The organism is Kutzneria viridogrisea DSM 43870 (assembly GCF_000525635.1).
GTDB classification, from domain to species: Bacteria; Actinomycetota; Actinomycetes; order Mycobacteriales; family Pseudonocardiaceae; genus Kutzneria; species Kutzneria viridogrisea.
Genome location: NZ_CP007155.1, coordinates 3610026 through 3667696, shown reverse-complemented (window position 1 = coordinate 3667696; position 57671 = coordinate 3610026). Strand labels below are relative to the sequence as shown.

The 57671-nt window shown below is 71.8% G+C and carries 39 protein-coding genes, 1 pseudogene and 2 riboswitches (2 of these 42 cut by a window edge); of the genes and pseudogenes, 16 read left to right on the top strand and 24 right to left on the bottom strand.

The features are described from left to right. The 3 genes from KALB_RS16435 to KALB_RS16425 form a co-directional block, all read right to left on the bottom strand. Window positions 1-1593: the 5' portion of a glutaminase domain-containing protein gene (locus KALB_RS16435; protein WP_236650271.1), read on the bottom strand. The gene continues 921 nt to the left of window position 1, outside the view; only the first 1593 of its 2514 coding nucleotides appear in the window; its start codon is at window positions 1591-1593; its stop codon lies off the left edge, out of view. Between the two features lie 74 nt (window positions 1594-1667). Further along, a complete protein-coding gene (gene lipB / locus KALB_RS16430) occupies window positions 1668-2297 on the bottom strand; it encodes a lipoyl(octanoyl) transferase LipB (protein ID WP_025356803.1) in 630 nt (209 codons plus the stop codon). A gap of 35 nt (window positions 2298-2332) precedes the next feature. Continuing rightward, window positions 2333-3034, bottom strand: a complete 702-nt coding sequence (locus tag KALB_RS16425) for a M24 family metallopeptidase (RefSeq protein WP_030111778.1) — start codon at window positions 3032-3034, stop codon at window positions 2333-2335. On the opposite strand from KALB_RS16425, the gene KALB_RS16420 reads away from it, so the two are divergent. Together KALB_RS16420 and ppk2 are read left to right on the top strand one after the other, a co-directional pair. Beyond that, window positions 3033-3413, top strand: coding sequence for a tetratricopeptide repeat protein (locus tag KALB_RS16420; protein WP_025356801.1), 381 nt, complete (start codon window positions 3033-3035; stop codon window positions 3411-3413). The genes KALB_RS16425 and KALB_RS16420 overlap by 2 nt on opposite strands. Before the next feature lie 13 nt (window positions 3414-3426). Next, window positions 3427-4221, top strand: coding sequence for a polyphosphate kinase 2 (gene ppk2 / locus KALB_RS16415; RefSeq protein ID WP_025356800.1), 795 nt, complete (start codon window positions 3427-3429; stop codon window positions 4219-4221). A 172-nt stretch (window positions 4222-4393) separates the two neighbouring features. Here the strand turns inward: ppk2 and KALB_RS16410 are convergent, their stop codons facing one another. The 5 genes from KALB_RS16410 to KALB_RS16390 form a co-directional block, all read right to left on the bottom strand. Then, the gene (locus KALB_RS16410; RefSeq protein WP_025356799.1) at window positions 4394-5617 is read right to left on the bottom strand and encodes a PucR family transcriptional regulator; all 1224 of its coding nucleotides are present in this window, start codon (window positions 5615-5617) and stop codon (window positions 4394-4396) included. Window positions 5618-5851: 234 nt separating this feature from the next. Next, window positions 5852-6793: an alpha/beta hydrolase gene (locus KALB_RS16405; protein ID WP_025356798.1), complete on the bottom strand. Its 942-nt coding sequence runs from the start codon at window positions 6791-6793 to the stop codon at window positions 5852-5854. After that, on the bottom strand, window positions 6790-13074 hold the full coding sequence (locus KALB_RS16400) for a type I polyketide synthase (RefSeq protein WP_148309489.1): 6285 nt from the start codon (window positions 13072-13074) through the stop codon (window positions 6790-6792). The genes KALB_RS16405 and KALB_RS16400 overlap by 4 nt, the downstream gene beginning before the upstream one ends. Then, window positions 13071-14783, bottom strand: coding sequence for a fatty acyl-AMP ligase (locus KALB_RS16395; RefSeq protein ID WP_148309488.1), 1713 nt, complete (start codon window positions 14781-14783; stop codon window positions 13071-13073). The genes KALB_RS16400 and KALB_RS16395 overlap by 4 nt, the downstream gene beginning before the upstream one ends. Further along, entirely contained in the window at window positions 14780-16009 is a 1230-nt protein-coding gene (locus tag KALB_RS16390) for an MFS transporter (protein WP_025356796.1), read from the bottom strand. Before KALB_RS16390 ends, KALB_RS16395 begins: the two co-directional genes overlap by 4 nt. 197 nt (window positions 16010-16206) lie before the next feature. Here KALB_RS16390 and KALB_RS16385 point away from each other — a divergent pair, with 197 nt between their 5' ends. From KALB_RS16385 to KALB_RS16365, 5 genes and pseudogenes are all read left to right on the top strand, one after another. Next, window positions 16207-17208 carry a LysR family transcriptional regulator gene (locus KALB_RS16385; protein ID WP_025356795.1) on the top strand — a complete coding sequence of 334 codons (1002 nt, stop codon included), beginning with the start codon at window positions 16207-16209 and terminating at the stop codon, window positions 17206-17208. A gap of 299 nt (window positions 17209-17507) precedes the next feature. Continuing rightward, window positions 17508-18221: pseudogene (locus KALB_RS16380) on the top strand (PP2C family protein-serine/threonine phosphatase); the annotation flags it as partial. Between the two features lie 165 nt (window positions 18222-18386). After that, complete coding sequence (locus KALB_RS16375) at window positions 18387-19094, top strand: SDR family NAD(P)-dependent oxidoreductase (RefSeq protein WP_025356793.1); 708 nt, start codon at window positions 18387-18389, stop codon at window positions 19092-19094. After that, the gene (locus KALB_RS16370; protein ID WP_025356792.1) at window positions 19091-20386 is read left to right on the top strand and encodes an MFS transporter; all 1296 of its coding nucleotides are present in this window, start codon (window positions 19091-19093) and stop codon (window positions 20384-20386) included. Before KALB_RS16375 ends, KALB_RS16370 begins: the two co-directional genes overlap by 4 nt. Next, on the top strand, window positions 20383-22212 hold the full coding sequence (locus KALB_RS16365) for a helix-turn-helix domain-containing protein (RefSeq protein ID WP_025356791.1): 1830 nt from the start codon (window positions 20383-20385) through the stop codon (window positions 22210-22212). Before KALB_RS16370 ends, KALB_RS16365 begins: the two co-directional genes overlap by 4 nt. Here KALB_RS16365 and KALB_RS16360 read toward each other — a convergent pair. Beyond that, on the bottom strand, window positions 22184-23122 hold the full coding sequence (locus KALB_RS16360) for a DUF6528 family protein (protein WP_025356790.1): 939 nt from the start codon (window positions 23120-23122) through the stop codon (window positions 22184-22186). The two genes, KALB_RS16365 and KALB_RS16360, sit on opposite strands and share 29 nt — an antisense overlap. A gap of 62 nt (window positions 23123-23184) precedes the next feature. Here KALB_RS16360 and KALB_RS16355 point away from each other — a divergent pair, with 62 nt between their 5' ends. Continuing rightward, a complete protein-coding gene (locus KALB_RS16355) occupies window positions 23185-24150 on the top strand; it encodes an Lrp/AsnC family transcriptional regulator (protein WP_025356789.1) in 966 nt (321 codons plus the stop codon). Window positions 24151-24295: 145 nt separating this feature from the next. On the opposite strand, the gene KALB_RS16350 is transcribed toward KALB_RS16355, so the two are convergent. Next, window positions 24296-25117, bottom strand: coding sequence for a hypothetical protein (locus KALB_RS16350; RefSeq protein ID WP_025356788.1), 822 nt, complete (start codon window positions 25115-25117; stop codon window positions 24296-24298). Between the two features lie 18 nt (window positions 25118-25135). Further along, window positions 25136-26542, bottom strand: coding sequence for a cytochrome P450 (locus tag KALB_RS16345; protein ID WP_042220404.1), 1407 nt, complete (start codon window positions 26540-26542; stop codon window positions 25136-25138). Window positions 26543-26607: 65 nt separating this feature from the next. Between KALB_RS16345 and KALB_RS16340 the strand changes: the two genes are divergently transcribed. After that, complete coding sequence (locus KALB_RS16340) at window positions 26608-27183, top strand: TetR/AcrR family transcriptional regulator (RefSeq protein ID WP_025356786.1); 576 nt, start codon at window positions 26608-26610, stop codon at window positions 27181-27183. Here KALB_RS16340 and KALB_RS16335 read toward each other — a convergent pair. Next, on the bottom strand, window positions 27176-28369 hold the full coding sequence (locus tag KALB_RS16335; protein WP_158510752.1) for a condensation domain-containing protein: 1194 nt from the start codon (window positions 28367-28369) through the stop codon (window positions 27176-27178). The genes KALB_RS16340 and KALB_RS16335 overlap by 8 nt on opposite strands. 150 nt (window positions 28370-28519) lie before the next feature. Further along, window positions 28520-29779: an alpha/beta fold hydrolase gene (locus KALB_RS16330; RefSeq protein ID WP_030109507.1), complete on the bottom strand. Its 1260-nt coding sequence runs from the start codon at window positions 29777-29779 to the stop codon at window positions 28520-28522. Between the two features lie 158 nt (window positions 29780-29937). On the opposite strand from KALB_RS16330, the gene KALB_RS16325 reads away from it, so the two are divergent. Next, a complete protein-coding gene (locus KALB_RS16325) occupies window positions 29938-30360 on the top strand; it encodes a hypothetical protein (RefSeq protein WP_025356783.1) in 423 nt (140 codons plus the stop codon). Window positions 30361-30389: 29 nt separating this feature from the next. Here the strand turns inward: KALB_RS16325 and KALB_RS16320 are convergent, their stop codons facing one another. The 6 genes from KALB_RS16320 to KALB_RS16295 form a co-directional block, all read right to left on the bottom strand. Then, a complete protein-coding gene (locus tag KALB_RS16320) occupies window positions 30390-31490 on the bottom strand; it encodes an HAD family hydrolase (protein ID WP_025356782.1) in 1101 nt (366 codons plus the stop codon). A 173-nt stretch (window positions 31491-31663) separates the two neighbouring features. After that, window positions 31664-32440, bottom strand: a complete 777-nt coding sequence (locus tag KALB_RS16315; RefSeq protein ID WP_025356781.1) for an enoyl-CoA hydratase — start codon at window positions 32438-32440, stop codon at window positions 31664-31666. Further along, entirely contained in the window at window positions 32437-33291 is an 855-nt protein-coding gene (gene mmsB / locus KALB_RS16310) for a 3-hydroxyisobutyrate dehydrogenase (RefSeq protein ID WP_025356780.1), read from the bottom strand. The genes KALB_RS16315 and mmsB overlap by 4 nt, the downstream gene beginning before the upstream one ends. Then, window positions 33288-34328 (bottom strand): enoyl-CoA hydratase/isomerase family protein, encoded by a 1041-nt coding sequence (locus KALB_RS16305; RefSeq protein WP_025356779.1) that lies wholly within the window; start codon window positions 34326-34328, stop codon window positions 33288-33290. Before KALB_RS16305 ends, mmsB begins: the two co-directional genes overlap by 4 nt. Further along, window positions 34328-35467 (bottom strand): acyl-CoA dehydrogenase family protein, encoded by a 1140-nt coding sequence (locus tag KALB_RS16300; RefSeq protein ID WP_025356778.1) that lies wholly within the window; start codon window positions 35465-35467, stop codon window positions 34328-34330. The genes KALB_RS16305 and KALB_RS16300 overlap by 1 nt, the downstream gene beginning before the upstream one ends. 5 nt (window positions 35468-35472) lie before the next feature. Next, window positions 35473-36969 carry a CoA-acylating methylmalonate-semialdehyde dehydrogenase gene (locus KALB_RS16295; RefSeq protein ID WP_025356777.1) on the bottom strand — a complete coding sequence of 499 codons (1497 nt, stop codon included), beginning with the start codon at window positions 36967-36969 and terminating at the stop codon, window positions 35473-35475. 33 nt (window positions 36970-37002) lie between these two features. Beyond that, window positions 37003-37133: riboswitch (cobalamin riboswitch) on the bottom strand. Between the two features lie 100 nt (window positions 37134-37233). Then, window positions 37234-37441: riboswitch (cobalamin riboswitch) on the top strand. Window positions 37442-37678: 237 nt separating this feature from the next. On the opposite strand from KALB_RS16295, the gene KALB_RS16290 reads away from it, so the two are divergent. Further along, entirely contained in the window at window positions 37679-40504 is a 2826-nt protein-coding gene (locus KALB_RS16290; protein WP_025356776.1) for a ribonucleoside-diphosphate reductase subunit alpha, read from the top strand. A gap of 8 nt (window positions 40505-40512) precedes the next feature. Further along, entirely contained in the window at window positions 40513-41562 is a 1050-nt protein-coding gene (locus tag KALB_RS16285; protein ID WP_030108172.1) for a ribonucleotide-diphosphate reductase subunit beta, read from the top strand. Window positions 41563-41611: 49 nt separating this feature from the next. On the opposite strand, the gene KALB_RS16280 is transcribed toward KALB_RS16285, so the two are convergent. From KALB_RS16280 to KALB_RS16270, 3 genes are all read right to left on the bottom strand, one after another. Beyond that, the gene (locus tag KALB_RS16280; protein WP_052360461.1) at window positions 41612-45967 is read right to left on the bottom strand and encodes an nSTAND1 domain-containing NTPase; all 4356 of its coding nucleotides are present in this window, start codon (window positions 45965-45967) and stop codon (window positions 41612-41614) included. Window positions 45968-46122: 155 nt separating this feature from the next. Beyond that, window positions 46123-46494 carry a cold-shock protein gene (locus KALB_RS16275; RefSeq protein WP_236650270.1) on the bottom strand — a complete coding sequence of 124 codons (372 nt, stop codon included), beginning with the start codon at window positions 46492-46494 and terminating at the stop codon, window positions 46123-46125. Window positions 46495-46507: 13 nt separating this feature from the next. Then, window positions 46508-48943 (bottom strand): glycoside hydrolase family 3 protein, encoded by a 2436-nt coding sequence (locus tag KALB_RS16270; RefSeq protein ID WP_025356773.1) that lies wholly within the window; start codon window positions 48941-48943, stop codon window positions 46508-46510. Window positions 48944-49098: 155 nt separating this feature from the next. Between KALB_RS16270 and KALB_RS16265 the strand changes: the two genes are divergently transcribed. The 3 genes from KALB_RS16265 (at window position 49099) to KALB_RS16255 (ending at window position 55247) form a co-directional block, all read left to right on the top strand. After that, on the top strand, window positions 49099-49926 hold the full coding sequence (locus KALB_RS16265; protein ID WP_236650269.1) for a PaaX family transcriptional regulator: 828 nt from the start codon (window positions 49099-49101) through the stop codon (window positions 49924-49926). 138 nt (window positions 49927-50064) lie between these two features. Then, entirely contained in the window at window positions 50065-53922 is a 3858-nt protein-coding gene (locus tag KALB_RS16260) for a Pls/PosA family non-ribosomal peptide synthetase (RefSeq protein ID WP_025356771.1), read from the top strand. Window positions 53923-53969: 47 nt separating this feature from the next. Beyond that, window positions 53970-55247 (top strand): M1 family metallopeptidase, encoded by a 1278-nt coding sequence (locus KALB_RS16255; protein ID WP_042222162.1) that lies wholly within the window; start codon window positions 53970-53972, stop codon window positions 55245-55247. Here the strand turns inward: KALB_RS16255 and KALB_RS16250 are convergent. Next, window positions 55159-55770 (bottom strand): GAF domain-containing protein, encoded by a 612-nt coding sequence (locus tag KALB_RS16250; protein WP_025356769.1) that lies wholly within the window; start codon window positions 55768-55770, stop codon window positions 55159-55161. The genes KALB_RS16255 and KALB_RS16250 overlap by 89 nt on opposite strands. Window positions 55771-55939: 169 nt before the next feature. After that, window positions 55940-57334: a S8 family peptidase gene (locus KALB_RS16245; RefSeq protein ID WP_025356768.1), complete on the bottom strand. Its 1395-nt coding sequence runs from the start codon at window positions 57332-57334 to the stop codon at window positions 55940-55942. Window positions 57335-57425: 91 nt separating this feature from the next. Between KALB_RS16245 and KALB_RS16240 the strand changes: the two genes are divergently transcribed. Beyond that, window positions 57426-57671 carry the 5' end (the start) of a DsbA family oxidoreductase gene (locus tag KALB_RS16240; protein ID WP_025356767.1) on the top strand. Its footprint extends 396 nt past the window's final position, so the window shows 246 of its 642 coding nt (coding positions 1-246); it begins with the start codon at window positions 57426-57428; its stop codon lies off the right edge, out of view.

The following is a 57671-nucleotide window of genomic DNA, read 5'->3' as shown; positions in this document are numbered from 1 at the left end:
GCTCATCGCGCCGATGCCCACGATGCCCTTGAGCGCGAGGTTCACACTGTGCGCGATGAACCCGGTGAAGTCGTCGGTCTGGTTCTGGTAACCGGGGTCCAGCGCGTTGCCGATCAGGTACTCCGCCCACTGGCGCAGGATCCGGTAGTGCGCGGCCACGAAGGACCGGGCCTGCTCGGCGGGCAGGTGCTGGACCAGGGCCGCCGCCATGATCAGCATGTTGGCCGACTCCTCGACCGGCATGTCCTCCTCGTTGCCGTCGTTGTGGCCGGTGGCGTTGGGGTAGCTGGAGCCCAGGTCGTGCACGGCGAAGGTCTTGGGCCAGCCGCCGCGCTCGCTGTAGTCCAGCACCGGCTCCAGCATCAGCCGCAGGTAGTCCGGGCTCAGGTAGAGCATCGCCGGGAAGGCCGGGTAGGTGACGTCCACAGTGGACACGTTGCCGTCGGAGGAGATTTCCTTGAGCATGGCCCACGGCGAGCCGTCGCGGTCCACCAGTTCGGTGCCCGCCAGCGCCTGCCGCACGGCCAGCGCGCAGACCGCCGCGTACTTGTCCCCCGCGGCGGCTCGGGCATCGGCGGCGACCCGGTCGTCCAGTGCGGTACCGCGCTGGCTGGCGGTGGCCTGGTCGGCGACGAACCAGTCCAGCATGGCGGTCCAGTCACCCCAGTAGTGCCGCCACCACGGGTTGAGCTGGGTGCCGAGGTAGCTGACCGCGGGCGTGCGCACGTGACCGAGCACAGCGGTGCGGCTGACCGGCGTGCCGCCGACCGTGCCCAGGTCGTAGTTCAGGCCCAGCACCGGCCAGCGGTCGGAGATCGCGCGCGGCTGGGCGGTGTCGCTGGTGCCGGGCAGCGCGCCGGAGTTGGCGGCGTTGCCGCGCACCACGGTGTCCTGGCCCGCCTGCCAGGTCAGGCCCGGCGCGCTCACCCCGGCCAGCACGACCGTGCCCCAGGAGGCCTGGTCCCCGTGCTCGGCCAGCACGGTGGGCGTGGCCGGGGTGAAGGTCAGCGCGGTGGTGGCACCGGTCTGCCGCTGCGACCAGGTGACCTGCTGGGCGTTGTCCCCGTGTGCCCACTCGGCGGAGATGTCCAGGTAGAGGCTGACCCTGTGCGAACGGCCGTCCGAACTGGCCGCGCTGAGCGTGACGTAGCTCAGCGGCGCCGACTGGCGTCTCAGGTCCACGGGGTCCACCGGGGAGAAGAACGTGACGGTCAGCGTGATGCCGCCGCCGGTCAGCGTGTAGATCGACCGGGTCGCGGTGACCTGTAAGGAGGTCTGCCGCATAGTGGCCAGCCCCATGCCCGGTGCGCCCGCGAAGACGTAGGGCGTGCCGTCCACGCGGGCGATCCCGCACAGCGCGGCGGTCCGGCCGTTCCAGAAGCTCGACCAGGTACCGGGCAGGGTGTCGGCGCGCTGCCAAGTGGACAGGTACATGGAGCGCACGGCCAACGGGGTGGCGGGTGGGCGGATCGGGGCGGGAGCCAGCGGTGCCGCTGCGGTCAGCGGGGCCCCGAAGGCGGGCACGCCGAGCGCCGTCCCGGCGGCCAGCAACCCGGCGAGGCGGAGCACGGTACGGCGGTCAACGGTGTCCATGCCCATATGGGAGCGCTCTCTTTACAACGTTGCAAGAGGCCTTTCGGAGCAAGCAGCAGGACAGAGCAGGACAACTACGCGCGGGCCTGGAACGCCTCGGCCACGGCGTCACGGACCGCCGCCTCGACGGGAGCGGTCACGCCGCGTTCGGCGGCCAGCTCGGCCAACGAGGTCATCGCGACCTCCGGCAGCCCGCAGGCCGTGAACGCCTCGAACGCGGCCAGGTCGGAGGTCACGTTCAACGCGAAGCCGTGACTGGTCACCCCGCCGCGGATGCGCATCCCGATCGAGACCAGCTTGCGGTGGTCCGGGGTCCACACCCCGACCAGGCTCTGCGCGCGCGGCGGGGTGTCCCGGCGGATCGCGGCGACCCCCAGTGCGTGCAGCGCCCGGATCAGGCCGTCCTCCACCCAGCGCACCACGTCGGCCGGTCCTCGTTCCCGCAGGTTCACCACGAGGTAGCCGATCAGCTGCCCCGGCCCGTGGTAGGTGGCCTGCCCACCGCGGTCCACCGGCACCAGCGGGATCGCGCCGGGCGCGGGTAGTTCCGCCGCCGGGGTGCGCGCGCCGTAGGTGATCACCGGCGGGTGGTTGAGCAGCACCAGCCGGTCGGCGATCAGCCCCTGCTGCCGCTGCCGCACCCACCCGGCCATCTCCGCGATCGCCTGCCCGTACTCGACTTGCCCGAGATCGACCCGCTGCACGGCACCAGCCTAGGGTCCGCCGGAGCGCACGGGTCTCAGGCCAGGTCGAGCAGCTCCTCGTGGAAGCCGCCGAACCCGCGCTCCCGGTCCACCAGGTGGACCTCCAGGATCCAGTGCGCGGTCTGCCCGTTGCGATCGGTGCGCCGCATCGGCTTGTCGCTGCCGGGGGCGATGTAGGACTCGATCTTGGCGCCGTCGATCTTCTCGTGCGGGAACTGGCCGACCAGGTGCCCGGCGATCTCCCCGCCGAACTCCCAGCCCGCCTGCTCGGCCAGCGTGCGGACCTGCGCGTACAACTGCTCGCCGGTCACCTCCGGGTGCTGCTCGAAGTAGGCCCGCCCCGCGTCGAAGACCACCGGCAGGGCCGCGCACAGCCGGTGCTTGGCCGGGTCCTCACCCAGCACGTAGGTGCGGCCGAAGTCCGCCTCCCACTGCTCGAAGATCGGCCCGAAGTCGCAGAACACGATCTCGTCCTCGGCCAGCACCCGGTCCGGCGGGTTCTCCCGGTAGGGCAGCAGGGTGTTCACCCCAGCCCGCACGATCCGCTTGTGCCAGTAGCGGTGCACCCCGAACATCTCCCCGGCCAGGTCGCAGATCGCCGCGCTGGCCTGGCTCTCGCGCACCCCCGGCGCCAGGATGCCGCGCGCCCGCACCTCGGCGAACAGCCGCGCGGCCTTGTCCTGGGCGTCAAGCAGCCGGGCGGCGCGCTCCGCCTCGTCCTCGATCAACTCGGTCATGGTGCCGACGGTAGCCGCGGCCTCAGATGTTGGTGCTGTTGGGGATCTGTGCGGGCCGCAGGTAGCGGTAGGGCCGACAGCGGCGCCGGTTGCGGGCCACGATCTCCTCCTCGATGCCGACCAGGGCGGTGCGGAAGCGCTGCTGCGCACCGGACACGTCGAACTCGCCATCTGCTGTGAGCTGGACCACCGGCACGGCGAGGCGTCCACACTGGACAACATCGGGATCACCCTGCTGGCACTGGGCCGTCCGGCCGAGGCGGTCACCGCGCACGAGCGGTCGATCGCGATCTACCGGGAGACCGGGGACCAGCACGGCGAGGCGCTCGCCCTGCACAACCTGGCCCGAGCCGCGTTGGCGGCGGCGGGCGGTCCGTAATACGTTGCCGAACATGGGTGATCGGCTGGACAAGAAGCTGTACGAGGCGGAGCTGTACCGGTTGCAGGCCGAGCTGGTGAAGATGCAGGAGTGGGTGCGCGGCTCCGGCTCGCGCCTGGTGGTGCTGTTCGAGGGCCGGGACGCCGCGGGCAAGGGCGGCACGATCAAGCGGGTCACCGAGTACCTCAACCCCCGCGTGGTGCGCATCGCGGCGCTGCCCGCGCCCACCGAGCGCCAGCGGACCCAGTGGTACTTCCAGCGCTACGTGGAGCACCTCCCCGCCGCGGGTGAGATCGTGCTGTTCGACCGCAGCTGGTACAACCGCGCCGGGGTCGAGAAGGTGATGGGCTTCTGCACCCCCGAGGAGCACCAGCGATTCCTCGACCAGTGCCCGGTGTTCGAGCGGCTGCTCATCGAGGACGGCATCCTGCTGCACAAGTACTGGTTCTCGGTCAGCAAGAAGGAGCAGCACCGGCGGTTCCAGGACCGGCTGGGCGACCCGATGCGGCGCTGGAAGCTGTCCCCGATGGACCTGGAGTCGATCAAGCACTGGCAGGACTACTCCAAGGCCAAGGACGAGATGTTCAGCCGCACCGACCTGCCGTACTCCCCGTGGATGGTGGTGGAGAGCGAGGACAAGCGGCGGGCCCGCATCAACATGATCGCGCACCTGCTGTCGGCCGTGCCCTACACCAAGGTGCGCGCGCCCGAGCTCAAGCTGCCCAGGCCCGGCAAGGACGGCGACTACCAACGCCCCGCCCCGGAGACCCAACACCACGTCCCCGACCACGCCGCCACCCTGAGCTGAGCTGGCCCCCACCCGCGCGAGTCCCGGCCAGGCGAGCGCGAGTCCCGCTCACCCGCGCGCGAGTCCCGGCCAGCGACGGGCCGCCGCCCCCCACACGCCGTGAAGGTGGCTTTCGCTGCGTTGAGCGCAGTGAAAGTCACCTTCCGGGCGGCCCGCGCCCCCGGCCCCGGGGTCAGCTCGGTTCGGGCTCGTCGAGGACGTCGCTGGTTCGGTCGCCGAGCAGGTGCTGGGCGCGCAGGGCGACCTCCATCTCGAACCGGTCGTGGCTGTTGCGCAGGCGGGCCCCGAACAACTCGTCCAGCTTGCGCAGGCGGTAGCGCACCGTCTGGGGGTGCACCTCCAGCCGTTCGGCGATCTTCGGGGCGCTGCCGCCGGTCTCCAGCCACACGGCCAGGGTCTCCACCATCCTGGCGCGCTGCTTGACGGTCAGCCCGCGCAGCGGGGCGAGGCTCTGCTTGGCCAGCTCGTTCATCAGCAGCTCGTCGGCGAGCAGCCAGAGCGTGGACAGGTGGTCCCGGCACCAGGTCAGCGGCACGTCGGGCAGCAGCCCGCGCTGGACCAGGCCGATCGCCCGCCCGGCCCAGTGCTGGGACGCGGCGGCCTCGGTCAGCCGCACGCGCGGTCCCACGGCGGCCCGCCAGCCGGGGAGGGCGCTCGCGAGGTCGACCAGGTCCCGCTCCGGGTCCGCGGTGAGCAGCACGGGGGTGGTCCGGTCCAGGTCGTGGATCACCTGGTCGGGCAAGGTCGGGGCGGCGATGCCGTGGTGGTCGGGCTTGGGTTCCACGACCACCACGCTCAGGTGCGTGGGCAGCGGCCAGCGTGCCTCCTCGGCCAGCTGCGCCACATCGCGGGGCAACGCGCCGGGGTCGCACAGGATGACCTCGATCAGCCGCCTGCGCATGCGCTCCTTGGCCCCGCTGGCCTGGGTCCGCGCCTCGGCGTAGCCCTCGGCCGACATCACCGAGATCTCCTCGCAGTAGGCGAAGATCGCCTCGGCGAGGCGGCACAGCGTGCCGGTGGCCAGGCCCTGCGCCTGGCCGATCTGCGAACAGCGCCGCCAGGCCACGCGGGTGCCGATGCGGTACGCGGTCTGCACGCATTCCAGCGGGCGGCCCTCGTGGAACTCGATCTTGCCGACGTGCTTGTAGAGGTTCGCCCAGTCTCCCTGAGGGACATTCGGATTGCCCACGCTGTCAATGCAGTGCAGGATCGACTGCCGCACGGCCTCGGTGAGAATGCGGCCGAACTTGCCCTCCACCGGCCGGTTGTACTCCGGCACACCGCGCTGGATTTCGCGCAGCACCTCGATGCTCAGCCTGGTCGCGTACGGCCGGAACAGCGAGGCGATGTGCAGCGGGAACGAGCCCAGGATCTTCGAGGTGGTCGGCGATCCCACGGGTGTGACCGGAACGTCCTCGGGTGCACTAGGAACGGCGAGAGTGCGACTGCCAAGATCTGTGACCATGGTTCAACCCCAATGCCCGGAAAACCTCCAGCCTCGGCAAGGCTATTTTCGCGCACTGACAAGTGTCAATACTCGCGTGAACGGGAATGTTTTTCCATTTCCCCCCGCAGTGTGACAGAAGTCGATTACTGTGCACTGAGCTGAGCAAGCGCTCACCGGTAGTTGTCACCCGAGTCGCAACCCGGCGGCGAGCATCGGCCAGGCCTTGTGCAGCTCGCGCTCCCAGTACGGCCAACTGTGCGTGCCCCCGCCGTAGAAGTCCGTGGTGACGGGCACACCGCCCAGGCGCAGCGCGGCCACGAACGCCTGCGAGGACACCTGGGCGACCGGCTCGATCAGATCGGCCCCGGTCGGCGGGTCCAGCGGACCGGGAAAACCGTTTCCACAGGACACGAAGAGCGCGGTGCCACGCAGCTTGTCCACGTGCGCGCTGGGGTTGTGCTCGGCCCAGGTCTGGTAGTTGAGGAACTCGTTGCCCCACAGGTCCCAGGGGCCGTAACCGACCCGCGCCAGCACGCTCTGGATGAATTCCGGCACGGCGGGCAGGGTCGTGTCCGGGATGCCGCTGAACGAGGCGGCCGCGGTGAACATGCCGGGATGCCGGAACGCGTAGGCCATGGCACCGTACCCGCCGATGGACAGCCCGGCCACGGCCATCGGGCCACCGGCCCGGTAGCCCTTGCGCAGGATCTGCAGCAGCTCGGTGAGGTGGAAGCTCTCCCAGTCCGGCACCGACTTGGCCCACTTCGAGTACATGCCCGCCTGCCCGTCGCTGGGCATGACCACCAGCACGTCCTTGTCCGCGGTGAACCGCTCCACGTCGGTGAACCTCGTCCAGGACTGGTAGTCGGCGACCTCGCAGCAGCCGTGCAACAGGTAGAGCACGGGCCAGGTGCGGTCGGGCTGGTCGTACCAGTGGGCGGGCAGCAGCAGGCGGACCGGGGCGCTGGTGCCCAGCGCGGGCGAGCTGATCGTCAGGTCGAGCGTGCGAGCGTCCACTTGGGACTGCACGACCACGCTGGCCCCGTCGTCAGCGGTAAGCGCTTGCTGCTGCGGCGCGACCGTGCCCACCCCGAGCAGCATCAGCGCTGCCAGCAGACGGTTCACAGCGGCATCCTGGATTCCGCGGCCAGCGCCCCGGCCAGTCTGGCCCCCAGCACGTCCACGTGCGGTGGGTCGATCATCGACACGTGGTCACCGGGCACCCGGACCACCGACAGGTCGGCGCACAGGGCGTCCCAGCCCAGCGCATCGTCGGTGCGCAGGTAGCGCGGGTCCAGTTCCACCGTCACCGGGTGCGGCTCCTCCGCGCGCAACAGCAGCACTCTGCCTCCGTAGGGTCGTGGCCGGAAGCGTTCGGCCAATCTGGCGTCCACATAGGACGTGTACTGGTGGCGCAGCACCGCGGGGCTCATGCCGGGCACCTCGCCGAGCCTGGCCATGACCAGGCTGATCTGCTCGTCCTCGGCCAGTTCGGCCAGCTCCGGCGGCAGCGAGAAGTCCACCCCGTAGGTGCGCCGCACGTGCTCGGCGAACCGGGCGTAGCGGCGCAACACCAGTTGGTGCGCGGGTTCCTCGGTGGGCAGCGGCAGGATGCTGTCGATCAGCGCGACCAGTTCGACCCGCTCCCCCGCGTCGGTGAGCTGGCAGGCCGTCTCGTAGGCCAGGCAGCCGCCGAAGGACCAGCCCGCCAGCCGGTACGGCCCGCTGGGCTGGATCTCCCGCAGCAGCCGCACGTACTGGGCCGCCCGCTCGGGCACGGTGTCGTGCTCGTCGAGCCGCTCGAAGCCGTAGCAGGGCTGCTGCTCGCCCAGCAGTGCCACCAGCGGCCGGTACACGCTGGTCGGCCCGCCCGCCGGGTGGAACAGGAACAGCGGGGGCCGTCCGCCGGTGGCCCGCAGCGTGGTCACCGGCCCGTTGGCGCCACTGTCCACGGTGTCCCGCAGGAAGTCGGCCATGCCCGCGATGGTCGGACGGGCCAGCAACCCCGCCGGGTCGGGGGCCTGCCCGGTCCGCTCGGCGATCAGTTCGCACAGCAGCCCGGGATCCCCGCCCGCGGCGAGAAAGTCCTCGTGCACGGTGAACTCCCGCTCGCCGAGCAACTGCCGCCACAGCTGGGCCACCCAGCGCTCGGCCGGGTCGCGCGGCCCGATCACCGTGGTCGGTGGCCTGCCGATCAGGTGATCGGTGATCTCATTGACACTTGCGCCGCGTAGCAACAAGGTGATCGGCAGGGCCTCGCCGAAATCCCGTTCCACCGCGGCGCGGGCGCGCATCGCCATGAGCGAGTCCATGCCCAGCCTGGTCAGCGGCGCCGACGGGTCGACCCGGTCCACGGACAACCCGGTCAGCGCGGCGATCTGGACGCACAGTCGGTCCAGCACGAGCGCGCGGGCGTTCGGCGCGTTGGGGCTGGGCGGGGACCACTCGGCGCTGCCCCGCCGCTCCCCCTTGGTCAGCGCGGCCAGGAAGGGCCGGTCGGCCAACTCGGGGAACAGCTCCAGCGTGCTGGTGACGTCCAGCCGGGTCACGGTGGTGGCATGGCGTCCACTGGACAGCACGACCCCCAGCGCTGCCAGGCCCTCGGCGTGCCCGAGCGGTTCGAGCACCGGGTTGTCCCTGTCCGCACCCCACGGCCCCCAGTTGACGGTGGTCGCGGGCAGGCCGCGGGCACGGCGCCAGTGGGTGAACGCGTCCAGCCACGCGTTCGCGGTGGCGTAGGCGGCCTGCCCCGGTGATCCGAACACGCCGGCGGCGGAGGAGAACACCAGCCACCAGTCCAGATCCAGGTGCTCGGTCGCCGCGTGCAGCCGCAGCCCGCCCGCGACCTTGGGCCGCCAGACCCGTTCCAGGTCGGCGGGCCCCATGGTGGTGACGGCGTGGTCGTCCAGGACCATCGCGCCGTGCACCACCCCACGCAGTGGCAGGCCACCCTCAGTCGCGGCAGCCACCGCACGCTCGGCGATCCCGGGCGCCGCCAGGTCGCCCAGCACCACCGTGACCTCGATGCCCTTGGTGCGCAACGAGTCCACGTCCCGATCGGTTCGTCCACAGAGGACAACACGCAGGGCGCCGCGCTCGGCGAGCCACCCGGCCACCCGCTGCCCCAGCCCGCCGAGCCCGCCGGTGATCAGGTAGGCGCCGGGCCGCACCACCGGGGCGGTGCCCGGGGTGACGGCCGTGCGCGCCAGCCTGGCCACGTAGCGGCGGCCCGCCCGCCAGGCCACCTCGTCCTCGTCCCGGTCGGCGTGCAGCTCCGCGTAGAGGTCGCCGGTGGCCGTCTCGGCGTCCAGGTCCACCACGGTGGCGCGGAGTTCGGGGTGCTCGAAGGCCAGCACCCTGATCATCGCCCGCAGGCAGGCGGTACCGGGCACGAGCAGCTCGTCCTCGGTCAGCGCCGCCCCGTGCCGGGTGATCAGCCACAGCCGCGGCGGGTGGCCGCTGACCGAGCACAGCGTGCGCACCAGCCCGGACAGGGTGAGCAGCAGCGCGCGGGCGCGGTCGGCGGCGAGCTCGTCCTCGGCGGGACCGACCACCACCAGCAGGTCGGCGCGCTCGTCCAGGTGTTCCAGCACCGCGCCGAGTTCGTGCTCCCCGTCGGCGCAGGCCCAGATCAGGCTGTCCCCGCGCTCGCCGAGCCGGGAGGTCAGCCAGGCCGCTTCCACCGCCTGTTCCAGCTCGCCCTCGCTGAACAGCAGCCAGGTGCGCGGGCGCGGATCGGGCTCCGGCAGGGGTTCGCTGGGCTGCCACCGGAGCTCGAAGCTCTTGTCGGTCAGCGGCACGGGCACCTCGGATCGGGGCAGCCGCCGCACGTACACCGCGGCGATGTCCACCAGCACCGTTCCGTCATCCGCAACGAGTTGCACATCGCCCAACAGGCCCTCGCCCGCACTGTCGGTGCGGGCCACGCGGGCGTTGCACCGCGCAACGCGTTGCGGATCGCCCAACACCCGGACCGCCCCGAGGGACATGGGCAGGTACGCGCGGACCTCGCCGGCCAGCTCACCCAGTGCCGCCGCCGCGAGGGCGTGCAGGCAGGCATCGGCCAGCGCCGGGTGCAGGCCGCAGCCCTGGTAGGCGGGAACCGCTTGCACCACAGCGGATGCGCGTCCGTCCTGGGCGCAGACCGCGGTCAGCCCGCGGAACACCGGGCCGTAGACCATGCCCACCGCGGACAGCGCCTCGTAGAGGTCGACCTCCAGCGGGGTGCTCACCGGTTCCAGCGCCACGACCGCGGAGTCCGCCAGCGGGGACACGGTGGCCGTGGCGTGGTGCACCCAGCGCCCGTCGTGCCGGGCCAGCACCGTGACCTCGCCGGTGGTCCGCACGGACACGGTGACCTCGGTACTGGGCGCGAGCACCAGCACCTGGTGCAGCTCCAGGTCGCTCACGACCACCGGCCCGCCCAAGACCGTGCGCCCGGCGCACAACGCCATCTCCAGGTAGGCGGTACCCGGCAGCACCGGCGTGCCGTGCACCTGGTGGTCGGCCAGCCAGGCGAGCGAGTCGGTGCCGATGTCGGCCTGCCACACGTGCCGGTCGCCCTCGGGCAACTCCACGTGCGCCCCCAGCAGCGGATGCTGGCCGGTGGGGGTGGTGCGGGCCGGTAGCCAGTGGCGCTCGTGCTGCCAGCGCGGGCCGGGCAGGTCGACCACGGGTGCGCTCGGGTACCGGCCGCGCAGCGCCTCGGGATGCCCCGACCTGTGTAGCGCCGCCAGGCTGGTGAGGAAGGTGGTCTGCTCGTCGGCGTCGCGGCGCAGGGTGGGCAGCGCGAGCACCGGCGCGGTCTGCTCCACGGCCAAGGTGGTCACCGGGTGTGGGGAGACCTCCACGAACCGGGTGTGGCCCTCGGCAAGCGCGGCGCGGACGGCCTGCACGAGTCGCACGGGACGGCGCAGGTTGTCCACCCAGTAGTCGGCGTCGAACCGCGGATCGTGCGACACCGTGGAGTGGAACGGGATGCGCGGGCTCGCGGTGCGCAGCCCGGTCAGCCGTTCGGACAGCTCGCCGAGGATGCCGTCCACGGCGGACGAGTGCCCGGCCACGGTGAAGTTCAGCTTGCGGGCCAGCCTGCCCTCGGCGGACAGCTCGGCCACGAGCGCGGTGATGCGGTCCACGTCCCCGGTGACGGTGCACTGCGTGGGCGAGGCGTAGACAGCCACCTCGATGTCGGGGTAACGCTCGGCGAGTTCCTGTTCGGACAGTTCCACCACGGCCATCGTGCCGCTGCCCGCACTTTCCACGCGGGACAACAACTCCGCGCGGGAGGTCATCACACGCAGGCCATCGACCAGGTCCAGTGCCCCGGCGACCACCGCGGCGGTGACCTCACCCATGGACTGCCCGATCACCGCCGAGGGCTCGACCCCGTGCGCGCGCCACAGCTGCGTGAGCGCGAGCTGCACGCCGAACAGGGCTGGCTGGCACTGCGCGATGTCCTGGGTCCGTACCTGTCCGCGCAACAGCTCGCGCAGGGAGAAACCGGCCTCCCAGGCGAAGACCGGGTCCAGGTCGTCCACCGCGTCGGCGAACGCGGGCTCGGTGGCCAGCAGCCCGCGCCCCATCTCGGCCCAGTGCGAGCCGTAGCCGGAGTACAGGAACACGACCCCTGCCGTCTCGCTGGCCGCAACGGGGTGCGCATCACGCAACTGGCGGGCCAGCTCGGCCCGGTCGTCGCCGACCACGGTCAGCCGGTGCTCGTGGTGGTCACGCCGACTGGCCAGCGCCGCGGCGACATGGCCCAGCGGAGCGCTGGACTCCGCCAGGAAATCGGCCAGGTCCACGGCGCGCTGACGTGCCGCGTCCTCGGTGTGCGCGCTCACGGCGAGCACCTCAGGGCAGTCCTGTGTGGACAGAACCGGACTGGCGGGCCGCTGCCACTCCGCGAGCACGACGTGCGCGTTGGTGCCGCCGAAACCGAAGGCGGAGACCCCGGCGCGCGCGAGCCCGCCGTAGCGCGGCCACTCGACGGGCTCGGTCACGACGCTCAGCGCGAGGCGGTCGAAGTCGATGTGCGGGTTGGGCGCGGTGTAGTTGCGCGTCGCCGGGATCAGCCCGTTGTGCAGGCCCAGCACCACCTTGATCAGGCCGAGCACCCCGGCCGCACCCTCCAGGTGGCCCAGGTTCGTCTTCACCGAACCGATCAGCAGTGGCCGGGAGCGGTCACGTCCCGGGCCGAGCACGGCACCGAGGGCACCGGCCTCCATCGGGTCGCCGAGCAGCGTGCCCGTGCCGTGCGCCTCGACGTAGTCCACAGTGGATGCTTCCACCGAGCACGAGTCGTACGCCTTGCGCAGCAGCGCTTCCTGGGCCGCCGGGTTGGGGGCCATCAGCCCGTTGGACCGGCCGTCGGAGTTCGTCGCGCTGCCCAGGACCACCGCCAGCACGCGGTCGCCGTCCCGCTGGGCGTCGGCCAACCTCTTGAGCAGCACCACCCCGCAGCCCTCGCCGCGCACGATGCCGTCGGCGGAGGCGTCGAACGCCTTGCACCGGCCGTCCGCGGCGAGCAGGCCCGCGCGGTCGAAGGTGGCCGTGACGCCGGGGGTCAGCATCAGGTTCACCCCGGCGGCGAAGGCCAGGTCCGACTCGCCGTGTTGCAGGCTGCGCACCGCCTGGTGCACCGCGACCAGTGAGGAGGAGCACGCCGTGTCCACCACCGAACTGGGGCCGCGCAGGTCCAGCACGTACGACAGCCGGTTGGCGATCACGCTGGGCGCCGCGCCGGTGGCCGACCAGGCATCCACAGTGGACGGATCGGCCATGCTCAGCGCGCCGTACTCGCTCGCGCTGGTGCCGACGAACACGCCGGTTCCGCTGCCGCGCAACGAACTGGGCCGGATACCGGCGTGCTCCAGCGCGGCGTGCGCCACCTCCAGCAGGATGCGCTGCTGGGGGTCCATCAGCGCGGCCTCGCGGGGTGTGATGCCGAAGAAGCCCGCGTCGAACCCGGCCACATCCGCCAGGAACCCGCCCCGCCGCGGGACTTCCGCGTCCGGCCAACGATCCGCGGGCACCTCGCCGATCGTCTCGCCGCCGTCCAGCAGCAGCTGCCACAGCGCCCACGGAGACTCGATTCCACCGGGCAGGCGGCAGCCCAGGCCGATCACCGCGACCGGCTCGCCCGCTGCACCGGCCGTGACCGGGACGGCCGTGGCGGGCTCGCCGAGCAGCTCGGCGGCCAGCGAGGCGATGGTCGGGTTCTGCCACACCAGGGTGGCGGGCAGGGTGCGGCCCAGCACGGCGCCGAGGTCACCGGCCAGGGCCACCGCGTCGCGGGAGGACACGCCGTAGTCCTGGATCGGGCGGTCCACCGAGAGCCGGTCGGCCGGGATGCCCGTGCTGGCGGCCAGGTAGTCCAGCAGCCAGCGGCGCAACTCCTGCTGGTTCACGCGAACTCACCGGCCAGGTAGCGGGCGCGGCAGGCCGAACGGGACACCTTGCCGCTGGAGGTGCGCGAGACCCCGCCCGGTTCGAGCAGGAACACCTCGCGCACGGAGAGCCCGTGCTCGGCCGAGAGCGCCGCGCGCACCGCCATACCCACCTCCACCGGGTCGATCTCGGTGACGTGCCGGGACTTCTCCGCGACCACGACCACCCGCTCCCCCTCCTCGCCAGGCACCGAGAAGGCGGCCACGTTGTGCGGGCGGATCGCCGGATGGGCCTGTTCCACGGTCAGTTCCAGGTCCTGCGGGTAGTGGTTGCGGCCGTCCACCACGACCAGGTCCTTGATCCGGCCGGTGATGTAGAGCTCGCCCTCGTGCAGCACGCCGAGGTCCCCGGTGCGCAGCCAGTGCCCTCGATGCTCGCCCGCCCTGGCGGCGGCGAAGGTGTCGTCGGAGGTCTCCGGGCGGCCCCAGTAGCCCACGCCCACGTTGTCCCCGCTGACCCACACCTCCCCGACGTGCCCGGTGGGCAGCTCGCGCAGGGTTCTGGGGTCCACCACGCACACCTGCTGGTCCGCGGGCCGCCCGCAGGAGACCAGCGGGGTGCCGCCGGGAACCGGGATCGCCACCCCGCCCGCGAGCCGCTCGCGGTCGAAGGCCGTCTGCCTGGGCGGGGTCCCGGCGGGTGTCACCGAGACCAGGACCGTCGCCTCGGCCAGGCCGTACGAGCAGCGCTGCGCCTCGGGACGGAACCCGCTCGCGGCGAAGGCTGTCCGGAAGCGGGCCAGCGCGGCGGGCTGCACCGGCTCACTGCCGTTGATCAGCGCGTGCACGGTGCCCAGCCGCAGCCGGGCCTTGGTGTGCTCGTCCACGCGGCTCGCGCAGTAGGAGTAGGCGAAGTTGGGCGCGGCGCTGATCGCGCCGGGGTTGGCCGACAGCGCCCGCAGCCAGCGCTCGGGGCGCTCGATGAAGGCCACCGGGTCCATGAACACCGAGCGCAGCCCGCCGACCACCGGGGCCGCGATGGACAGCACCAGGCCCATGTCGTGGAACAGCGGCAGCCAGCTGACCGTGCAGTTGCGGCCGGTGGTCAGCCCGTAGCCGGTGACGCCCTGCCGCGCGTTGGCAACCACGTTGGCGTGCGTGATCATGACCCCGGCCGGGGTGCGCGTGGAGCCGGAGGTGTACTGGAGGTAGGCCAGGTCGTCCGGGTCCACGTGGAAGTGCTCGTGCTCCACGGCTGGCGGGATGGCGTCGATCGCGAGCACCGGGGTCGCCGAACCGAGGAAGCGGGTGACCGCGGGCAGCTCCGCGCGGGTGGTCAGCGCCAGGGAGGGGCGGCAGTCGGCCAGCACGGCGGTCAGCCGCCCGGTGTGGCCGGGCAGGTCGGGGCCGAACAGCGGCACCGCGATGGCGCCCGCGCGCAGCACGCCGAGGAACCCGGCCACGTACTCCAGGCCCTGCCTGGCCAGGATCGCGACCCGCTCGTCGCGGCCGACCCGGCTGGCCACCCAGGCCGCCACGGCGCTGACCCGCTGGTCCAGCTCCTGCCAGCTCCAGGACACCGGCACGCCCTCGTGCCCCGCGGCGTGGTCCAGGTAGGTCACGGCCCGTTGGTCGCCCAGTATCGCCGCCCATTCCGCCAACAGCGCGGGCAGGCTCGTCCGCGCCCGAATGGCCGAGGACTCGTGCACGCTTTCATCGACCGTTGTCACTGTGCCCCCAATACCTCGTGGCGGACAAAATCCTCGTGCAGAATTCGAGCGGCCAAGGCGGCTGCGGCCAGTTGGAGCACTGCGGCGGTAAGCAGTCCCGCGGTGTATCCGGCGGCCAATGCGGGGGGATCAGCGGAACCACCCATCATCCACAGGGATCTGATCGCGAGCAGTACTCCACCGATCAGCGCCACCCCGGCGGCACTGGACAGTTCACGGGAGGCCGTGAGCATTCCGGCGGCCGTTCCGGCGTGCCGGTCGGCGAGCAGTCCCAGTGACCAGGAGGTCAGCGGCACGGTGAAGGCCGAGCCGAATCCGGTGAGCAGCAGGCCGGGCACGCGGGGGCCGATCTCGGGCAGGTGGTTGACCGCCGCGATGGCCAGCAGCCCCGTGGCGACCAGCAGCAACCCGCCGACCACGGTGCTGCGGGTGCCGAGCCGGTCCACGGCGCCGGGCACCAGCGGGGCGCCCAGCACCAGGGCCACGGCGACCAGGGCCAGCGGCAGGCCGGAACCGGTCGGGTCCAGGCCCACCCAGTCCTGGTGCACCAGCGGGGTGAAGAACACGACCCCACTGACGCCCAGCCCCCACAGCACCTGCACGAGCAGTGCGCCCTGGAACCGCCGCTGCCCGCGCAGCACCCGCACCGAGCTGCCGGAACCGCCCGCCGGGGTGCACCTCAGCAGGGGCAGCAGCGCCAGCGCGGCGAGCGCGAACGGCAGGTTGCCGTAGAAGATCCAGCTCCAGTGCAGGTACTGGCTGAACAGCCCGCCCGCGGCGGGACCGGCGGCCAGCGCGACCGCCAGCGCGGCGGTCCACACCGCGGTGCCGGTCGTGCGCCGCCGCTGCGAGCCCACACCGCGCAGCAGGCTGAGCGTGCCGGGCACCAGGAAGGCCGCCGCGCAGCCCTGCACGACCCGGCCCGCCAGCAGCGGGGGCGCGGTGCGGGCCAGCGCGGACAGCAGCGCGCCCGCGCCGAAGGCGACCAGGCCCCAGCCCAGGGTGGCGCGCTGCCCCCAGCGGTCGATCAGCCCGCCGCTGACCAGCAGCGACAGCGCGAACGGAATCATGTAGGCCAGCGCGGTCCATTGCAGCTGACCGATACCCAGACCGAGTTCCCGGCCGATTGACGGTGCGGCGGCGGCGACAATCGTGTTGTCCAGGGCGGTAATGAATGCGACCAGCGCGGTAATGACCAGTACCGGCCACCAGCGAGGGGTATTCATCGGTGATGACTCCCCTTCGCCGACGCCGATGTCCGACCTGTGGCCGGACGGTATCGACGCATCAAGGCAGAGACAAGATTTGCCGGTTCACAGGATGCTTTTTTGTCACCTGCTCATAGCGGCACACCACGCCTGCCGTGTGCACGCGCAAAAAAGCGTCACTGGGCGCGGGGCCCGGCCCGTGGTACACAGCGGGGGTGAGTGCACTGGAGCTCCGCCACCTCCGCACGATCTGCGCCGTGGCCGAGGCGCACAGCCTGACCAGGGCCGCCTCGGCGCTCGGCCTGACCCAGCCCGCGCTGGCCGCCCAGCTGCACCGGATCGAGGCGCTGCTGGGCGGCACGATCTTCGAGCGCACCGGCACCGGCTGCCAGCCGACCAAGCTGGGCCGGGAGGTGGTGGCGCTGGCCACCCGGGTGCTGACCGGTGCCGAGCAGCTGGTCGCGCTGGCCCAGTCCGCGGGCCGCCGCAGGAGCGGGCTGGCGCTGGGCATCGAGCACACCGGCTTCCTCGGCGACCTGCTCACCGAGCTGCGCGCCTTCGCCTCGGGCGGGCCGGTGCGGACCAGGACCGAGCTCTCGGCGGGCCCCCTGCTGCGCCTGCTGGCCCGCGACGAGCTGCACCTGGCCGTGTTCTACGAGTTCCCCGGGCTGACCGAGCAGCCGCCGCGCGGGGTCGAGCTGCGCGAGCTGATCAACCAGCCGCTGTTCCTGATGCTCGCGCAGACCCACCCGCTGGCCCGCCGCGCGCTGCTGGACCTGGGCGACGTGCGCGACCTGGCCTGGGTCACGCCCCCGCCGGACACCGACAGCCTGCGCCGGGGCATCGACCTGGCCTGCGCGCGGTACGGGTTCACGCCCCGGCGCAGCCACTACGCGATGGACGCCCGCGCCGCCCGTGACCTGGTGCGCGCCGGGAGCGCGGTGGCACTGGCCGCGCCGACCACGACCGACGGCGAGGGCGTGGTGGTGCGCAGGCTGCGCGACACCCCGCTGCGCTGCCGCCTCTACATGGCCACCCGCACCGAGGGCCCCTGCTCGGCGTACCGACGGGAGCTGTACGCCTGCGTGGCCAGGGCCTACCGGGCAGCGGTGGACCGGGCCCCGCTGTACGCCCAGTGGTGGGTGGAGAACCCCTCGGAGCACGCGGAGCTGGACGCCACAATCGCTGTAGACAGAACACTTTCCGATATGTCCTGAGTGGACCTCAGTCATTCAGTCCACAGTGGACTGAACGTGCCCCGCCACCGCGGATCACCGCCGCGGGTGATCTCGGCCACCGGCAGCGGGGCGTGGCCGCCCCGGCACGCGCGGTGGTGACCAGCGACCTCGATGTGCGGGCCACCGGTGCCCGGGCGTACCCTCCGGCGACCATCGGTAGTGATCCACTGCGGGGTTTCGTAGTATTCACCCGTGACGATGGTGTCCGCACAAGGGCGCCGCCATGCCGGCGGCCAGGCAGGGGAGCAACCGGCGATGAGCACAGGCGTCTTCGGATCATGACCTTCGTCCTGAACTTCGTCGCGCGCAGCGACCGCGGACTGGTCCGTACCAACAACGAGGACTCGGTGTACGCCGGGCCGCACCTGTTGGCGATCGCCGACGGCATGGGTGGGCACGCGGCGGGTGAGGTCGCCAGCAAGGTGGTGATCGAGGCGCTGACCCCGCTGGACGGCCAGGATCCCGGCGAGGACCTGGTCGGCGCCCTGCGCGAGGCCATGCGGGCGGGCAACCGGGGCATCGCCGAGCAGGTGGCGGCCGATCCCGAGCTGGAGGGCATGGGCACCACGCTCACCGGCATCCTCTTCGCGGGCGACCGGCTCGGCCTGATCAACGTGGGTGACTCGCGCACCTACCTGGTGCGGGACCAGACACTCAGCCAGATCACCAGGGACCAGACCTTCGTGCAGTCCCTGGTCGACGAGGGCAAGATCACCGAGGAGGAGGCGCAGCACCACCCGCTGCGCTCGCTGATCCTGCACGCGCTGACCGGGCAGGACGACGTGGAGCCCGCGCTGAGCGTGCGCGAGGCCAAGCCCGGTGACCGGTACCTGCTGTGCTCGGACGGGCTGTCCGACGTGGTGGTGGACGCCGAGATCGCCGAGGCCCTGTCCATCCTCGACCCGCAGGCCGCCGCCGACCGGCTGATCGAGCTGGCGCTGCGCGCGGGCGGCCCGGACAACGTCACGGTGATCGTCGCGGACGTGGTCGAGGCCTGAGCAGGTCCTGACATGCCATGAAAGTGCCGTTCGTGGCGTTGAACGCCACGAACGGCACTTTCATGGCACGGGAGTAGCCCGCGGCCACACTCCCCGCGCACCGGTTGTGGTGGCCGGGCACATGTCGCGGGCCGGGCGGTCTGCCTAGCGTCTGCGGGCATGACAGTTACCAGAACCGCGCTGGTCACCGGGGCGGGTTCGGGCATCGGGGCGGCGTGTGCCGCCGCGCTGGCGGCCGAGGGCGCGCGAGTGCACGTGGTGGACCGGGACGCCGCGGCGGCGAGGCGGGTCGCCGCGGAGATCAACGGCGTGCCGCACGTGGTGGACCTCGCGGACCCGGCGGCGGTCGACGGGCTGCCCGCCGAGGTGGACGTCCTGGTCAACAACGCGGGCGTGCAGCACCTGGCGCCGGTGCACGAGTTCCCGCCAGAGACCTTCGCGCTGATGCAGCACGTGATGGTCACGGCCCCGTTCCTGCTCGCCCGGCGCTGCCTGCCGCACATGTACGCGCGCGGCTGGGGCCGTGTGATCAACATCTCCAGCGTGCACGGCCTGCGGGCCAGCGCGCACAAGTCCGCCTACGTGGCCGCCAAGCACGGGCTGGAGGGCCTGAGCAAGGTCATCGCGCTGGAGGGCGCGGCGCACGGCGTGACCAGCAACTGCGTCAACCCCGGCTTCGTGCGCACCCCGCTGGTGGCCGAGCAGCTGGCGGCGCGCGGTGAGCAGGACCTGCTGCGCCGATCGGCGGTCAAGGGGCTGATCGAGCCGGAGCACGTGGCGGCCCTGGTGAACTGGCTGTGCGGACCGGCATCGGCGCACGTCAGCGGAGCATCGATCCCCCTCGACGGAGCCTGGAGCGCATCATGAGCGGTAGCCCGAACATCGGCCGGATCGTCGCGGCGAGCCTGATCGGCACGACCGTGGAGTGGTACGACTTCTTCCTGTACGGCTCGGCCTCGGCGCTGGTGTTCAACAAGCTGTTCTTCCCCACCTTCGACCCGCTGACCGGCACGCTGCTGGCGCTGACCACCTACGCCATCGGCTTCGTCGCCAGACCCGTTGGCGGCCTGGTGTTCGGGCACTTCGGCGACCGGGTGGGCCGCAAGACCCTGCTGGTGCTGAGCCTGCTGCTGATGGGCGGCGCGACCTTCGCCATGGGCCTGCTGCCCACCTACGCCTCGGTGGGCGTGGCCGCTCCCCTGCTGCTGACCCTGTTGCGACTCGTGCAGGGATTCGCACTGGGCGGGGAGTGGGGCGGGGCGGTGCTGATCGTCTCGGAGCACGGTGATCCGCGCCGACGCGGGTTCTGGGCCTCCTGGCCGCAGGCCGGTGCCCCGGGCGGCAACCTGCTGGCCACGGCGGTGCTCGCGGTGCTGGCCGCCGTGCAGTCCGACGCCGAACTGCTGGCCTGGGGCTGGCGCGTGCCGTTCCTGCTGTCCGGGGTGCTGGTCGGCATCGGGCTGTGGATCCGCGTGTCCATCGCGGAGTCCCCGGTGTTCGCCGAGGCCGCGGCGCGCGCCGGGACCGCCGAGCGGGCGCCGATCGTTGCGGTGCTGCGCGGGCAGTGGCGTGAGGTGCTGGTCGCGATGGGCGCGCGGATCGGCGAGAACACCTCCTACTACGTGATCACCTCGTTCATCCTGATCTACGTGACCGAGTCCCTGAAGCTGCCCAAGTCGGTGGGGCTCAACGCGGTGCTGATCGGCTCGGCGGTGGAGTTCGCCGCGATCCCGCTGTGGGGCGCGCTCTCGGACCGGATCGGCCGCCGACCGGTCTCGCTGATCGGGGCGGTGGGCATGGTCGGCTGGGTGTTCGTCTTCTTCGCCCTGCTCGACAGCCGCTCCCCCGGCACGATCATCCTCGCCACCACCCTCGCCCTGCTGCTGCACGGCGCGATGTACGGCCCGCAGGCCGCGCTGTTCGCCGAACTGTTCGGCACCAGGGTCCGCTACTCCGGGGCGTCGATCGGCTACCAGCTGGCCTCGATCCTGGCCGGTGGCCTCGCCCCGCTGATCGCCACCGCCCTGTTGCAGTCCTCCGGCGTCTCGACCCCGGTCGCACTGTACGTCGCGGCGGGCGCGCTGCTCACCGCACTGGCGGTCGCTGTCGCCAGGGAGACGAAGGGCAGTTCGCTCACGGAGCAACCCGTGACAGCATGAGCCGCGTGGACGTGGAACAGGTGCTGCACCTGTTGGAGCTGCTCGACCGGGAGGCACCGGTCGAGCAGCTCGCCCAGGTGCGGGCCGGTGCGGCGACGGCGATCGCGGTGCGGATCCGGCAGCGGCTGAGCCGCTACCACCGGCGTGCGGCCGGGTTGTCCGCCCTGTTCGACACCGCCAGCGACCTCGCCGGGTTGCAGGGCACCGACGCCGTGTTGCAGTCCATCGTGCGGCGCGCGCGGATGCTGCTGCGCACCGACCTTGCCTACCTGACCTTCAACGACCCAGCTGCCGGGCTGACCTCGATGCGGGTCACCGCGGGCTCGACTTCGGCCCTGTTCCAACAGGTTGTGCTCGGCATGGGTGAGGGCCTGGGCGGGCTCGTGGCGCAGACCGCCCGCCCCTACGCCACCGCGGACTACGCCGCCGACACGAGGTTCGACCACACCACGCCGATCGACGAGGCCGTCACCGACGAGGGTCTGGTCGCGATCCTCGGCGTGCCGCTGCGCCTGGGACAGCAGGTGCTGGGCGTGCTCTACGCCGGTGACCGGGCCGAACGCGAGTTCTCCACCGAGGAGGTGTCCCTGCTCAGCTCGCTGGCCGACCACGCCGCGATCGCGCTGGAATCCGCCCGCCTGCTGGAGGACTCGCGCACCGCGGGTGAGACCATCCGCGCGCACAACGAGGCGCTGCGCCGGGCCGAGGCCGCACACGACCGGCTGACCGATCTGGTGCTGCGTGGCGGCGACAGCGATCAGATCGCCGCCGCGCTGGCGAGCGTGCTGGACGGCGGCATCATCGTGCACGACACCGGCGGCGTGGAGCTGGCGCGCTGTGGGACGTCGACGCGCCAACAGGATTCGGGGCTGGTGGCCGAGTCCGCGCGCAGCGGCCGTGCGGTGACCGGTGCCGGGCTGTGGGTCTGCGCGGTGCTCGCGGGTCCCGAGTTGCTGGGCAGCATCACCTTGTCCGGGCGGGAAGTGCTGTCCGACGCCGACCGCAGGCTGTTCGAGCGCGCGAGTGTGGTGACGGCGTTGTTGTTGCTGTTGCAGCGATCCGTCGCGGAGGCCGAGGACCGGGTACGCGGTGAACTGATCACCGACCTGCTCACGGCCCCGGACCGGGACCAGGCCGGGTTGCTGGCGCGTGGCCGCCGACTCGGCGTGGACCTGCGGGAGCGGCACTGCGTGGCGGTGGCCGAGGCCGCCGACCCGCGTCGCCTGCGGTCGGCGGCGGCACGGGCGCTTCCGGTGCACAGCCTGCTTGGTGTGCAAGGGGATCTGGTCGTGATGGTCGTCGGCGAGGACCAGCCGGGCACGCTCGCGCAGCGGCTGGCCAAGGAGTTGGGTGACGCACTGGACCAGCCGGTGACTGTGGGCGCGGCAGGTCCGGTGACCGGCCCGCCCGCATTGGCGCGTGCACACACGGAGGCCGTGAAGTGCTTGCGCGCCATGGTGTCGCTGGGGCAGCGCGGTCGCGGATCGGACAGCGCCGGGCTGGGCTTCCTGGGCGTGCTGCTCGGTGATCCCGGTGACCTGAGCGGGTACGTGCGGTCCACGCTGGGGCCCGTGCTGGACTACGACGCCCGCCGCGGCACGGAGTTGGTGCGCACCCTGCGCGGCTACTTCGCCTGCGGCGGCAACCTCAACCGCACCAAGGACGAGCTGCACGTGCACGTGAACACCGTGGTGCAGCGGCTGGACCGGGTCGCGGCCCTGCTGGGCGCGTCCTGGCAGGAGCCCGAGCGCGCGCTGGAGATCCAGCTCGCGCTCAGGCTGCACGAGATCGTGGCGACTACCAGACCCGGGCCTTGTACATCTTGACCGACTTCACCGTGCGGCTCCCCTTGTGCTCGAAGGAACCGATGGGCTGCCAGATGTTCACGGTGTCGGTGCACCAGTCGGGGGTCATGCCGGGCTTGGGCTGCGTGGTGAGCACCGTGCCATCGGCCATGCTGTTGATGCTCTTCACGCCCTTGACCGCGTGCGTGGCCACCTCCTTGTTCTGCGCCTTGCTGAACTCGTAGACGGCGCTGCCGGTGCTCACCCAGAGCAGGTCGGCGTTGGCAGGGTTGGGCACCAGGTCGTGCCCGTCCTTGGTGGGCAGCGCCCAGCTGCTGGTCCTGCTCAGCTTGGGCGCGGCGGGCGTGCCACCGACCTTGAGCGCGACCAACTCGTCATGACCGAGTGCCCACAACACCTTCCGGCCGCTGTCCCAGTAGACGCCGTGCGCCTGGTCCAGGTCGTACTGCACGTACTTGCTCGCGGCCGGTCCCTGCGAGGCGGTGTAGACCCGCACGAACTTGCCGGTGCTGGAGGCCACCGCCACGTTGCCGTCGGGCAGCAGTTCGGCGCTGTGTGTGTTGCCGCCCGGCTTGCCGCCCCAGACCCGCTTGCCGCTGGGATAGCTCACCACGGCCGCCAGCCCCTTGGAGTCGGCGGTCACCACCACCTTGTGCCCGCTGCGGTCCGTGCGCAGCTTGGCCTCGGTCGGCGCACCCCAGTACCCGGTGAGATCGCCGAAGCCGTTGGCGGAACTGGGCTTCCAGGACCACTTCTGCGCACCGGCCGCGTTCCAGTCGGTCGCCGCCGCGTCGTACACGCGGATCGCTCCGCTGCCCGCCTGGTCGGTCACGGCGACCAGCTGCTGACTCGCCTGTGCCTGGGCCACGCCGGGCGCCGCGAGGCCGAGCGCGGTCGCGGCGACGAGCAGTACCTGCCTGAGTCTCCCCATGGCGCCACCCTAACGCCGGTTCCGGTGACCACGGGGTGAACAGTCACGCTAGCGTTTGCCAGGTGGAGCCGCTCACCCTGGACGCGCTGGATCGCCAGCTGATGCACGCGCTGCAACTGGACGGGCGTGCCCCGTTCGCGCGCATCGCCGCCGTGCTGGCGGTCTCCGACCAGACCGTCGCGCGGCGCTACCACCGGCTGCGCTCGGCGGGGGCCCTGCGCGTGCTCGGCCTGACCGCCGCCCGGCGGCTGGGCCAAGTGGACTGGTTTCTGCGGGTGCAGTGCGCCCCTGACGCCGCGACCACGGTCGCCGCCGCGCTGGCCCGGCGCGAGGACACGTCCTGGGTCAGCCTCACCTCCGGCGGCACGGAGATCACCTGTGTCGCCCGCGGCGCACAGGACACCGTGCTGCTGAGCAAGCTGCCCCGTTCGCCGCGCATCCTGTCGGTCACGGCGCACTGCCTGCTGCGCTCCATCGCCGGTCACGAGGCCGCCTGGCCGGGGCGGACGGCGGCGCTGTCAGCGGACCAGGTCGCCGCGCTCCAGTGGACCGGATCGTCCGAAGTGGACGTCACGCTCACCGAGCCGGATCACGCGGTGCTGCGCGTACTGGCCGAGGACGGCCGCGCCGACCACGCAAGGCTGGCCAAGGCGGGCGGCTGCTCGGAGTCCACCGTGCGCCGCCGACTCGACCAGTTGCGCCGCGGCCAGGTCCTGTACTTCGACGTGGAGACCGACTCCCGGCTGTTCGGCTACCACAGCGAGTCCGTGCTCTGGCTCACCGTCGCCCCGGCGCAGCTGGCCACGGTGGCGCGGGCACTGGCCGGGCACGCCGAGATCGCCTTCGCCGCCGCGACCACCGGACCGTCCAATGTGGTCGCGTTCGCCGTGTGCCGTGACGCCGACGCGCTCTACACGTACCTGTCCGAACGCATCGGCGCCCTGCCCGGCGTGCTACAGGTCGAGACCGCGCCCATCGTCCGCTCCGCCAAACGCGCGGGCCCCCTCCTGCTGCCCCACCCCCACTGACCCGCGTGTCGGCGCTTGCAGCACCGCGTGTCGGCGCTTCCGGTACGGCGTGTTCGCTTGTCCGGCAAGCCTTCTCACCAGCTGGGAAATCGCCCGCGAGGCGCCGACACACCGTACGCCGAGCGCCGACACGCGCGGTCCCGGGCTAGGCCACCGACTCGCCGCGGTCCAGCACGTACCGGCCGCTCCGGGTGAAGGCGCTGATCACCGCGCCCTCGGCGAGCAGCTCACCGAGCACCTCGCGCACGGCGCCACGCCAGGCGCGGGCGGCCTCGGGGCGGACCAGGCGCAGCTGGTAGATGTCACGGGGCACGGCAACGAGCACGAACCGGCCGTTGAGGCTGCCGCGCACGGGCAGCTCGTCCCCGTCCACGGACAGGCCCACGGTGGTACCGGGCACGGGCTCCCACTCGGCGGCGGGCCGCTGCCCGGCGAGGTCCCAGGTGAGCAGCAGGCGGTCGCTGTCGTCCCCGGAGTTCAGGGCGTCGGGCATGTCCCCGTAGAAGCCGGGCAGGTAGACGGCCCGGTGCGCACCGAGCTTGGTGACGTTGAAGTAGGCGTTGCGGGCGACCAGCGGGTCGAAGGTCCAGCGCACGGTGGTGACGCCGTTGTCCAGCGCCCAGGCACGCTGGTGCAGCTTGATCGCGTAGCCGACGCGGCGCCCCTGGCCGCCGGGCGTGACCCCGGTGATGTGCGAGTGCAGGCTGCGCTCGTGCGGCGGGCCGAAGAACGCCACGGACGCACCGACCAGTTGGCCGCGGCGGAAGGCGCCCACCACGTAGTTCCCGGCCTGGGCGAACGCGCGCAGCCACTCCACGGTGACCGGCGGGACGCCCGGTTCCGGCCGCCAGATGCTCTCGAACAGGGCCTGTACCTCGGCGAGGTCGGAGAGTTCGTGCAGTCCACGCAGGTCAACGCCGGCGTCACGGGCCGCGGCGCCTGCTTCTGCCTCGAAATCGGTGTCCACAGCGGGGATTCACGCCTTTCACGAGGAACTGTTCACCCCCAGCTTGCCACCTCGCGCGGCACCCGTGTGCCTGCGGGCGGACAAAGTCAGTGAGAATCCCTCAGGCTTGAGCGTGAGCAGTTCTTGCACGCGCAACGCGTAGTCCGGATCGGCGGCGAAGTCGTAGCGGTGCAGCAACAGTCCGAGCACCAGGATCGCCTCGTGCAGGGCGAACTGGCGGCCGATGCAGGCGCGTTCGCCGGTGCCCCAGGGCTTGAACACGTGTGCCGGCCTGGCCTTGACCCGTTCGGGCAGGAACCGGTCGGGGTCGAAGCGCTCCACGTCCTGTCCCCACACGGGATCGCGGTGCAGCATCGGGATCAGCAGCAGTACCCACTCCCCCGCGCGCAGTGGCAACCGGCCGCCGAGCACCGTGTCGACCTTGGCCTGGCGGGCGAACGCGGGCGCGGTGGGCCACAGCCGCAGCGCCTCGTCGAAGACCCTGCGCACGTAGCGCAGCTTGGCCACCTGCTCGAAGGACGGATCGGGCTCGCCACCGGCACCCCACTCGGCGTCCACCTCGGCCTGCGCCCTGGCCAGCACCTCGGGGTTGCGGGCCAGGTAGTACAGCGCGAAGGACAGCGCCCCCGAGGTGGTCTCGTGCCCGGCGACCAGGAAGGTGATCACCTGGTTGCGGATGTTCACCTCGTCCAGTGGGCCGCTGCCATCGGCGTGCGCGGTGTTGAGCATCAGCCCGAGCAGGTCGTCTGTGCGCTGGTCCCCGCTGGCGACCCTGGCGCGGATCACCTCGTCCACCACCGAGGCCATGTACGCACGGTCGACGTCGTAGCGCCGGTCCGCCTTGCGGAACAGCAGGTCACCGACCAGCGGTGGCCGCAGCAGGTTGCGCTGCGCGTGGCGCAGCGTGGCGAACATGGCGCTGACGAACGGGTGCGGCCGTTCGCGCTGGAACGAGTCGAAGGAGTAGCCGAACCCGGTGCGGCCGATGGTCTCCAGGGTCAGCCGGGTCATGTCCGGGGTGACCTCCACCCGGTCGCGGGCGTCCCAGCGGGCGAGCAGTTCCCTGGCCACGGCGAGCATGTGCGGGTGGTAGCCGCGCATCGCCTGCTGGGTGAAGGCCGGGCGCAGGATGTCGTGCGCCTTGCGCCAGTTCGGTTCCTCGTTGTACGCGGTGAACAGCCCGTCCCCGGCCAGGTCGCGCAGCTTGGCGACCCCGGGCAGCACGTGCTTGCCGAACCGGCGCTCCTCGGCCAGTTCGGCGGCCATCTCCGCGTCGCTGACGATCACGAACCGGCGGCGGAACAGCTTGCGCTCGTAGACCGGGCCCAGTTCGCGGGCCAGGCGCATGGAGTCCTGCAACGGGGTCCTCGGCGTCCTGCCGAGCACGTCACCGACCAGCGGTACCCGCCAGCGCGGGTGGGGCATCCGACTATTCGACACGGGTTCAATAGTGCCCCTTGTTGAACCGGTGTCAAGTAAGCTCACTCGTGATGACCTCCAGCACCCGTCGACGACTCAGCCCCGAGCAGCGCAGGTCCGAGCTGCTCGGCATCGGCGCGCGACTGTTCGCGCAGCGTCCGTACGAGGAGGTGTGGATCGAGGAGGTCGCCGAGCTGGCCGGGGTCTCGCGCGGGCTGCTCTACCACTACTTCGCCACGAAGCGGGACTTCTTCGCGGCCATCGTGCGCGAGGAGTCCGAGCAGCTCTACGCGCTGAGCGACCCGGACCCCGCGCTGCCCAACGAGCAGCGGCTGGCCGCGGCCCTGGACGTCTACCTGGACTACGTGCAGCAGCACGAGCACGGGTTCCGCGCCGTGCACCGCGGCGCGGCCAGCGCGGACGAGGGCATCCGCGCGATCGTGCGGGAGGGCCAGTCCCGGCAGGCGGAACGGATCATGGCGGCGCTGGCCCCCGGCGAGCTCGGGGCGGAGGTGCTGCGGCTGGCCGTGCGCGGGTGGTTCTCCTTCCTCACCACGGTCTGCCTGGACTGGCTGGACAACCCGGAGATCAGCCGCGAGCAGCTCCGCGACCTGTGCGCCAGGACCCTGCTCAGCGCGGTCAGCTGAGCTCGGCGCGCACCCAGCGGTAGAACCGGTGCAGCGCTTCAAGCGCCTCGGACCGGCGCACCAGGTCCTGGCCGTAGGACAGCCAACCGGTGTAGCCCCCATCGGCGGGCACCAGGTCCAGCAACAGCCCGAAGCGGCCCAGGCGGCGCGGCTGCACGTCGGTGCGCACCTGCGCGACCGCACCGGAGGGCAGCTCGTAGGTGCGCCGCGCCTGCGGACGCAGCGCGATCATGGCCTGGGCCGGGGACTGCCGCGCGCCGCCGAGGTGCCGTAGTACCTCGTCGAAGGGCACGTCCTGGTGCTGCCAGGCGTGACACATGACCTCGTGCGTGTCAGCGGAGGAGAATCGAGACCCGAGTCTCAGCACCACCGTGTTCACGAACGGGCCCACCGTGCGCTCGCTGCCCGGGGCGGTGCGCCCCGGCACCGGCACGGCCACGCACACCTCGCGCGCCCGCGCGGTCTCGCCAAGGGATCTGGCCCAGGCCGTCACCAGCACGTCGAGGCTGGTGACCCCGGCCCTGCTCGCGCCCTGCCGCACGGCCTGGTCGGGCAGCCGCACCGGGATCGGGGCCGCGGCGGGCCGCTGCCGCTCGCGCACCTCGGCCAACAGCGGCGGCGCGTCGCACAGCCGCTGCTTCCAGTACACCAACTGCCGGTCCACCTCGGCCGTGCGGTCCAGGTAGTGGTGGAACTGCGGGGGCCGGTGGTCCACCTCGGCCGACCTGCCGCCGACCAGTGCGGAATACAGTTCCACGAACTCGGCGACCAACAGGTTCAGCGCCCAGTGGTCACAGCACACCTGGTGCACCACGATCAGCACGTGGTGCTGGGTGTCGCCGATGCTGGTGACCACGAAACGCGGCACGATCGGCCGAAGGAAATCAAAAGGCCGGGCGAGTTCTCTTTCCCGCACCTGGCGGACACCGGTGAGATTGACCGCGAATTGGAAAGAGATTTCCGGAGTGGCCGAGTCGACCACTTCCTGTTCGAAGTCGACCTGCGCGAACCAATAGCGCGCACGCAGTGCCGAATGCCGCCACACCAGTCGCCGAGCGGCCGCCACCACGTGCTCCACGTGCAGTGATCCGGTGACGACCAGCTCGGCGGCCAGTACGTGTTGTCGGGAGTCGGCGGTCACGGTCTCGTCCAGCAGTATTTGACGCTGCCCTGACAGAACAACCACGCTATTCAACCCCAGTCACACCCGCTCGAATATACGAATGGACGGTAACCGAGGAGTACTCAGACCGTCCAGCCGCCACCTGGGGGTGTGAGCGCGTTCACCGATCGGGTGTACTTTAGTAACATCGGGAACCGCCGTTCGGCGGTGTGTTCAGGCGTGGCCGTGCAACAGGGAAAGCAACCGGTCCAGCACTGCGCCATTCGCGGCGAGCCCGTCGTGCTCGTACTCGTTGGTGACCCAGGTGCGCGTACCGCGAATGGCCTCGGCGGTCTCCAGGGAGAAGTCCCGGTCCACGTACATGTCCTCGTGGTACAGCGCCGCCACGACCGGGACCTCGTTGCGGGCCAGCCGGTCCGGGTCGTACAGGTGCGGCCAGTCGGCGCGCTCGGCGAGCAGGTCGGCGGCGGCCCGCAGCGGCACCAGCGCCGGGTCCTGCTCGAACATCCAGGGGTAGATCATCTCGCCGGTGAACCGGACCTGCCCGGCCTCCGCGTCGAACTCGGCGAACTCCGCGCGCACCCGGTCGGCGGCCCAGCGCGAGGCCCCACCCTGGCAGTAGGTCGCCTCGTGCAGCACCGCGTACAGCGGCCGGGTGGCGAAGCTCGTGGCCGCGACCACCGCCTGCACGAAGGTCTCCGACAACTCCTCGCCCAGGAACGCCTCCTCCAACAGGTAGTGCAACCCGTCGAAGCGGGCGGCCGCGCCGAAGTCGATGCCCAGCGACAGAAAGCGCTCCACGGACAGCCTCGCCCCGTCGGGCAGCACGACCTCGTTGCGCCGCAGGTGCCGCACGACCCGGTCGGCCAGTTCCTCGTCACCGGGGTAGCGCCGGAAGTACAGCTTGTTCTTGGCCAGCACGCGCGGGTACAGCGCGCGGTAGACCTGCTCGGCGTCGGCGTGCAGCGGCGGCAGGCCCCCGGTGAGCACCACCCCGTCCAGCGCCTCCGGGGCCAGCGACAGGTACGTCGTGGCACAGAACCCGCCGAAGCTCTGGCCCAACACGGTCCAGCGGCCGTCCTCGCCCAGCAGGTGGCGGCGCAGCAGCTCCGCGTCGCGCACGATCGAGTCCGCGCGGAAGTGGCCCAGGTACCCGGCCTGCTCCACGGGGCTCATCCCGGCCAGGGTCTGCCGCGTGGCCGGGGTGCTGCGGCCGGTGCCGCGCTGGTCGAGCAGCAGCACGCGGTACTCGGTCAGCGCGCGCCGCAGCCACGGGCTGGTCGGCACCGGCCGGTTCGCCTTGTTGCCGGGGCCGCCCTGTAGGTACAGCAGCCAGGGCAGGTCATCGTGTTCCCGTTGGGAGGAAACGACTTCGCGGGCGAAGACCTGGATCTGCGCGCCGGTGGGCGCGGAGTGGTCCAACGGCACCGTGAGCAGGTGGTCACGGCACACCAGACCTGGACGTCGATACATGGCGGCCAGCCTAGGCGCAAGGTAGCGCCGTCCCTTCCGGAACCGGCCTTCGGGGCAGTGGATCAAGACTGTCCGGCCTCACCTTGAGGAGCGCGCGGCGGGGCCCGCGCCAGCCAGTCTGGTCGAGGTGCTGGAACACCACAACTGGAGGGAACCACATGAACAAGTCGGCACGCACGGCACTGGTCCTGGGGGCGGCGGCACTGGTGCTCGGCGGCGCGTTCGTCAGCACGAGCGCGGCGGCGGGCCCGGCGGCGCCGAAGGCCCCCGCCGCGGTGACGAGCAGCTGGGCCAAGGTCAGCGCCAACGGTGCGCTGCTGGCGGGCCAGGGCATCACCGGCATCAACAAGTTCGGCCGGGGCCGCTACAACCTGACCACCAGCGGTGACATCAGCAACTGCGCGCTCAACGGCACGCTGAACACCAACGGTGGCAGCGACCCGGGTCCGGGCAGCTCCTCGATCCTGGTCGGCGCGGTGAGCGGCAACACCCTGTTCGTGCGCACCGCGACCCCGTCCTCCACCAGCCCGTACACGGTGGACGACGACCGCCCGTTCTCGCTGTCGATCACCTGCTACTGACGCGGTGAACCGAGCGCTGCGCCAGGCCCTCAGCCGACGGCCTGGCGCAGCGCCATCGCCACCGCCCCGTCCTGCGCGGCCACCCGCCGCACGTGACCGGCCCGCTCCACCCCGGGCAGGCCATCGCCCACCACCACCGCCATGTCGGCGTGCCCCAACAGGTCCTGGTCGTTGAGGTCGTTGCCGAAGACCACCAGCGGATCGGCCGGCCCGCCCAGCAGCGCGGCCAGGCCGGTGGCCTTGCTGACCCCGACCGGCGTCACCTCGATCACCCCGTCGGTGTGCGGGCACAGCTCCGTGCCCGGCCCGGCGAGCTCGCGCAGCCGCGCCGCGCCCCACGGCGGTTCCGGGGCGTCCACGACCAGTTTCACCACCCCGGCCAGTTCCGGCTCGGCGGGCAGCGCGCAGCGGTCCGGGTAGTCCATCCAGGCGAAACCCGCGCCGCTGACCGCGAACCGGTCCCCGTACTCCAGGTAGAACGGCGTGCCCTCGGCGGTCAGCTCGCCGACCACGCGGTGCAGCCGCTGTGGTGGCAGCTGCGCGAACCGGGTCAGGCGGTCCTCGTGGGCGTGCAGGGAACCGTTGCAGCACAACAGGTCCACGCGCTCAGCCAAGGGCCCGAGCAGGGTGCGCACCCCGCGCGGGGCCCGCGAGGTCGCCACCACCACGCGCACGTCCTCGCGCTCCACCAGCTCGGTCAGCACCGCGGTCACCCGCGGCCCGGGCCGGTCCCCGTCGAACACGGTGGTGCCGTCCAGGTCCACCGCCAGCACCACCCGCTGCCCCGACTGACGGCCGGTCAGCTCGGCCCGCCGCCGCAGCAGGCCGCGTGCCCTCAGCTCGGGCACCAGCGCGCCGAGCTGCTCGCCCAGCGCGATGCCGTCCTGCTCGCAGGCGTCGTCGATCCACGCGACCTCGGCGACGGCCCCGGTCGGCGCGGCCACCCCGTCGGCCACGGCCAGGCAGGCGCCCAGCCCGTGCATCGGCCGCCAGGACCGCAGCAACAGCCCCGTCTCGCTGGCCAGGTCCCGAGCCAGCGGTACGCCGAACTCGCTGGCCCCGTGCCTGCGCACGGCCAACAGCAGGCCACCGCGCAGGACCACCGCTGCCGCCGTGTCGACGGTGTCCATCCATCCCCCTGGGGCCTCGTCCCAGGTGTCACGATAACAATGCGTCCACCGACCGATAACCCACCGTTAAGGCGGTGCGAGGTGATCCCCGCCACCAGGGCGGGACTCGAACGCCCCAGAGCGGGACTCGCGGGTTGCCCGGCGTGTCCCGCTCTGGGGGTGGTGAGTCCCGCTCAGGAGTGGTTGAACTCCGGCGGGCGCTTGTCGATGAAGGCCGCCATGCCCTCCTTCTGGTCGGCCGTGGCGAAGGTGGCGTGGAAGATCCTGCGCTCGAAGCGGATGCCCTCGGCCAGGGTCGTCTCGAACGAGCGGTTCACGCTCTCCTTGGCCATCATCGCGATCGGCAGGGACATGCCCGCGATCGTCGCCGCGACCTTGTGCGCCTCGGTCAGCAGTTCGGCCGCGGGCACGACCCGGGACACCAGCCCGGCCCGCTCCGCCTCCTCGGCACCGATCATGCGACCGGTCAGCACCATCTCCATCGCCTTGGCCTTGCCAACGGCCCTGGTCAGCCGCTGCGAGCCGCCGATGCCCGGGATGACCCCCAGCTTGATCTCGGGCTGGCCGAACTTGGCCGTGTCGGCGGCCAGCAGCACGTCACAGAGCATGGCCAGCTCGCAGCCGCCGCCCAGCGCGTAGCCCGCGACCGCGGCGATCGTGGGCTTGCGCGCCTGGGCCAACTGGTCCCAGGCGGCGAACAGGTCGCCCGCGAAGGTGTCGGCGTAGGTCTGCGGCTGCATCTCCTTGATGTCGGCCCCGGCCGCGAAGGCCTTCTCCGAGCCGGTGATCAGGATCGCGCCGATGCCCGGATCCCGCTCGTAGCCGGTGACCGCGTCCAGCACCTCGGTCATCAGCTGGGTGTTGAGCGCGTTGAGGGCCTCGGGCCGGTGCAGGGTGATCACCCCGACCCGGTCCACCTGCTCGGTGCGGATGGTCGTGTACTCGGTCATGCGCTGCGCTCCCTGATCGCGGTGACGATGGCGGAGAAGTCCTGGCCCCCGCCACCCTGTTCGGCGAAGCGGCGGTAGACCTGCTCGGCGAGGCTACCGAGTTCGGCGTCCACCCCGGCGGAACGCGCCGCCGAGGCCGCCAGCCCCAGGTCCTTGAGCATCAGCGCGGTGGCGAAGCCGGGCCGGTACTCGTTGTTGGCGGGACTGGTCGGCACCGGGCCGGGCACCGGGCAGTTCGTGGTCAGCGCCCAGCACTGGCCCGAGGCGGTGGAGGCCACCTCGTAGAGCGCCTGCTCGCTCAGCCCCAGCTTCTCCGCGAGCACGAAGGCCTCGCTCACCGCGATCATCGACACGCCGAGGATCATGTTGTTGCAGATCTTCGCGGCCTGCCCGGCGCCTGGCTGTCCACAGTGGACGACCTTGCGCCCCATGGCGGACAGCACCGGCTCCGCCAGCGCGAAGTCCTCCTCCCGCGCGCCGACCATGAAGGTCAGCGTGGCGGCGGTGGCGCCGACCACCCCGCCGGAGACCGGGGCGTCGGCCGCGCGGTGGCCCGCCCGGACCGCGGCCTGGTGCGCGGCCCGCGCGTCGGTCACGTCGATGGTCGAGCAGTCGACGAACAGGGTGCCGGGTTTGGCGTGTGCCAGCACGGACTCGTAGCAGTCCAGCACGTGCCTGCCGCTGGGCAGCATGGTGATCACGACCTCGGCATCGCGCACGGCCTGCACCGGGTCGGTCGCGGTGCCCAGTCCGGGCAGCACGTCGTAGCCGGTGACCTCGTGGCCCGCCGCGGCCAGGTTGGCGGCCATCGGGCCACCCATGTTGCCCAGCCCCAGGAATCCGATCCTCACCGCTGCTCCCCCAGTCCCAGTTCGGCCGCCCCCAGCACGGCGAAGTACCGGTCCACGTCGGTGACCTGCTCCAGGGTCGACGGGGCCCACTTCGGGTCACGGTCCTTGTCCACGACCTGCGCCCGGATGCCCTCGACCAGGTCGGCGGAGTCCAGGCAGGCGGTGGACACCCGGTACTCCTGGTCGAGCACCGCCCCGAGGCCGGGCAGCGCCCTGGCCTGGCGCAACGACCGCAGGGTGACCTTCAACGCCGTGGGCGACTTGCCGCTGATCGACTCGGCGGCCTCCTTCGCCGCGGGCTCACCCAGCTCGTGCAACCGGCTCAGGATCTCCTCGACCGTGTCGGCCGAGTAGCAGGCGTCGATCCACTCGCGCTGCTCGGCCAGCTCACTGGCGGGCGCGTCCACCGCGTGCTCGGCCACGGCCTGCTCGGGTCCCTTGAGCGCCAAGGACTCCAGGAAGGCGGGCAGCCGCCCGCTGGGTACGAAGTGGTCGGCGAGTCCACAGTGGATCGCATCGGCACCGGTGGCCACGCTCGCGGTCAGCCCCAGGTGCGTGCCCAGTTCGCCCGGGGCACGCGAGAGCAGGTAGGTGCCGCCCACGTCGGGCACGAAGCCGATGCCCACCTCGGGCATGGCCAGCTTGGTCCGCTCGGTGACCACGCGCACCGAGCCGTGCGCCGACACGCCGACCCCTCCGCCCATCACGATCCCGTCCATGATCGCGACGTAGGGCTTGGCGTAGTTCGCGATGTGGTGGTTGAGCAGGTACTCGTCCCGCCAGAACGCCAGCGAGGCCCGGTTCCCGGACACGGAGTCGGCGTGGATGGACCGGATGTCCCCGCCCGCGCACAGCCCGCGCTCGCCCACGCCGGTGATCAGCACGGCGCGCACCTCGTCCTCGGCCGCCCACTCCCCCAGCGCCACGTCGATCTGCTGCACCATGGCGTGGGTCAGCGCGTTGATGGCCTTCGGCCGGTTCAGCACGATCCGGCCCAGCCCGCTGTCCCTGCGCAGCAACACGTCCTCGGTGTCCATCACGCCGCTCCCGTCAACCCGCGTGACACGATCACGCGCATGATCTCGTTGGTGCCCTCGAGGATCTGGTGCACCCGCAGGTCCCGCACCAGCTTCTCGATGCCGTACTCGGCCAGGTAACCGTAACCGCCGTGCAGTTGCAGCGCCCGGTTGGCCACCGCGAACCCGGTGTCGGTGGCGAACCGCTTGGCCATGGCGCACAATTCCACCGCGCGCGGGTCCCCGGAGTCCAGGGCCGTTGCCGCCCGCCACAACAGGGTCCTGGCCGCCTCCAGCTCGGTGTCCATGTCCGCCAACTGGAACCTCAGGGCCTGCGAGCGGATCAGGTTGGTGCCAAAGGCCTTGCGGGTCTCCAGGTAGGCGATCGCCTGGCGCAGTGCGGCCTGGCCGCCGCCCAGGGAGCAGGCCCCGATGTTGAGCCGCCCGCCGTTGAGCCCGCGCATGGCGATCTTGAACCCGTCGCCCTCCGCGCCCAGCCGGTTGGCCACCGGGACCCGGACGCCATCGAAGATCACCTGCCGGGTGGGCTGGGCGTTCCAGCCCATCTTCTTCTCGTTGGGGCCGAAGGACAATCCCGGCGAGCCCTTCTCCACGACGAGCGCCGAGACGCCGCGCGCCCCGTTGCCCGAGGTGCGCACCATGACCACGTACACCTCGGAGGTACCCGCCCCGGAGATGAACTGCTTGACCCCGTCGACCACGTAGTGGTCCCCGTCACGCACCGCCCGGGTGCGCAGAGCGGCGGCATCCGAACCGGCCTCGGGCTCGGTCAGGCAGTAACTGCCCAGGGACTGCATGGAGCACAGGTTGGGCACCCAGCGGGCGCGCTGCGCGTCGTTGCCGAAGGTGTCGACCATCCAGGCGACCATGTTGTGGATGGACAGGTAGCCCGCGATGGACGGGCAGCCCGTGGCCAGCGCCTCGAAGATCAGCGCGGCGTCCATCCTGGACAGTCCGCTGCCGCCGAGGTCCTCGCGCACGTAGACCCCGCCCATGCCCAGTTCGGCGGCCTTGCGCAGCACGTCGACCGGGAAGTGCTTGTCCTGGTCCCACTGCACGGCGTTGGGCGCCAAGTGCTCCTGGGCGAACTCCGCGGCGGTGGCCGCGATGGCCCGTTGGTCCTCGCTGAGGGTGAACACCGGGCTCACGCCATCGTCGGGATAACGAAGCTGGCACCCTGCCTGGTGCCCGCTGGCCAGCGCGTGGTGACCGTCTTGGTCTTGGTGTAGAACCGGATCGAGTCCGGTCCGTGCTGGTTGAGGTCGCCGAACCCGGACCGCTTCCAGCCGCCGAAGGTGTGGTAGGCAACGGGAACCGGGATCGGCACGTTGACGCCGATCATGCCGGTGTCCACCCGCCGGGTGAAGTCCCGCGCGGTGTCCCCGTCCCTGGTGAAGATCGCCACCCCGTTGCCGTACTCGTGCTCGGTGGGCAGCCGCAGCGCCTGCTCGTAGTCGCCGGCGCGCACGATGGACAGCACCGGGCCGAAGATCTCCTCGCGGTAGATCCTCATGTCCGTACCGACGTTGTCGAACAGACTGCCGCCGAGGAAGAATCCCTTCTCGTGTCCGGGCAACACGAAGTCGCGGCCGTCCACCACCAGTGCGGCGCCTTCGTCCACACCGGACTGGATGTACTCGCGGACCCGGTCCACGGCCTGACGGGTGACCAGCGGCCCGTAGTCGGCGGTCTCGTCCTGGGAGGTGCCGATCTTCAGCGCCCGCACGCGCGGGATCAGCTTGTCCAGCAAGGCTTCCGCGGTCTGCTCGCCGACCGGCACGGCCACCGAGATCGCCATGCAGCGCTCACCGGCCGAGCCGTAGCCCGCGCCGATCAGGGCGTCCACGGCCTGGTCCAGGTCCGCGTCCGGCATGATGATCATGTGGTTCTTGGCCCCGCCGAAGCACTGCGCGCGCTTGCCGTGCGCCGCGGCGGTCGAGTAGATGTACTGCGCGATCTCGGAGGAGCCGACAAAGCCCACTGCCCGCACACGGGAATCGGTGAGCAGCGTGTCCACGGCCTCCTTGCCGCCGTTGACCACGTTGAACACGCCCGGCGGCAGACCAGCCTCCAGGAACAGCTCGGCCAGCCGCAGCGGCACGGAGGGGTCGCGCTCGGAAGGCTTGAGCACGAAGGCGTTGCCGCAGGCGATCGCGGGGGCGGCCTTCCACAGCGGGATCATCGCGGGGAAGTTGAACGGGGTGATGCCCGCGACCACGCCCAGCGGCTGGCGCAGGGAGTGCACGTCGATGCCGGTGCCCGCGCCGTCGGTGAACTCACCCTTGAGCAGGTGCGGAATGCCCGCGGCGAACTCCACGACCTCGAGCCCGCGCTGGATGTCCCCGCGCGCGTCGGGCACGGTCTTGCCGTGCTCGCTGGCCAGCAGCCTGGCCAGCGGGTCCATCTCGCGCTGCACCAGGTCCAGGAAGCGCAGCAGCACGCGCGCGCGGCGCTGCGGGTTCCAGGCGGCCCACTCCTGCTGAGCCCGCTCGGCGTCGGCGATGGCCGCCTCGGTCTCGGCCCGGTCGGCCAGCGGCACCCGCGCCTGGACCTGACCGGTGTTGGGGTCCCACACGTCACCGAAGGCACCAGAGCTGCCCGGAATGTGCTTGCCACCAACGAAGTGCGTCAATTCGCGCATGACTGCCATGCGTGTCTTCTCCATCCTCGTGGACAACACGTGACGGCCACGGCCGGTGTCTGACTCCCGGGGCTGCACCCGGTCACAGTGGCGGGACCGCGCTGGACTCGCACCAGCTTCCCTGCACCGCGGCTCGATTTCGGACCATAGAGTAGGACGTCCGACTATGTCGATGCCGACTGTCGGAACCCTGAGGAGATCCCGGTCACCCCGCGCCGACACACCGCCATCTTGGGTTGCGCACGAGAGCCCACCCCTACATGTAGTATCTGCCGCGTCGATGGTTCGCCGGGCGCTCAACCCGGCGAGGCAAGAGGGAACCCGGTGCGAATCCGGGACTGCCCCGCAGCGGTGAGTGGGAACGACCGCCGTCAGACAGCACTGGGCGTGAGCCTGGGAAGCGACGGCCAGTAGGTCCGGGTACGCCCGGCCGCCCACGAGTCCGAAGACCTGCCATCGGTGTGCGCGCCACCGGCGCGCACGTCCGGTGTCCCGAGGGAGGGCAGCGTGCACAGGTCGCGGCCGCGCCGCGCACTGACGCCGCACCCGCTGGAGACCGGGCCTTTGGTCGGATCGAGCGAGGAGACCGGCGTGACCCAGTTACCACCCACGGGCTGAGCCCGGCTCCCCGCACTCCCCCACTTCACCGGTGGCCGCCGTCCTGGCCACCGGGCGTACACACCTGCCCTGAACAACCTGGAGCTCCCTCATGTCCGTGCAGTCCGAGGCGGGCGGCCGACTGGCCGCCGCCGGCGACACACCCTCGACGGTGCACGTCATCCGCCGCAACGGCGACGTGTCCGCCTTCGACCCCGCCAAGATCTCCACCGCGCTGGCCAAGGCCTGGCTCGCCGTGGAGGGCGCCGAGGCGGGCGCCTCCTCCCGGGTCCGCGAGGTGGTCGCCGAGCTGACCGGCCAGGTCGAGCTGGCACTGATGCGCCACGCCGGGCCCGAGCGCCCGCTGCACATCGAGCAGATCCAGGACCAGGTGGAGCTGGCACTGATGCGCGACGGGCACCACAAGGTGGCCCGCGCCTACGTGCTGTACCGCGAGGAGCACGCCAAGGCCCGCGAGGTGGAGCCGCAGGCGGCGCCGAGCCGCCCGGCGATCTCGGTGCGCCGCCCCGACGGCACGGTCGAGCCGCTGGACGCCGGCCGCCTGGAGCTGGTGATCACCGAGGCCTGCGCCGGACTGGAGGCGGTCTCGGCGGCGGCCGTGCTGACCGAGACCCGGCGCAACCTCTACGACGGCATCACCGCCGAGGAGCTGACCCTCGCGCCGGTGATGGCCGCGCGCACGATGGTCGAGAACGACCCGAACTACTCGCTGGTCAGCGCCCGGCTGCTGCTGGACAAGGCGCGGGCCGAGGCGCTGAGCTACCTCGCCGGCCAGGCGCGCACCGCCAGCCACGCGGAGATGACCGGGCTGTACCCGGGCTACTTCGCCGAGTTCGTGGCCAAGGGCATCGAACTGGGCCAGTTGGAGCCCGAGCTGGGCACCTTCGACCTGGCCCGGCTGGGCGCCGCCCTGCTGCCCGACGGGGACCTGCGGTTCCAGTTCCTGGGCCTGCAAACCCTGTACGACCGCTACCTGCTGCACCACGCGGGCACCCGCTACGAGCTGCCGCAGGCGTTCTTCATGCGGGTGGCCATGGGCCTGGCGCTGCGCGAGGACGACCGGGACGCGCGCGCGATCGAGTTCTACACCCTGTTGTCCAGCTTCGACTTCATGTGCTCCACGCCGACGCTGTTCAACTCGGGCACGACCCGCCCACAGCTGTCCTCCTGCTTCCTGACCACCGTGGACGACGACCTCACCAGCATCTTCCACGGCATCAGCAACAACGCCCTGCTCTCCAAGTACGCGGGCGGGCTGGGCAACGACTGGACCCCGGTGCGCGGCATCGGCGCGCACATCAAGGGCACCAATGGGTCCTCGCAGGGCGTCGTGCCCTTCCTGAAGATCGCCAACGACACGGCGGTCGCGGTGAATCAGGGAGGAAAACGGAAGGGCGCGGTCTGCGCCTACCTGGAGACCTGGCACGTGGACATCGAGGAGTTCCTCGATCTGCGCAAGAACACCGGTGACGACCGGCGGCGCACCCACGACATGAACACCGCGAACTGGGTGCCCGACGAGTTCCTGCGCCGGGTGCGGGCCGACGGCCAGTGGACCCTGTTCTCCCCCGACGAGGTGCCCGAGCTGCACGACAGCTACGGCAACGTCTTCGCGCAGCGCTACCGCGAGTACGAGGCCGCCGCCGACCGCGGTGAGATCAAGGTGTACCGCAGGGTCAAGGCCAAGGACCTGTGGCGGCGCATGCTGACCATGCTGTTCGAGACCGGCCACCCGTGGATCACCTTCAAGGACCCGTGCAACCTGCGTTCCCCGCAGCAGCACTCGGGTGTGGTGCACTCCTCCAACCTGTGCACCGAGATCACCCTGAACACCACGGTCGATGAGGTCGCGGTCTGCAACCTGGGGTCGATCAACCTGGCCCAGCACGTCACCCCGGAGGGCATCGACCACGCCCGCCTGGAGCGCACGGTCCGCACCGCGGTCCGCATGCTGGACAACGTGATCGACGTGAACTTCTACACGATCCCGGAGGCACGCCGGTCCAATCTGCGCCACCGCCCGGTAGGCATGGGCCTGATGGGCTTCCAGGACGCGCTCTACACCCTGCGCCTGCCGATGAGCTCGCAGGAGGCGGTGGAGTTCGCCGACCGCAGCATGGAGGAGATCAGCTACTACGCGATCTCGGCCTCCACCGACCTGGCCGAGCAGCGCGGCCGGTACGAGTCCTTCGAGGGTTCCCTGTGGAGCCAGGGCATTCTGCCGATCGACTCCATCCAGCTGCTGGCCGACGCCCGCGGCGCCGACCTTGAGATGGACCGTTCATCCACTTTGGACTGGGACAGCCTGCGCGAGCGCGTGCGCACCGTGGGCATGCGCAACTCCAACGTGATGGCCATCGCGCCCACCGCGACGATCGCCAACATCTGCGGGGTCGGCCAGTCCATCGAACCGCTCTACCGCAACCTGTACGTGAAGTCGAACATGTCCGGTGACTTCACCGTGGTCAACCCGGACCTGGTGCGCGACCTCAAGCGGCTGGGCCTGTGGGACGAGCTGATGATCAGCGACCTGAAGTACTACGACGGCAGCCTTGGCTCGATCAGCCGGGTGCCCGCCGAGCTCAAGGCGCTGTACGCCACCGCCTTCGAGGTGGACAGCTCCTGGCTGGTGGAGGCGGGCTCGCGCCGCCAGAAGTGGATCGACCAGGCCCAGTCGCTCAACCTCTACATCGCGCAGCCCTCGGGCCGCAAGCTGGACGCGATCTACCAGCTGGCCTGGCTGCGCGGCCTGAAGACCACGTACTACCTGCGTTCGCAGAGCGCCACGCACGTGGAGAAGTCCACCCTGCGCGGCACCGACGGCAAGCTCAACGCCGTCTCCCCGGTCGCGGTCCCCGTGCCCGAGGCCCCCGTTGCCTGCTCCATCACCGACCCCGACTGCGAGGCCTGCCAGTGACCATCGACATGACCGGCCTGGGCAGCATCGACCGCTCGGGCGGACGGGTGTCCGTCGACGAGAAGGCGATGATCAACTGCCGCGCCGACGTGAACCAGCTGCTGCCGCTGAAGTACCACTGGGCCTGGGACAAGTACCTGGCCGGCTGCAACAACCACTGGATGCCCACCGAGGTGTCCATGCAGGCCGACATCGCCCTGTGGAAGTCCGCCGAGGGGCTCACCGCCGACGAGCGGCTGATGATCAAGCGCAACCTGGGCTTCTTCGCCACCTCGGAGTCCCTGGTGGCCAACAACATCGTGCTCGCGGTGTACCGGCACCTGACCAATCCCGAGTGCCGCCAGTACCTGCTGCGCCAGGCCTTCGAGGAGGCCGTGCACACCCACACCTTCCAGTACATCTGCGAGAGCCTCGGCCTGGACGAGGGCGAGCTGTTCAACATGTACCGCGAGGTGCCCTCGATCACCGACAAGGCCGCGTGGGCGCTGGACTACACCCAGCACCTGGAGGACCCGGAGTTCCGCACCGGCACGCCCGAGAACGACCAGGCGTTCCTGCGCGACCTCGTGGCCTTCTACGTGATCTTCGAGGGCATGTGGTTCTACACCGGGTTCGCGCAGATCCTGTCCCTGGGCAGGCGCAACAAGATGGTGGGCATCGCCGAGCAGTACCAGTACATCCTGCGCGACGAGTCGATCCACCTGAACTTCGGCATCGACACGATCAACCAGATCAAGATCGAGAACCCGCACCTGTGGTCGGAGAGGTTCCAGCAGGAGGTGCGCACCATGCTCGCCGAGGCCTGTGAGCTGGAGGTGGCCTACGGCCGGGACACCATGCCGCGCGGGGTGCTGGGCATCAACGCCGAGCTGTGCGAGCAGTACATGCACTTCATCACCAACCGGCGCTGCGCCCAGCTGGGCCTGGAGCCGGTGTTCGGCCCCGCGGAGAACCCGTTCCCGTGGATGTCGGAGGCGATGGACCTGAAGAAGGAGAAGAACTTCTTCGAGACCCGGGTCATCGAGTACCAGAGCGGCAGCTCGCTGGACTGGGACTGATCTCCACTGACACGGCGGGGGCGCACGCGTCCCCGCCGTGTCGGCACGCTCAGCTCGAACAGGGGTCCACGGGGGACCCGTCGCCGACGTAGTTCGCCCACTCCTCGTTGCTGATCGGCGTGCCCCTGGTTTCGCAGACCTGCTTGGCCACGGCCTCGACGTCGTTCTGCCACACCGAGTTCGGTGCGTTGGCCACGCCCGCGGCGACACTGCCGTCGACCGGGTTGAACGCCACCGCGGTGACGTTGTCGGTCGGACCGGAGAAGGTCGCGGTCTGCACCGGGACGCGCGGATCGCTGATGTCCCAAGTGGACACCGTGCGGTCCCAGCTGGCGCTGGCGAGGCGCTTGCCGTCGGCGCTGAGCGCCACGGAGGTGACGGTGTTGGTGTGGTCCTTGAGCGTGCTGAGCACCGAGGGGTGCGCCGGGTCGCTGACATCCCACAGCTCCACCGCGTGGTCGTCGCCCGCGGTGGCCAGCAGGTGTGCGTCCGGTGTGAAGGCGATGCCGCGGATCGGCGCGGCCTGCGAGGTGGCGATGCGCGCCCCCGCCACCGGGTGCAGCGGGTCGCTGACGTCCCAGATGCGCGCGCTGCCGTCGTAGCTGCCGCTGGCCAGGGCCGCCCCGTTGCCGCTGAACACCACGGAGCTGACCACGTCGCCGTGCTGGGTCAGTGGCTGGCCCAGCGGCCGCACGGCGGTCGGGTCGGACACGTCCCACAGCCGGATCTGGTGGTCGTCCCCGGCGCTGGCCACCATGCGGCCGTCGGGGCTGAACGCGACGGACTCCAACTGCCCGGAGGAGGCCGGGATGGTCGCCAACTGCCGGGCGTGCGCCGGGTCGGCGATGTCCCACAGCCGCACGTTGTGGTCGTAGCTGGCGCTGGCCAGGGTCTTGCCGTCGGGGCTGAACACGACCGAGGTCACGGCATTGGTGTGCCCGTCCAGGGTGGCCAGCGCGGCCGGGCGCAGTGGATCGGTCATGTCCCACAGGCGCACCTTGCCGTCGTAGTGGCCGCTGGCGAGCACCTTGCCGGTCTTGTCGTACCCGATGGCCCAGCCCGACTGCGCGTGCCCGTTGACCTCGGCGGCCCGCACGTCCCACACCGTCACCGCCCAGTTGGCCGCGCCGGTGACGATCCGGGTCCCGTCGGGGCTGAACACGACCGCCCGCACCGTCGCGGGCGCGGTGAACGAGGCGACCTGTAGTTGTGCGGCCACGTCCCACAGGCGGGTTTCGTGATCGTCGCCCGTGGCGGCCACGGTCCTGCCGTCGGGACTGAACGCCACCGCCTCCAGGAAGCTGGTCGCCTCGGTCAGTTTGGCCTTGAGCGTTCGGTCGGCGGTGTTCCAGAGCCGGACGGTCAGGTCGTAGCTCGCGCTGGCCAGCGTCGTGCCGTCGGGACTGAACGCCACGGCGGTCACGGCGTTGGTGTGGTCGGTCAGGGTGGCGACCGGACTGCCGTCGGCTGCGTTCCACAGTCGGACCGTGTTGTCGTACGCCCCGCTGGCGACCAGCTTGCCGTCCGGGCTGAACGCCACCGAGGTGACCGCCTTCGCGTGCCCGGTGAGCGTGGCCGCGAGTTGGATGTGCGAGCCGTCGACCCGCCAGAGCCGGACGGTCTTGTCGGCGCTGGCGCTGGCCAGCAGCTTGCCGTCCGGGCTGAACGCGACCGCGACGACGGTGTCGGCGTGGCCGCTGCCGGTCGCCAGCGCCACCGGGCTGTGCGGATCGCTCACGTCCCACAGCAGGACAGAGCCCCCGGCCACACCCGCGGCGAGGCGCCTGCCGTCAGCGCTCAGCGCCACCCCGTAGGCGGCGGTCGGGGTCCGCACCGTGCTCAGCGCGGTCCGGGACTTGCCGTCCCACAGCCGCACCGTCTTGTCCTTGCTGGCACTGGCGATCAGGGTGCCGCTGTAGGCGAGGGCGGCCACGGCGTCGGTGTGCCCGAGCAGCCTGGTCGCCTCGGGCGCACCGGAGGTGGTCAGCAGGCTGCTGCGGGCCTCGGTGGTGGGCGAGATCCGGTACGCCGCAAGGCTGAGCTGCGCGGCCAACGCAGGGTCGGCCCCCCGCAGCGAATTCGCGCGCAGCGCCACCTGGCGCGAGGTGGCGTTCGCGCGCTCGTCCAACGCGGTGCTCCGTTCAACGAGCGCGAACACCGTGGCGGAGACCGCGACCAGCAGCAAAACGGTCAGCGCGGCCACCAGTTGGCGAAGGCGCCTGGTCCGGCGCACGGCGGTCTGCTGCTCGGCCTCCTCCCGGCGTGAACTGGCGTCGAGCAGTTCCCGCTCGACCGGGGCCAGCGCGCCCTCGTCGGCCAGGTTGTCCGCCCAGTTGCGCGCGATGACCAGGCGGGCACCCCGGTACAGCGCCGAGTCGTCGCGGCCCTCGCGCTGCCAGGACTGCGCGTCCTGGGCCAGCTGCTGGTGCAGCCGCAGGCCCTCCCGGTCGTCGGCGATCCACTGCCGCAGCCGGGGCCAGGACCGCAGCAGCGCCTCGTGGCTGATCTCCGCGGTGTTCTCATCCAGGGTGACCAGGCGGGCCCTGGCCAGCGCGTCCAGTACGGCGGCCGCTGTCTCCGGGTCACCGGAGCTCTCGATCAGGCTCGTGCGGTCCACGCGCCACCGAGTGACCTCCACCCCCTCCCCGACGTGCACCATGCGCAGCAGCATCCGGCGGACCAGGTCCCGCCCGAACGGGTCAAACCGCTCGTAGGTGGCGTCCGCGGTGGTGGCGATCGCCCGGTGGATGCCGCCGACCCCGGCGTAGCCGTGCAGGGTCAGCCGGTTGCCCTCGCGGACCTGCCAGGTCGCCAGCAGCGTGTGGGCCAGCAGCGGCAGGATGCCGCCCGCGTCCTCCTCGGCGCCCAGGTCGCGCAGCAGCAGTTCGCTCAGGCCGGGCTCCAGTTCCAGCCCGGCCAGTTCCGCTGGGCGCTCGATGGCCTCGCGCAGCTCGACGGCGGTCATCGGCCCCACCACCAGTGAGCGCTCCAGCGAGGCCACCAGCTCCGGGTAGCGGGCGCAGTGGCCGTAGAAGTCGGCGCGCACGGCGAGGACCACCGACGCGGGCGCGGCGGGCGGCGCGCTCAACGCGCTCAGCGCCCGTACGAAGGTCCGGCGCTCGCTCTCGTGCTCGCACTGGGTGAAGAGCTCCTCGAACTGGTCGATCACCACGACCAGCCGCTCGGTACGCGCGTTGTCCCCGTCCGCCAACAGGTCCCGCAGCTCGCTGGACTCCTCCTTCACGAGGTGCAGCACCTCGGTCACCGGCCTGCCGGTGGCCTGCGCCAGCGCCGAGGCCAGCGCCTCCACCGGCTTGTTGCCCGGGGTGAGTAGCAGCCAGGACCAGCGCCGGGGCGTGGCCAGGTCCATGCCCTCGATCGTGGGCACCAGCCCGGCGCGCAGCAGGGAGGACTTGCCGGAGCCGGAGGCGCCGACCACGGCGATCGGGCCGTCCGCGCCCAGCCGGTCCACCAGGGTCGCGGTCAGCTGCTGCCGTCCGAAGAAGTACTGCGCGTTGCCGACCGAGAAGGCCATCAGGCCCGGGTAGGGGCTGCGGGTGGTGCGCGGCCTTGCCGGGCCCTGAGGTTCGGGGTCCGGTGCGGCGGCGGGCGCGTGCCGGGTCACCGGGCGCGCGGCCGGACCGCCCAGGCCCGGGTCGCTGTCCAGGATGCGCTGGTACACCTGCTGCACCTCGGCGCTGGGGCTGACCCCGAGTTCCTCGGCCAGCATCCGGCGCAGCCGGTCGTAGTGCTCCAGCGCCTCGGCCTGCCGCCCGCCCCGGAACAGCGCGACCATCAGCAGCGCCCGCATCCGCTCGCGCAGCGGGCGTTCCGCCACCGCGGCGGCCAGGTCCGCGACCACATCGGACTCGCGGTCCAGTGACAGCAGCGCGTCGGCGCGGTCCTCCACCGCCGACAGCCGCAGTTCCTCCAGGTGCTTGCGCTCGGTCTCGGCGAACGGGCCGGGGATACCGGCCAGCGGCTCGCCCTGCCACAGGCTCAGCCCCTTGTCCCACTGGGCGATCGCCGCGACCACGTCGTTCTCGGCGCGCAGCCGGGCCGCCTGCTGGAAGGCGTCCTCGAACTGCCACACGTCGTGGTTGTGCGGTTCCAGTTCCAGCCGGTAGCCGGAACCGACGCTGGCCAGCACCGAGTTCTTGGCGGAGGTGCGCTGCTCACCGGCCAGGCTCTGGCGCAGCATGGAGACGTAGGTGTGGATGATGCCGCGCACGCTGCCGGGCGGCTGCTCACCCCAGACCCCGTCGATCAGCTCGGTCCGGGAGACGACCTGGTTGCGGCGGATCGCCAGCTGCACGAACACGGCCCGCTGCTTGGGTGGCCCCAGTTCCAGCTCACGTCCGTCCATGGTCGCGCGGACCACGCCGAGCAGGTTCACGTGCAGCATTTCCGGAGTCTATTCCGGAAGTCGCCACTCTGATCAAGGTTTCGCAACGGTTGTTCCCCGTGCGTGTTCGTAATGACTCTCACGTTTCCCGGTGCGCCACAGACAGCGGGGCTCGCGGGTGGTCCACCCGCGAGCCCCGCTGTCCGCTACTCGACCTACAGGGACACGCCCTGGTCGCGGGCGACATCGGCCACCAGCTGGCGGATGCGCAGCACCTGGCCGCCGGTCAGCTCTGGCATGCGCTCCAGCAGGGTCTCGGTCAGCTCCACGGAGAACCCGGAGCCCCCGCCCGACCCGCTCGGCCGACGACCGCCGACGGCGCGGACGTCCACGGCCTTCAGGCCGCGGTTGCCCTCCTCGATCTCGAACTCCACCGCCGTGCCCGGCTTGAACGCCGACTTCTCGTCCAGCAGGTCGTTGGCGTGGACGAACACGTCCTCACTGCCCGCATCGGGCGCGATGAACCCGAAACCCCGATCGTCGTCGAACCGCAAAATCCGCCCGGTAGCCACCTGCACCACTCTCATTCCCACATGTCCACTACAGCCCGTTGACTGTACCCACGCTCAGCCGCAGGTCGCCCGCTGACCTCCCGACTTCCAGCAGGTGAGGACCCGTGTCCTGCCGCCACCCGCCGACCCCGCTGTCCCAGACCCGGGTGGCGTCACCCGGCACGGTGACCCGCGCCAGCACCGACTCACCCGGTTCGGCGTGCACCTGGGCGAAGCCGACCAGCCAGCGGGCGGGCCGGTTCGGATCGGGCTCGCCGGGGGCGCAGTAGACCTGGACCACCTCGCGCCCGGCGCGCGGCCCGCTGTTGCGCAGCTCGACCTCCAGCGTGCGGCTCGCGGGGTCGAAGCGCGCGGACTCGTAGGTCCACTCGGTGTAGCCGAGCCCGTGGCCGAACCAGTGGGCCGGGGCCGTGCCCGCCCGCTGCCACGCCCGGTAGCCGATGAACACGCCCTCCTCGTAGTGGAGCACGCCCTGCTCGGGCTTGACCCGCACGACCGGGGCGTCGGCCAGGCGTGCCGGCCAGGTGGTGGGCAGCCGCCCGCCGGGTTCGCGGGCGCCCAGCAGCACCTCGGCCAGCGCCGTGCCCGCCGCCTGGCCGGGGAACCAGCTGAGCAGCACGGCGCCGGTCTGCTCCAGCCAGGGCATCTCCACCGGCGACCCGGCGTTGACCACCACGACGGTTCTGGGGTTGGCGGCGGCCACGCGGCGCACCAGCTCGTCCTGGCGGCCGGGCAGCGCCAGGTCGGTGCGGTCGAAGCCCTCGCTCTCCACCTCCTCGGTGGTGCTGACCACGACCACCGCCACGTCGGACTCGCGGGCCACCGCCACGGCCTGCTCGATCTGTGCGTCGGGCCCCGGCCCCGGTGCGGCGTGACCGAGCGCGGTCACCACGAACACGAACGGGCCAGCGCCGCCCTCGGCCAGCGTCAGGGGATGCAGCAGCAGGCTCACCCGCACCGTCTCCCCGGCGACCAGGTCGGTGCGGAACCGCCGTTCGCTCAGGTCCATGGCGGCGGTGAACGGGTCGTCCCCCTCGGGCAGGCTCACCCCGTCGAACAGGACGCGGCCGTTCACGGTCAGCACCGCCTCGCCCAGTCCGCGGAAGCCGAACTCGTGCGAGCCGCCGACCTCGGGGGTGAAGGTGCCGGTGAACTCCACGGCGCGGACCCGCTCGGCGTCCACCGCCTCGGGCACCTCGCCGATCCAGGTCAACCCGGCCTCGGGCACGGCGTAGGAGGCCAGCTCGGCGCCCGCACCGTCGCGGGCGACCAGCGTGAGCTCGAAGCCGTCCCGGGCAGGCGGCAGGGTGGTGCGCGGGTCGGCACCCACGCAGTAGCGCACCTCGGCCCCGGGCAGCACCGCGCGCAGGCCCGCCAGCGGAGACACGACCTCGCCGGGGAACACCGTGGCGCTGCCGCCGCCCAGGATCCGCGCCTCGTCGGCGGCGGCACCGATCACCGCGACGGTGCGCAGGTCCTCGGCACGCAGCGGCAACAGGGCGTTGTCGTTGCGGACCAGCACCGCCGAGCGCGCGGCGACCTCCCGGGCCACCTCGTTGCCGTCGAGTTCCTCGGGGGCGGTGAACCCGGAGGGCACCCCGTCGAGCGCGCCCACCCGTGCCGCCAGCAGCAGCACGCGGGCCACCATCGTGTCCACGACCTGTTCGGGCACGGCGCCCTCGCGCACGGCCTGCGCCAGCGCGGGCCCGTACACCGTGTGCGGGCCGGGCATCGCGAGGTCCATGCCGCCCAGCGCGGCGCGCACGGTGTCCCGCGCGGCGGTCCAGTCGGACACGATCACCCCGTCGAAGCCCCACTCCGCCCGCAGCACCTCGTTCTGCAACCGGGCGTGCTCGGTCATGGTGGAGCCGTTGACCCCGTTGTAGGCCGCCATCACGCCCCAGGGCCGGGCCTCCCGCACGATGATCTCGAACGGGCGCAGGTACAGCTCGCGCAGCGTGCGCTCCTCGGCCCGCACGTCCACGGTGTAGCGCTCGGTCTCGGAGTCGTTGGCCACGAAGTGCTTGACGGTGGTGGCCACCCCGCCCTCCTGCACACCCCGCACGTAGCCCGCGCCGATCAGCCCGGTGAGCAGCGGGTCCTCCGAGTAGCACTCGAAGTGTCGCCCGCCCAGCGGGGTGCGGTGCAGGTTGACCGTGGGCGCCAGCAGCACGTGCACGCCCTTGCGCCGGGCCTCCTGGGCCAGCAGCCGACCGGCTCTGCGGGCCAGCTCGGGGTCCCAGGTGGCCGCCAGCGCCGTGGGGCTGGGCAGCACCACCGAGGGGTCCTCGGGGGTCCAGCGCACCCCGCGCACGCCCACCGGGCCGTCGGACATCACCACCGAGCGCAGGCCGATCTCGGGCACCGCGGGCAGGGTCCAGATGTCCTGACCGGCCAGCAGCCCTGCCTTGGTGTCCAGGTCCAGCTTGCCGACCAGCTCGGCGATCGTGGCGTGCTGCTGCATCCGGCGACTCCTCGGCGTGGTGTGGGCGACTGGGGTCCACCTTGGCACGGACCACCGACAACCCGCTCGTGCCCGTGTCATGAAAGTGCCGTTCGGGACATCTGGTGTCGCAAACGGCACTTTCATGACACGCCCGGCCACTAGGATCGATCGACGTGGCCACGGGGAGGCACTCCAGCGCGCGGGCGGTGCTCATGACGCTGCTCGGCGAGTACGTACTGCACCACGACCGTCCGATGTGGACATCAGTTTTCGTGGACGCCTTGGCACGACTGGACATCGAGGAGAAGTCGGCCAGGCAAGCGCTCTCCAGGACGGCCGCGGCGGGCTGGCTGGAGTCCGAGCAGGTGGGCAGGCGGGCGCGCTGGTCGCTGAGCGCGGCGGCACGGGAGATGCTGGAGTCGGGCACCCGCCGCATCTACGGTTTCGGCACCGACCCCACCGAGTGGGACGGCCGCTGGCTGGTGCTGCTGGTGTCGGTGCCGGAGAGCAGGCGGGACCTGCGCAACCAGGTGCGGACCCGGTTGGCCTGGGCCGGACTGGGTTCACCCGAACCGGGGGTGTGGATCGCCCCGGACACCGCGCGGGAACCCGAGGTGCGGCGCATCCTGGCGGAGTTGGGCCTGACCGGCAGCGCGCGCTCGTTCACCGCCCGCTACGGCGGTATCGGCCAACAGGAGCAACTTGTCGCCGACGCCTGGGACCTGCGGGCGCTGGCCGAGGGCTACGCGGAGTTCACCGGGGAGTTCTCCGCGCCAGTCACCGATTCGGGTGACGCGGTGTGGAAAGCGCAGACCCGGCTGGTGCACCGGTGGCGAGCTTTTCCCGCGCTGGACCCGTGTTTGCCCGCGCGGCTGCTGCCCGCGGGCTGGCCGGGCGCGGCCGCGCTGTGGCTGTTCCAGCGCAGGCACGAGCAGTGGCACGAAGGCGCTCAGCGGAGGTGGCGGGAAATCCTTGCCTCGCACGAGGAACCGGGAACGTGACGGCCCCAACACCGCACGGCGGGTGAATTCCGGGTAAACTCCCTCGTTGGCCCGCACAGGTGATGCTGAGATGGACAGTCCACAGTGGACTTCCTAACCACCGGACGCCGGGCGAACCCGGTGTATCGGAGAGGCTGGATGACCGCAGTTCACCCCCCGCACGAGCTCGTCGAGACCTGGAGCGGGCCCAAGGCCCTGTTCCGCGCGGGCGCCACCACGGCGCCGCGCACCCTGCTGGACGTGCTGGCGCAGACCGCGCGGTTGCACCCCGCCGCGCCCGCCGTGCACGACGGCACCACCACCCTGACCTACCGCGCGCTGGCCGCCGAGGTGGACCAGCTGCGCGCCCGGCTGGCCGCCGAGGGCATCGGCGTCGGCGACCGCGTCGGCGTGCGCGTGCCCTCGGGCACCGTCGACCTGTACGTGTGCATCCTGGCCGTGCTCGCGGCGGGCGCCGCGTACGTGCCGGTGGACGCCGAGGACCCCGAGGAGCGCGCCGAGCTGGTGTTCTCCGAGGCCGACGTGTGCGCCGTGCTCGGCGAGCACCGCGCGCTGACCCGGCGCGGCACCCCGATGGGCGCGGTCGGCTCCCCCGGCCTGGACGACGACGCCTGGATCATCTTCACCTCCGGGTCAACCGGCAAGCCCAAGGGCGTCGCGGTCTCGCACCGCAGCGCCGCCGCCTTCGTGGACGCCGAGGCCCGGCTGTTCCTCACCGAGGAGCCGATCGGCCCCGGCGACCGGGTGCTGGCCGGTCTCTCGGTGGCCTTCGACGCCTCCTGCGAGGAGATGTGGCTGGCCTGGCGGCACGGAGCCTGCCTGGTGCCGGCGCCGCGCTCGCTGGTGCGCACCGGGGTGGACCTGGGCCCCTGGCTGGTGGACAACGAGATCACCGTCGTGTCCACGGTGCCGACCCTGGCCTCGCTGTGGCCCGCCGAGGCCCTGGAGGAGGTGCGCCTGCTCATCTTCGGCGGTGAGGCCTGCCCGCCGGAGCTGGCCGAGCGGGTGGCCGTGGAGGGCCGGGAGGTGTGGAACACCTACGGCCCCACCGAGGCGACCGTGGTGGCCTGCGCCGCGCAGCTGACCGACCAGGGGCCGGTGCGCATCGGCCTGCCGCTGGACGGCTGGGAGCTGGCCGTGGTCGACCAGCAGGGCGAGCTGGTGCCGATGGGCGAGAGCGGCGAGCTGGTGATCGGCGGGGTGGGCCTGGCTCGCTACCTGGACCGCGCCAAGGACGCCGAGAAGTTCGCCCCGCTGCCCGCGATGGGCTGGGACCGCGCCTATCGCAGCGGGGACCTGGTCCGCGCCGAGCCGGAGGGCCTGCTGTTCCTGGGCCGCGCCGACGAACAGGTCAAGCTGGGCGGCCGGCGCATCGAGCTGGGCGAGGTGGACGCCGCGCTACAGGCGCTGCCCGAGGTGATCGGTGCGGCCGCCGCCGTGCGCAACGGCACCATCCTCGTCGGCTACGTGGTGGCCACGCCCGAGTTCGACCAGGCCGCCGCCCTGGAGCGGCTGCGCGCGGCCCTGCCCGCGGCGCTGGTGCCGTTGCTGGCGGTGGTGGACACGCTGCCCACCCGCACCTCCGGCAAGGTGGACCGCAACGCGCTGCCCTGGCCGCTGCCCACCTCCGCCGACGCGCCCGCGCTGGCCGGTACCCAGGGCTGGCTCGCCGAGCAGTGGGGCGCCGTGCTCGGCGTGGCCCCGGTCGAGGCCGAGGCCGACTTCTTCGCCAGCGGGGGCGGCAGCCTGGCCGCCGCGCGGCTGGTCGGGCTGATCCGCCAGCGCTACGCCAGCGCCTCGGTCAGCGACATCTACCAGAACCCGACCGTGCGGGCGATGGCCGCGCGGCTGGACGAGTTCGACAGCGCCGCCGCCAGCAAGCGCATCGTCACGCCGACCCCGCGCAGCGCCGGGCTGGTGCAGACCCTGCTCCTGCTGCCGCTGTTCACGCTGGTGGGCCTGCGCTGGACCGTGGCGCTGGCCGCCGCGGGCAACCTGCTGTCCCTGTTGGACGGCTTCACCTGGCTGCCCACCGTGTCCTGGTGGTGGGTGCTGGCGGGCTGGCTGGCGCTGGTCCACCCGGCCGGTCGCACGCTCATCGCCGCCGGTGGCGCGCGACTGCTGCTGCGGGGCGTCAAACCGGGCAGCTACCCGCGTGGCGGCGGCGTGCACCTGCGGCTGTGGTTCACCGAGAAACTGGCCGAGTTCACCGGGGCCAGCGAGCTGACCGGCGCCTGGCTGACCCGCTACGCCCGCGCGCTGGGCGTGAAGGTGGCCGAGGAGGTGGACCTGCACTCGCTGCCCCCGGTGACCGGCATGCTCAAGCTGGGCAAGGGCTGCGCGATCGAGCCCGAGGTGGACCTGTCCGGGCACTGGCTGGACGGGGACCTGCTGCACATCGGCAAGATCCGGGTGGGCGCGGGCGCCACGGTCGGCGCGCGCAGCACCCTGTTCCCCGGGGCCCGCATCGGCAAGCGCGCCGAGATCGCGCCCGGTTCGGGCGTCACCGGCTCGGTGCCCGCCGGTCAGCGCTGGGCCGGGGTGCCCGCCAGCCGGGACGGCAAGGCCACCCGGCGCTGGCCCGCCAGCCGCCCGGCCCGGTTCCGCCGCTGGCAGTGGGCCTACGGACTGACCACCGGCGCGCTGTCCCTGGTGCCCGTGCTGGCCACGGTGCCCGCGCTGGCCGTCGTCGGCCTGTTCCTGCGCGGCGCCACCTCGGTGTCCTCCGCACTGGGCGGCGCCCTGCTGGCCGCGCCGCTGGCGACCCTGGCCTGGCTGGCCGCCTACGCGCTGGTCGTGCTCTGCGCGGTCCGGCTGCTGAGCATCGGCCTGCGCGAGGGCTACCACCCGGTGCACAGCCGGATCGCCTGGCAGGCGTGGACCACCGAGCGGCTGATGGACCTGGCCCGCGTGGCGCTGTTCCCGTTCTACGCCAGCCTGTTCACCCCCGTGTGGCTGCGGGCGCTTGGCATGAAGGTCGGCCGCAGGGTCGAGGCCTCCACGGTGCTGGCGCTGCCCTCGATGACCACCGTGGGCGACGGCGCCTTCCTCGCCGACGACACCCTGGTCGGCTCCTACGAGCTGGGCGGCGGCTGGCTGCGCATCGGCGAGGCGCGCATCGGCAAGCGCGCGTTCCTGGGCAACTCCGGCATGACCGCGCCGGGCCGCTCGGTGCCCAACCGCGGGCTGGTCGGCGTGCTGTCGGCCACCCCGAAGCGGGCCAAGGCGGGCAGCTCGTACCTGGGTATGCCGCCGATGAAGCTGCCGCGCGCCGTCGAGGAGGGCGACCAGAGCCGCACCTTCAAGCCGCCGCGACGGCTCGTGATCGCCCGCGCGCTGGTGGAGCTGTGCCGGGTGCTGCCGGTGATGGCCAAGTTCGCGCTGGCCGTGCTGACCGTGGCCGCCGTGGAGACCGTGGCGAGCCGGTACGGGTTCACCGTGGCGGGGCTGGCGGCCGGGCTGCTGCTGGTGGCCGGTGGCGTGCTGGCCTGCCTGCTGGCGATCGCCGCGAAGTGGCTGCTGGTCGGCCGGTTCCGCGCGGTCGAGCACCCGCTGTGGAGCTCCTTCGTGTGGCGCAACGAGCTGGCCGACACCTTCGTCGAGGTGCTGGCCGTGCCGCTGCTGGCCGGCCGGGTCGGCGGCACGCCCGTGATGTCACTGTGGCTGCGCGGGCTCGGCGCGCGCATCGGGCGCGGCGCGTGGGTGGAGACCTACTGGCTGCCCGAGGCGGATCTGGTCGACATCGGTGCCGGAGCGGTCGTGAACCGGGGGTGCGTGGTGCAGACCCACCTGTTCCATGATCGGATCATGCGCATGGACGAGGTGCGACTGGAGGACGGGGCGACCCTGGGCCCGCACGGCATCGTGCTGCCCGGGGCGGGGATCGGCGCGGGGGCCACCGTGGGCCCGGCGTCACTGGTGATGAGGGGCGAGCACGTGCCGTCGGACACGCGCTGGCTCGGCAACCCGATCTCCGCCTGGCGGACAAAGCGGTGAACGCGCAGCGCAAGGCCCCGGCCGCAGTGGCCGGGGCCGATCGTGGCATGGACTCCTACCTGCCCGAACACGGCAACGGCGGCTACCAGGTCCGGCACTACGACCTGGACCTGGACTACCGGCTCGGGCCGGGCCGGCTGTCGGGCCGCGCGCGGATCACCGCGGCGGCCGGTCCCTCGCTGTCGGCGTTCAGCCTGGACCTGGAGGACTCGTTCAAGGTCGGCCGGGTCACCGTCTCCGGCAAGGCCGCCCGCTACACCCACCGCGGCGGCAAGCTGCGCGTGCGCCCGGCCAAGCCGGTGCCCGCGGGCGCCGACTTCGTGGTGGACCTGCGCTACGTGGGCACCCCGGTGCCGGTGCGCAGCGCGCACTGGGGCGAGATCGGCTGGGACCAGCTCACCGACGGCGTGATCGTGGCCAGCCAGCCCATCGGGGCGCCCTCCTGGTTCCCCTGCAACAACACGCCCGCCGACAAGGCCGCGTACCGGATCTCGGTCACCACCGCCACGCCCTACACCGTGGTGGCCAACGGGGTGCTGGTCTCGCAGCGCACCAACGCCAGCACCACGACCTGGGTGTACGAGAGCACCGCGCCGATGGCCGCGTACCTGGCGACCGTGCAGATCGGCCAGTACGAGCTCGTGGACCTCGGGCCTGCCCAGCGCGCCGCCGTGCCGGGCAGGCTGCTGCCGGTGTTCGGGCACGACTTCGGCAGGCAGCCGGAGATGATGTCCGCCTTCGAGGCCCTGTTCGGGCAGTACCCCTTCGAGGAGTACACGGTCGTCGTGGTGGACGACGAACTGGACGTGCCGATCGAGGCCCAGGGCCTGTCGGTGTTCGGCACCAACCACGTGGACGGCTACCGCGGCGCCGAGCACCTGGTCGCGCACGAGCTGGCGCACCAGTGGTTCGGCAACAGCCTGACCGTCGCCGACTGGCGGCACATCTGGCTCAACGAGGGCTTCGCGACCTACGCCGAGTGGCTGTGGTCGGAGTGCTCCGGCGGCGTGCCCGCGGCCGGGCTGGCGGCCCGTTCTCGCTCCGAACTGGCCCGCCAGCGCCAGGACCTGCGGGTCTCCGACCCCGGCGCGCGCCGCATGTTCGACGACCGGGTGTACCAGCGCGGGGCGCTCACGTTGCAGGCCCTGCGCGTGGAGGTCGGCGACGACGCGTTCTTCGCCCTGCTGCGCGAGTGGACCCTGGTGAACCGGCACTGCACCGTCACGACCGAGCAGTTCACCACCCTCGCCCAACGCCACACCGACCGTCCGCTGGCGCCCCTGTTCCGGCGCTGGCTGCACGAGACCCCGATGCCGCTGGCGTAGGTCGCACGCAGGCGTTGACCAGTGGCGCGTACGGCGGGGCGGTGCTGGGCAGGCCGCGGTGCACCATCACCTCGCCCGCGGCAGCGCCCAGCGCCTCCAGTGCGCCCACCTCGACGTCCGTGGCGCAGTGGCACAGTGCCCAGTAGGCCCCGATCGCCCCGATCGGGGATTCGCGACGAATGGGGGTCATCACCAGGCTGCGCACGAATGTCGGCCGATAGGCCTTCTGCGGGATTCGCGAGTCCACGCGGATGTCCGGGATGACGACGGTCTCCCCGTTCAGCATCGCCCAACCGCTGATGCAGTTGGCCGCCGGGAATCGCATCCCCTTCCACAACGGGCTCATCGAGTCCTCATCCAGGTAGTAGCACTGGTCGCCCTCCAGCAGCACCATGGTGGCACCGTGCGCGTTGACCGCCCTGCGGGCGGCGCAGCGCACGATTTCCTGGACATCCTCCAGGGTTTTCGCCTCGCCGAGTTGACAGATTGCCTGGTCGATCACATCGTCCGCGTTCGCCGCCACTGCCGTTCTCGATTCGCTTCACAAACCCGAGACACATGGGTGATCGACTACTTTTGACAAACCGAACAAGACGACTTGATTGAACCTTGCACAGCTTCAGCTGCGCCAGTACCGCCATGAGTGCTGGCCAGAAGTTCCCATTGTCCAGTTGTCGACAACCTGCGGAGTGCTAGTCCTCAGCGACGGCTGCCGCGGCATTGACCAGACCGTGGCCGAAGTAGCTGGTCTGGCCGTCACGGGTGACGCAGGGCGAGCCGGTCGGGCAGGCAGCGGGCGTGGCGGTGCGGAACAGTTGCGCCTTGATCCGTTCGGCGCTCCAGCGCGGGTGCTCGCTGGCGATCAGCGCGGCCACACCGACGGTGTGCGGGGCCGACATGGAGGTGCCGCTGGCGGGGCGGTAGCCGTTGCCGGGCCACGTGGACCAGGTCCGCACGCCGGGTGCGGCCAGCGCGACGGGCCCGATGCCGTAGTTGGAGAAGCTCGCCTTGGCCAACTTCTCGTCCACGGCGCCGGTGCCGATGACCCCGGGCAGTTCGTGCGGCAACCGGATGCACTCGTTGCTGATCTCCCGGTGCACCGGGCTGCTGTCGTACGGGCTCTCGTCATCGGTCTTGCGGTTGGTCAGGTCGATGCCCGCGTTGCCCGCCGAGGCCACGACGAGCACCTCGTTGCGCTGCGCGTAGGACACGGCCCGGCCCACGGCGAGCCGGATCGCGGCCTGGTCCACCTGGTCGGGACAGCTGTAGCGCCACGGGTTGAGCCGGTAGCTGTTGTTGACCACGCGGAACCCGTGCTCGGCGGCCCAGACGAAGCCGCACACCATGCTCTCCGGGGTCTCGGTGTCGTCCAGTTCGGCCATCTTCACCGCGGCCACCCGCACGTCCGGCGCGATGCCCACGACCCCGAAGCCGTTCTCGGCGGCGGCGATGGTGCCCGCGACGTGCGTGCCGTGGCCGTCCAGGGTGGGACGCCACGCCCCGCGTCCCCGGTCGGCCCAGCCGGACAGGCAGGACACGGAGTTGCGCGTGTCCACGGCCTCCGCCAGGTCGGGGTGCGTGTCGTCCACGCCCGTGTCCAGCACGCCGACGATCACGCGTCGGCTGCCGGTGGTCACCTCGTGCGCCTTGGCCAGGCCCAGCGCGGGCACGTCCCAGGCCGTGCCCTCGGCGGGCGGCGGGGTGCTCGGCGCGGCGGGCCCGGTGTACTCCAGGTCCCGGCGTGGCGCGAACCAGCCCGCCGCGATCTTGGCGGTGCGGGTCGCGCCCACGGCCGCGATCCCAGGCGTGGCACGGACCTTCGCGGCGAAGTCCTCGCGCGCGGAGTAGGCCACGAGGACGCCGACCTGCGGGTAGGCCGACACCACCGTGCCGCCCGCGCCACGGATCACGCGCTCGGCCCGCCAGGTGCTGAGCCGGTCGGCGCCGGTCACCACCACGTGCGGCAGCACCAGTTGGCCCGGGTCGGCCGCCGCGGCGGGCTCGCTGGTGGGCGCGGGTTCGGCCTGCGCGACCGGGGCCGCCAGCAGCAGTCCGATCGCCGACAACACAGTCAGGGTGCGGGTCATCACGGCGCGCAGCCTAGGGAGGACCGGGACAAATCGCATCGGCTGAACGTATGTACTATGTGGTTCGTACTTTCGTGGGAAGGGATTCACCGTGCGCGTGGACATCTGGTCGGATCTGGTGTGCCCCTGGTGCTACGTGGGCAAGCGCCGGTTCGAGCGCGCGCTGGCCGAGTTCGAGCACCGCGAGCAGGTCGAGGTCGTGCACCACTCGTTCCAGTTGGACCCCGGCTTTCCCGCTGGCCAGTCCAAGCCCCAGGTCGAGGTGCTCAGCGCCAAGTACGGCATGTCCCCCGCCGAGGCCGAGGCGGTGGAGGCGAACATGGAACGGACCGCCGCC

Coding starts and splice junctions, on each gene's coding strand:
- KALB_RS16420 (WP_025356801.1), top strand. CDS start 3,033: ATGGTGCCGACGGTAGCCGCGGCCTCAGATGTTGGTGCTGTTGGGGAT.
- KALB_RS16425 (WP_030111778.1), bottom strand. CDS start 3,034: ATGACCGAGTTGATCGAGGACGAGGCGGAGCGCGCCGCCCGGCTGCTT.
- ppk2 (WP_025356800.1), top strand. CDS start 3,427: ATGGGTGATCGGCTGGACAAGAAGCTGTACGAGGCGGAGCTGTACCGG.
- KALB_RS16390 (WP_025356796.1), bottom strand. CDS start 16,009: ATGAATACCCCTCGCTGGTGGCCGGTACTGGTCATTACCGCGCTGGTC.
- KALB_RS16375 (WP_025356793.1), top strand. CDS start 18,387: ATGACAGTTACCAGAACCGCGCTGGTCACCGGGGCGGGTTCGGGCATC.
- KALB_RS16370 (WP_025356792.1), top strand. CDS start 19,091: ATGAGCGGTAGCCCGAACATCGGCCGGATCGTCGCGGCGAGCCTGATC.
- KALB_RS16365 (WP_025356791.1), top strand. CDS start 20,383: ATGAGCCGCGTGGACGTGGAACAGGTGCTGCACCTGTTGGAGCTGCTC.
- KALB_RS16360 (WP_025356790.1), bottom strand. CDS start 23,122: ATGGGGAGACTCAGGCAGGTACTGCTCGTCGCCGCGACCGCGCTCGGC.
- KALB_RS16345 (WP_042220404.1), bottom strand. CDS start 26,542: ATGCCCCACCCGCGCTGGCGGGTACCGCTGGTCGGTGACGTGCTCGGC.
- KALB_RS16340 (WP_025356786.1), top strand. CDS start 26,608: ATGACCTCCAGCACCCGTCGACGACTCAGCCCCGAGCAGCGCAGGTCC.
- KALB_RS16330 (WP_030109507.1), bottom strand. CDS start 29,779: ATGTATCGACGTCCAGGTCTGGTGTGCCGTGACCACCTGCTCACGGTG.
- KALB_RS16325 (WP_025356783.1), top strand. CDS start 29,938: ATGAACAAGTCGGCACGCACGGCACTGGTCCTGGGGGCGGCGGCACTG.
- KALB_RS16320 (WP_025356782.1), bottom strand. CDS start 31,490: ATGGACACCGTCGACACGGCGGCAGCGGTGGTCCTGCGCGGTGGCCTG.
- KALB_RS16315 (WP_025356781.1), bottom strand. CDS start 32,440: ATGACCGAGTACACGACCATCCGCACCGAGCAGGTGGACCGGGTCGGG.
- KALB_RS16305 (WP_025356779.1), bottom strand. CDS start 34,328: ATGGACACCGAGGACGTGTTGCTGCGCAGGGACAGCGGGCTGGGCCGG.
- KALB_RS16295 (WP_025356777.1), bottom strand. CDS start 36,969: ATGCGCGAATTGACGCACTTCGTTGGTGGCAAGCACATTCCGGGCAGC.
- KALB_RS16290 (WP_025356776.1), top strand. CDS start 37,679: ATGTCCGTGCAGTCCGAGGCGGGCGGCCGACTGGCCGCCGCCGGCGAC.
- KALB_RS16285 (WP_030108172.1), top strand. CDS start 40,513: ATGACCGGCCTGGGCAGCATCGACCGCTCGGGCGGACGGGTGTCCGTC.
- KALB_RS16280 (WP_052360461.1), bottom strand. CDS start 45,967: ATGCTGCACGTGAACCTGCTCGGCGTGGTCCGCGCGACCATGGACGGA.
- KALB_RS16275 (WP_236650270.1), bottom strand. CDS start 46,494: ATGAGAGTGGTGCAGGTGGCTACCGGGCGGATTTTGCGGTTCGACGAC.
- KALB_RS16270 (WP_025356773.1), bottom strand. CDS start 48,943: ATGCAGCAGCACGCCACGATCGCCGAGCTGGTCGGCAAGCTGGACCTG.
- KALB_RS16260 (WP_025356771.1), top strand. CDS start 50,065: ATGACCGCAGTTCACCCCCCGCACGAGCTCGTCGAGACCTGGAGCGGG.
- KALB_RS16255 (WP_042222162.1), top strand. CDS start 53,970: ATGGACTCCTACCTGCCCGAACACGGCAACGGCGGCTACCAGGTCCGG.
- KALB_RS16245 (WP_025356768.1), bottom strand. CDS start 57,334: ATGACCCGCACCCTGACTGTGTTGTCGGCGATCGGACTGCTGCTGGCG.